We start from the raw sequence: 41,594 nt of genomic DNA, 5'->3' as shown, positions 1-41,594 counted from the left end.
GGCTATAAAAATACCTATATGGAAGAAATCGCTGATGTTTGTGAAATTACAAAGCCTTTAATAACCTATTATTTTAAAACAAAATCCAATTTAGCACGCCAGGTCACCGATAAATATTTAGCAGACCATAAAAACAACATTGCCCTTAAACTTTATACAGAATACTTCAAAGGTGGAAAGACCGATCTGCAGGTAAGTACTGCCGTTGAAATTCGACTGTACGATACACTGCATTTGTGTGATCCAAATGTGCTGCGTTTTATGAAAGAACATGCAAATGAAAATTATGAAGACGCCTTTCCTAAGGACAGCGTCCGGCTTTACACGATTCACGATCGACGTTACCATCTGGACATTGATCGGGCTGCTGATGAGATTTCCATGATCGCAAGATCTGCCATGTCTTCCTCTTTATCTGTCAAACTGGCCTACGCGAGCGGTGAATTCAACTGTACCTTAGAAGAATGTCTTGATTATTTGACACGCGTTCATTTTGTACTCATGCATATTGATAAAAAAAGAATTGATGAAATCGTTGCCGAAAGCAAGCATGTTTTACAACAGGTTAATTTTGAAATCAAGCCGTATTTTCAAGTCGTGTAACTTAGTTTTTATTATCATTAAACCTCACAAGCCCCTGCATCATAAGTCGAATGCAGGGGCTTGTGGGGTTTAATGTGTTTTAGTTTTGTTATACTCTCACCACCATTTTCTTGCGTTCCGATAAAAACTGGGTTATCTCACTTTCTTTTGTTTTCAATCTCATTTTAACATGATAACGGGATTATTTCTTGTATGATATAACACTACGTTTTTTTCATAAAAAACATCGTTTGTTCATATTTTCATCACTTAACCATGTTAAATTAGTACTCATGAACAGGTCATGACATTAAGATTTTTGTAGTTTCAATGCTGAACCGATTCGGAACAATGCTGATTTGAGAATAACAGCTTTCTGAAAAAACATGTTTGGCGATCTGTTACGGCATATTAATGGAGACGGATTCTGAATAATAAAAGAAAGAGAGAAAACAAATTACAATGAAAAGATTAAAAATTTTTATACCATTTTTGATAATCATAATGGTACTGGTTAGCGGATGCAGTTCGACTGCCACAAATTCAACGGCAAGCTCCACCGCTAAAACGGTGACAGAAACGGCTGCGGGTTTAACAGCCGTTGTTTCATCCACTTCTACCATTGCTGTCGATCCTGAATTCACAGACCGCGATTTGGAAACAACCTATGACGACAGCACCGCTGTTCATGTGACACTGGATGGCAGTAATATCCAGGTTTCAGGTGATGGAGCCACTGCCAGCAACGGCGTGCTGACAATCACCAAGGAAGGTACTTATGTTGTCACCGGGAATCTGACGGATGGGCAGATCGTGGTAGCTGCGGCAGATACAGATAAGATCCAGATCGTCCTAAACGGTGCAACCATCAATTGTGCTGACAATGCCCCCATCTATATTAAAAGCGCCAATAAAGTGTTTATTACCCTCAATCAGAATACGGTCAATAGCCTGACTGACAGTTCTGCCTATGTTCAGACCGATGAAAACACTGTGGATGGCGTGATCTTCAGCAAAGCTGATTTGACCATCAATGGAGCTGGCACTTTAAATATTACAACAAATTTTAATCATGGGATTGTATCCAAGGATGACTTGATTATTACCGGCGGAACGTTTAATATCACTTCGGCAGACAATGCGCTGAGTGGCAAAAATTCAGTAAAAATCAAAGACGGTGTTGTAAATATCACTTCATCAAATGGTAAAGGCATCACTTCAAAGAATGCGGATGATACCACCAAAGGATATGTATATATCTGCGGCGGTACCATTACGATAAAAAACAGCACCGAAGGTATTGAAGGTACCGCCATTATTATAGAAGGCGGCACCATTGATCTTGTATCCCAGGATGACGGTTTCAATTCAGCCAGTGCGAGCGCAGCGGAAACGGATACCGGCGCAAAAGGCGGCGGTGCGGCAATGGAAAATGATGCAAACTGCTATCTCTCCATCGCCGGCGGGACAATTAAAGTCAATGCCACTGGTGACGGACTTGACAGCAACGGCTCTCTTTATGTCACAGGCGGAACAATTTTTGTCAGTGGACCGACAAACGGTGGCAACGGTGCTCTCGATTATAACGGAACGGCTGAGATTTCCGGCGGAACGATTATTGTAGCCGGCAGTATCGGAATGGCTCAAGGCTTCTCGGATACTTCTACTCAATGCTCATTGCTTTACAACCTCACCACAGCCTGTGCAGCGGGAACCGAAATTAAACTGACCGATGCGAGCGGTAATACCATCGCTTCCTTTACGCCTGATAAAACATATCAGTCTGTGGTAATCAGTACGCCAGACCTTGCTCAGGGATCAACCTATACCCTGACCTGCGGTAGCCAAACCGTTGATATCCCGCTAACCGCTGTGGTAACCAGCAACGGACAGACTGGAATGGGTGGACCGGGTCAGGGTGGCACCCAAGGTGGTAAACAAGACGGCGGTGCGAGACCGCAACCGCAAACAACGCAACCACAGTCAACAAGTGTATAAAGAAAGATCGAAAATCTTCAGCTCACTATGAAAGTTCTATCAGAAATTGGGTAAAACAATAAAAGAAAACTCAATAGTTAAGGAGATCCTAAAATGAAAACCAATCAATTTAATGACTATGGTTCCGAATCTGAACTGAAACAATCCAGAATGATTAACGATATTGCAGCGGCCATTGCCGCTGGCACGATGTTGATCGACGTGAGGATTGATCGTTCCCCCTTACACTATCATCCCTTTTTAAGCGAATTAAATCTTGATCAGGAATCTGATTCAACGGAAGCATTCATTTTTGACAAAGCCATCCTAGCCTATACCAAGCGCGGTACTCTTGGCATGTCAACGGGAGACTTTTTGGAAAATGCATTAAACGGCAATGTTAAACAATTAAAAAAAAACATCGATAGATACGCGGTGGCTCTGAAATACGATGAGAACAATGTTCTGACCGGGTTTAAAATTAAACTGGCCGATCTTTCTTTTCTTAACATTATGAAAATTCTATAATGTATTTAAATTTAGTTGTTATTAGTGAAATCTCATTATTAGTTTTATAAATCGACAATTTTATGTTAGTATAAAATTCTAATAAATGTTTAAAGCTATTCTATGACTACTTATTTTGACATCAACTCCATTTAGAGCATAGGATCCACATCATTTATAAATATTTGAATTGGAGTTTATGTAAAAATGAATCAAAACACAAAAGTGAACATTCTATCTTTTATGACCGTCTTTCTTTGGGCTTCAGCTTTTCCTCTTACTAAGGTGGCTTTGAGCTACTATACGCCAAACGCGCTGGGCTTCATTCGCTGTGCCATCGCCAGTATATTTCTGATCGTCATCGGCAAGTCAAACCACATCCGACTTCCAGAAAAGAAGGACATTCCCTGGTTTTTCCTGTCCGGCGGTCTGGGTTTTACCTTCTATATGATTACCTTTAACATCGGCATTCAGACACTGACTTCGGCAACCTCAAGCATTATTATTGCCACAACTCCCATTATGACGGCAGTGATCGCCTCCTTTTTCTTTAAAGAAAGAATCAATACGCTTGGCTGGTTTGCCATTCTGACGGCTTTTGTCGGTGTTCTAATTCTGCTTCTGTGGGAGGGCGTGTTCTCTGTCAATATCGGTCTGATTTGGACCCTCGGCGCTGCCACTGTTTTCTGCGGTTATAATTTTTTAAACCGAAAGCTTTCAGCCATGGCTTATTCGGCTTTGGAAATCGTCACCTACAGCATGTGCAGCGGAGCGATCCTGCTGTCAGTTTTCGCACCACAGGGGATTTCCCAGATCATCACGGCTGAACCCAACTACATTCTGCTGGTCATCTATCTCGGCATGATGCCCAGCGCAATGGCCTACTTTTTCTGGGGAAAAGCACTGTCCCTGGCGAAAAAAACAACCGATGTAACCAATTTTCTGTTTGTTTCACCATTGCTGTCAACGATTTTGGGCTTTATTCTATTGCAAGAGGTACCAAATATGGGCACTTTTATTGGCGGAGCCATTATTATTTTCAGCCTCATTCTGTTTAATCTAAAAGGAAAATAAAAAAAGCTGAGGTCATCTCAGCTTTTTTCAATTATTAAATTTACATGATATTCTGCTTTCACGAGCTATCCGTTCGCCTAGTTTTCCCATTCCTGATCATCACCCAGTTTAAGTTCCCGTTGTTTCCACAACATATAGAGTTTCGTTTTGGCTACAACGCTCTTCCAGTCTGTATAATAGGCCACATGGTATAGAAAAAAGCTCAGTATAATCGCACAGAACACATCAATCACGGAATGCTGTTTTATAAATAGCGTTGAGATGCAAATCAAAATCATCAGCGCTATTGTCCCATACCGAAACTTCAAATGAGACTTTAACTTTTGCGATTTCCATACGGCAAATGCAATCGAAAGTGAACTGGCTACGTGAATGGATGGACATACATTTGTGGATGTATCAAAGGAATACAGCCATCTTGTGATCTGGCACAACAGATTATTGCCTTCCACTTCTTCCCGGATATTGAGTCCATTTGGTATCAGCGCATAAGTGATCAGGCAAAATGTCATGCCGCCAAACATCATCAGACAAAGATTTAAAAAAGCCTCTTTGTCATAAATCATAAATCCGATTAATGAAATGGCCAGGCTAGGAAACCAGAGAAAATAAGGGATGACGAAATATTCACTGAATGGAATATAGTCATCCAGAAAAAAGTGAATTAAATGATAGGGTCGTTCAAAATGCTCCAGCATAAAAAAGGCAGCCAGGTAAAAAATAAAATAAGACAATAAATATGCATGTTGATTGGCTGAAAGCCATTTACTCAATTTTTTAATCATAAGTAACTCCAAATGTAACATTATGTATTTAATTATACCACTTTTTGTATTTTTGGTCATCTTTTCTTTCTTTAATTAACTGTTGCTGCCATGCTGAAGGGATCGAAATGATAGTTGATCAGCATTAAAAAGAATCTTGAAGGCGAAACTGATGTGAGGGATCAAACTCAATACTCCTCGGTTAATGGGCTTTCCTGTTTTTTAATCTGTTATCAGCTCTTGACCGCGGATTTTTCTGCTTGTACTCTTATTCGCTATGAATAATGATAAAACTAAAGCAAAAACGAGTACCCCAGTTTCTATTGCAAACACATGTTGAACCCCATAAACCAGACTCAACGACTGGTTTTCTGGAGCAGCCGGATTGCCTATCACTAATAACGACTTGTTTTGATAGGCAGTCATGATTGCAACAAATAAAGCTGTTCCGAATGCTCCTGCAATTTGCTGCAGCATATTCGTGATGGCCGTACCGTGAGGATAATATTTTGGAGCTAATTGATTCAGACTGTTTGTCTGTACCGGCGTATTGATCAGTCCAACCGCAACGAGAGACAAACAGTGCAAAGCAATATGGTTGGACCGATCGCCGGCGCACAAAACATGACGAGGTTGAAAATTCCCAGTGCTTTGCCGCGTTTCTCGATCGGATTGATAATGATCAGCGTATTGACGATGTTGGGGATTAAAACACCTGTTCCTACAGCCTGAATTAACCGGCCTGCCAGTAAAACTGTGAACGAAGTGGAAATGCCGCTTATCAGTGTTCCGATTAAAAATATGGCAACAGCGGCAATAAAGAGCTTTTTTGTTGAAAAGCTTTGAATAAGCAAAGCCGAAACCGGAATTGCAATTCCCATAACAAGCATATATCCAGTACTGAGCCATTGAACGACATTTGCAGATACCGCAAATTGAACCATAAGTTTGTTTAATGCCATATTTAATACCGTTTCATTCAGCATACAGCAGAATCCTGCCATAATCAAGGCAATCGTGATAGGGACAACATTATATTTTTTCTTTTGATCATTTAATTTTTCTGAACTTAATTCCATAATTTTTCCTCCGTATTCAGTAATAATTGTCATTGTTCTATATTAAAAACGAGTATGCGACTTCAAAATCCCCGGGAGATTTTGAGCATAGTTTGTTCTTACAAAATTAACCAGCATGATTTATCTGAGCGACTCTCCAACTCAAATTTTCTGTTCTTCAGCCGGTATATTTTCATCAATTTTATTTAGTATATCAATAAATAAATCCAATTGATCTTGTGAGATGCCTTTGATAATATTCTGGAACAAACTTTCAACAAATGGATAGACTTCTTCTTTCAGTTTTCTGCCTTCTGGCGTACCATAAATCAAATAAAAACGCCGATCTTCAGGACTTTTTTGGCGTATCGCCAACTCTTTTCTTTCAAGAATATCCAATATTCGAACGAGGGTCGCCTGATCTTTACTAACTTTTCTGGCTAGCTGCTTTTGATTGATCCCATCATTTTCTATTATTTGCAGCAATACTGACCATTGTTCCGTCGTGATATTATATTTTTTAAGATTTGCAGACAAATATCTCTGCATTTTTCTATTTACGTAATTTATAGACATACCGATCGATTTATCGAGAGATTGCATTTTTTATACCTCCAAATTTTATATGTTGTAGATATAATACGCAAGACATTAGTTTGTATACATATTATATTTATACATAATGTTATAATAGTTTTATCCAAATGTCAAATAAAAATAAAACTTGACTAATTTTAAAAAGCCACGGTATAATACTGAAATAACGAGTAGTTTTGATAACGTAAGTCCAGTTATCAGAGCTGCCCGTTTTTTTGTGTGCAATTCGTATTGGATTGTGCAAAATTAGAAGAAGTAAGTTTTTATGAAAAAAACGAAAACACCAGAAAAAATCAACACCACCGCCATTCTAGCGGTGGTGGTATTTAGTGCCTTCATTGCGCTCTTCAATGAGACCTCACTCATAATGATCATGCTCGTCTATATCGTAGTCTGCATCGGAGTTGGATGTACAATGACCGCTTCGCAACTGAAAGCACTAAACAATGCAGCATCCCAGGAAGTCGCAATTGCTACTGGATTCAGCTCAGCCACACTGGTTTTGGCCGTATTTGTTTTTGTTGCCTTCTGTCTGTCATTTGTTTTGAATTTCGACAAGCATAAAATTCCGTCAGCACTGGACATAAAAGCTGCAAAAGTTAACGAGAACAGGGTTTAACCGTAAAAAAAGTCCGCACAAAGGCGGACTTCAGACTGTCGATAAATCAGAACCGATTATTTTCTTCCATAAAGTTTGTTGTAGTATTCCAGCGAATAATGATACAGCTCATCCCGGGCGATGGCTTCTAGTTTCTGATCAAAGTTCTCAACCATGATCCAGCACATCACGCGTCCGTTTTCACCGAAATGATCGACAAACTGCCGCACTGCCTGACGGATTTGCTCTTCATTCCAGTCCGGAGCAATCGTCAACGGGAAGGTAAAAGTCATCTCTTTGCCATAGGTGGCGTGCAGATAATCGGGCTCGTTGATCAACAGCTGCGGTGTCCACATGTCGATTCCCATTTCCAGCATCATCGGAACGTATTGAATGTTCTTGCCGCAGGAATGCAGCTCAATGAACTTGCCCTGACTTTTTACATAATCCAGAAAGCGTTTGGTTGCCGGCATGATTTGCTTACGGAACATTTCATTGGAGAAGAAACCCGCTCTCTGGGTTCCCCAGTCATCATGATACAATACGCCGTCCACTCTGCCATAGTGCTCGAATACTTTTTGAGTTGATTCGATCTTGTAATCTGCCATTTTCTGGAAGAATTCCTCCAGCAGCTCCGGTTCTTCGTAGAATGCCATCAGACTTTCCTCAAAGGGAATCATTTCATGAAGACGTTCAAAGACGCCTTCCACACACTCATAAATATGGGGTCTGTCCGGGTCAAGCATCTTCTGAATCTTCTGGCCATCGGTCTTGAAATCAACCAGCGATAGATCCGGCCATTCCAGTTCCTCTTTCCAGTTGGCAAAATCAGAAATTGTCCGAGTTTCTGGTTTTGTAATCATGCCACCTGCCGATTCCACCATCATCCAATAAACGCCCCACCAGTCATAACCATCCACTTCCGGCACGGGATGTTCTTCCATGGCATCCGGCCAGACGATATTGGATTCGTAAAAATATGCCGGCATCCAGTAGGGCTGCTCTCCTTTGGCGCACCGAGTATAATTGTCTTTGACACTGATTGGTCTCTCCTCAATTGGGTCTTTCGGCCGTTGAAAAATCCATGGAAAACTCCCTGGTGCCTGCCATTCCTTTGAATAATCCCGATTTGCTGCCACTTCCATAAACTTGCCCATAAAAATCCCCCTGCGCTTCATTTGAATTTATAAAGTAAATAAGTTAACCTCTTTTACTTTATATTGTATGGCGCTTTTTTAGCTGCGTTTAACTGTATATTATAAGATTTTTACGATTACGTCTATTTCCTTTTTTTATCTAATTGTTAACCAAATGGTCAATAATTGAAGAAATGCACAAGACTGTGTTATACTTGTATGATACTTTCAGATTAGCTTGTAGGGGGATACGATGAATATTTTACAGATGCAGCAGTTCCAGACCATTGCCAGACACGAAAGCATCGCTAAAGCAGCCGATGAGCTTTTTGTCACCTCTTCGGCATTGAGTAAAACACTGAAGAATATCGAAAATGAATACAATTGTACTTTTTTTGATCGTGTCGGCCGAAAGATCTGTCTCAATCAAAATGGAACCGTGCTGCTTGAATACATCGACACTATTTTAAATAATTATGACAACATGAATCTTTATTTCAGCACTAACCATAATATGCCCCACTCCTCCATCATTCTGTGCGACCTCGGTGAAAATATTCTGGACACATCAATCAGCACCTTTCTGCGGAAATATCCTTATCTCCGGGTAAAAAAAGAAACCGTGTCTTTTCAAAAATCTATCGAAATGCTGCTGAACAAAGAGGCGGATATTATCTTTACCGATCATTTGAGCCTCAATCAATGCCAAGAGGAACTGACACTTCAGAATATAGAACGCACCTTTTTGTTTAAAAACAAACTCTTTATCGCGGTTCCGCCCGACTCCAAATTTGCCGCACTGAAAGAAATCAACTTGAATCAGCTGGAAAATGAAGAATTCGTCGATATCAAGGGTGAACTGGATAACGTCATCAAAACGGTGCCTTTTATCGACTATCTGTGTGAGGCCGAAAATGTCAAACTGAATTTTGCCTATCATTATGATTTAGACTACGCCTATAAAAATTTATTTTTTACGCCCCATTTGTACTTATCCGATTCGCTGCATATCAGTTATTATACGGATTCCAGAAAATATAAAAAATACATAAAAATCGCCAATCCATCCGCCTATCAGGACATTTACATCTGTTATCACCCCGAAGATCCCAATGTATCAATTTTCGCAGACATTCTGAAAAAAACTTTTATGGATATTTTTAAATCATAGCTTGATTCAAATCGACAGCCATTCTGAAAGTGCTGCCTGAAAATTTTGAAAGAGCGTTGTGTCAGGAACCAGCCTGGCTTTTTCGCTTTTTTAGTTGTCTTTCACCCGGTCCACGTTTTTGACTTTCAGCTGATTTCCAGTATTTTGTAAGACAGATGCAAATACAGCATCTGGTCGCTATCCTCATAATCAATCCCCGTCAGTTCTTTGAGCCGTTTCAGTCGGTAAACCATGGTGGCCTGATGGATAAACAGCTGTTTGGCGGTTTGCGCGGCATTCATTTTGTTATCCAGATAGGTCTTTAACGTTTCGTAATAATCACTCTTCTTGACTTTGTCATAATTCTGCAGCGTGATCAGTTCCGGCGCACACAATAATTCTGCCGGCATTTCGTGGGATGCTTCCCGAAGCAGATACGCAAACGCATAATCAGAAAACCAGTGGCACCAGATGGTTTCATTTTTTTGCATACCATAGTTCAGCGCAATTTCAGCCTGATGGCAGTAACAGGAAAGCTGTGTCAGATCAGCACAGAGATTACTGATACCGAATCGAAAATTACAATCCCTAATGAAAAGGATGAATTTAGCAAGGAATTCTTTCGCTGCCGGATAAATACTCTCACGGATAATCAATACCAAATGATCATTTTTTTCGATTGCATAGACACCCGGAAATTTCTGTGTAATATAGCGGCAATAGTAGATAGAACTTTTTATTTGAACATTGGATGGATAAAGCAGCAGATAGCCGATGTAGCAGCCTTCGTTTTTTTGCCAGCCATTTCGAATCAAAACACTGTTCAACTGGCTTTTATCGATTCTCTGATCGAGTAGAATCTGGTTAATCAGCGAAATCAGGTTGCTGTTATCCGATTTTTCTTTATCTTTGCAAAGCGCCGGATAGTTTTGATTGATCAGTAGTTGCATAGCATTGCTGAAAATATTCATCAGCTTGAATTCACCTGGTGTAAAAGCAGTATGACTGAGTTCATCGATGATAATAATTCTGCCGAAATAGTCACTGTTCAAAAAAACATCCTGGCAGAGTGCATCAGCATTGAGAATGCCTTCCGGATAGATAAACGGTTCCTGATCAGACAGTGGCTGATTATTGTTCACATCGTTCTTCAAGTAGTTAAACACCTCCAGGGGAATCTGGGACCCGCTGCCGCCATAGTCCAGACAGGGGCCGGAAGCAGCCAGATATTCCGGTTGATCATCGGCCAGATAGATGGATCTGCGAAAGATCGGCAATGAAGCATCCAGCATTTCCTGAAGATCTGCATTTTCAATTGCCTGGTAAAGATTTTCCTGCCAGCTTTCATACTTCTGGAAAATATCATAGATGATGTGAAAGATATGATGGTATAAATGATGCACTGAAGAATTTTTTTCATCATTCATCTTGTTGTTTTTTATCATACAGATGTAAGAAACACCGCAGTCTATGATCTCTTCTTGCATCTTGCCCAGACAACAAATCACTGCATCCGTTTTTTTTAAACTTTGAATAATCTTTGCATTCTTCAATACATCACAGCCCGGATCGATCAGATAAAGGGTGCCGTTTCTAATTTTTGTTTCCTCATCGATCGAACAGATGCCGGATAGTTTCATCGTTGAAAAATCGGCTCCTTCTGAAAAAGTTACCGAAAAATCCTGTATCTCCTCTTTTAATTCGCGAATGATCAATTCTTGTGAAATCTTCATGAATCATTGCCTCCTGTCAGTTTGCATTACCTTATAAACATTATATAAGGTGTCCTTGTTATTTTCAATGATATGTGCTAATTTACACAAAATACATCAGGCATTATACTGAATTTATCCTGACTTTTATCGTTTACATAGAATTATGTAAATACTCTAGGCAACGAAAGGAAACTACCATGAAATTAAAGTATGAACATGTTTTTGAACCGATCCGGATTAGAGGGGTGAAATTCAAAAACCGTCTCGAAGTCGCTCCGATGTCACCCAACCTCGTAAATCAGGACGGTACCATATCGCCTGATTTTGTAAATTTCTGCCGCCCCTTTGCGCGGGGAGGTGCCGGCATCATTACCGTTGGTAATGCCGTCATTGACCCGGAATCCCGGGATGAACCGCGCCAGCCTGATCTTTCGACGGATGAATGCATCCTCCCTCTTACCCGACTGGTTGAAATGGCCCAGGGATTTGGCGTACAACTCTCGTTGGAAGTCAACCACAGTGGGGTCAGTGTTCCCTATGAAGCAGGGAAAAAGATCTACGGTCCTTCCGCTATGATTACCTCCGGCGAAAAAATGGCAGCCGCCATGCAGGGCCGAGAACCGGCGATCACCATCGAAATGGATCATGCAAAAATCAATGATACAGTGGAAAAATACGCTGCCGCCGCATTCCGGACAAAAAGAGCTGGCTGTAAAATGTGCATGCTCCATGGCGCTCACGGGAATCTGCTTGGTCAGTTTGCCAGCCCCTTCTATAACAAACGAACCGACGAATATGGCGGCTCCATCGCAAACCGGGCGCGTTTTGCCATTGAAGTGCTGGATGCCGTCCGCGCACGCTGTGGTGAAAATTTCGTGATTGAATACCGGATTTCTGCTGATGAGATTCTTCCAGAAGGCATGCATTTTGAAGAAACACTTCAGTTTATCGCGTTGATCCAGGACAAGGTCGATATTCTCCATGTTTCCGCCGGTCTCCACAGTGATTTTGAGTATTTCAGAAACTGGTGGCAGAACTATCTGATGGACAGAAAATTCAACGTCCATTACGCCGCAAAAATCAAAAAAGCATTTCCGGATCTTCTGGTATGTACAGTCGGCTCCATTATGAATGTAAAAAATGCTGAAGAAATCATCGCCACCGGTCAAGCTGATTTTGTCGCAATGGGCCGCCCGTACCTGGCCGATCCCGAGATGCCCCGCAAGTATGCATTGGGGAAAGAAGACGATCACCGTCCCTGTATCCGCTGTCAGCACTGCTGTGCCCGTCTGATCAATCCGGCAGTCCTGACCTGTGCCGTTAATCCGCTCGTTGGTAACGAAACCGAATTTCCTGACGGTAAGGTAAAGCCGGCGAAAGTAAAGAAAAAAGTTGCTGTCATCGGCGGCGGCCCAGCCGGCATCCAAGCTCTGCTGACCCTTTGCGAACGTGGGCATGCTGTCACCCTTTATGAAAAGAGCGACCATCTCGGAGGTGTAATTGACTATGCTGCCGCCCCTTCATTTAAACAGGATCTGAAAGATTATCTTGACTACATGGTTATTCAGGCAGGCAAAGCGCCGGCACGGATACTTCTGAACACCGAAGCGACAAAAGAATTGCTTGATGCAAAAAGTTATGATGCCATCATCATCGCTGTTGGCGCAAACCCAATTGTTCCCACGCTTCCCGGTGTCAACAAATCGCATGTTCACTGGGCTCCTGAAGCTGACAGCGGCAAGGTGCAAGTCGGCAATAAGACCGTAATCGTCGGTGCCGGTGCCGTCGGAATTGAGTGCGCAATTGAACTCAAACGTGAAGGCAATGATGTTGCGATTATTGAAATGGCGTCGGATCTGTCTTCATTTATGAGAGCTAACCTTGCGGTTTTCGGAGATATCATGATGGAACTTAAAAAGCTGAATATCCCCATCCATTTCAATTGCCGGCTTGATGAAATAAAAGACGCTACCGTTATCTGCACCGATATCGAAAAATCGGCAAAAGTCGAATTTTCGGCCGATACCGTCCTGCTGGCTCTTGGCGTATCACCCAATCATGCGGTGGCTGATTCTTTGCGCAAATGTGCTCCCAATACGGAAGTCTTTATCGTTGGCGATGCGTATGAAGTTACCACCAATCTGGCTTCTGCCGTTCTATCCGCTTTCAAAGCGGCCGCCTATGTTTAAAAAATAATGAAAAGAGGTATTTATTATGGCTATTGAACGCACACCGAAACAGAATTTTCTGGATATGGCAAAAGGCATTCCTTCCGACTACCTGCTGCAATTCGCCTACGGACCAAATCCGTATTCCAAACGCCCGCTGATGAACATGTTCTGCGGACCGGGATTCTTAAATCAGCACCGCAGTCCCGAGGGTGGCAAAGATATCTGGGGCGTTAATTACGTCACCACCAGAGACACCGGTTATTCCGGTATGCCGGAGCCAAACAATTTTATCCTGAAAGATATTACGAAGTGGCGTGATGTGATCAAAGCACCGGATATTTCCGGCTTCGACTGGGAAAAAATGGCCAAAGACGATCTGGCTATGCTGGCCAAAATGGGAATTGATCCGTCGCAGACTGCGATGATGTACAGCATGCACTTTGGTTATTTTCAGCTGCTGATGTCCTTTATGGGATTCACTGAAGGGCTGTGTGCGATTGCCGAGGAACCGGAAGAAGTGAAAGCTCTGATGGAATACCTCTGCGATTTCTACACTGAAATCGAGGCAAAATCGTTTGATTTATATAAACCGGATCTGATTGAAATCATCGATGATACCGCCGCCTGGGGTGCTCCGTTTATCTCCAATGAACAGTATCGGGAGCTTTTCAATCCTTGTCATGCCAGAGAAGCTCAGTTTGCTGTGGACAGGGGACTTCCGGTTGCGATGCATGACTGCGGAAAATGTGAACCTTTCATTGACGACTGGATCGATTTTGGCGTAAAATACTGGGAACCTGCTCAAACCTGCAATGATTTGCTTGGTATCAAAGAAAAATATGGCAGTGATATGATCGTAATCGGCGGATTCGATGCCAACGGCGAGCTGATTCTGCCGGAATGTCCAGAAGAAACCTTTAAAGCGGCAGTCGTCGATGTGATCGATACCCTGGCTGTTGGCGGCAATTATATTTTTGACGGCTGGCTTTTCGGTGATCCTGATGATGAATCCGTCAACAATAAAAACCGCTGGCTGACTGAAGCTACCGAAGATTACAGTGTTGAACGATTCCGAAGCAAACTATGATTCATTAAGCTGATTGTTTCCTGCATTTTTTTCTAAATCAGATAACATGCGCGCGAAAAGAACTCCGATTCCTGAGGAATCGGAGTTCTTTTTATTGAGATTCACCCGGCAGGTGATTGGAGGTCAAACCTGCCCGACAAAAAACATATCAGATTTCGAACAAATAATCGGCACTAAGCCTGATTTTCCCGTTTACTCATTACAACTGCTGTTCCCATGAGAGCTGCAAGTGCCAAAACAGCCACGATCGCATCGGTTGCGGTTGTTGCTACACCTGTTTTGGGATTGGCCGAATAAGCCTGATGATGATGTTTAAAGTGTTTACTGCAAAGCGGTTCGAGAAACAGACAGGAAGCTGAAGTATCGACCGTTCCATAACATGGGTTAATATAGATTCCCTCATAACCGGAAAGTGCCCGAGGATTGGCTCCGCCTGTTGCACACAGGTCAAGAATGCCATTGTTGATCACTAACCAGCTGGCTGCAAATAAACAGGTGGATACGCCTGCATCAGTTGCTGAATTAGAACGTACAGTCGTGTATCCGCCGTTGAAAACTAAATCATCCGCAGCCCCGATCCCCATACTCTGACCTTCAAAAGCATCGGTGTAAACATCAAGCGTTCCGGCATTGACAATAACATCGCCATAGGAGAAAATTCCTCTGGCCCCGGCGTCTCCGGTGTTGATGGCTGTAATATCAATATTTCCGCCGTTGATCAGGACATCACTGTTTGTCGTGGCACTGTCGGCAAAAATACCATAAGCACCTTGTGTGCCAGCACCGCCGATTGCAGTGATATCATAGGTTCCACTGTCGATGGTCAGATCATCAGTGACATGAATGCCACCGCCTCTGGTGGCGGCTGTTGCCTGTCCCTGAGCGACCAGCGTACCGGTTCCGCTCATATTCAAGTCGCCGGTAACATCAACGGCAAAACCGTTGTTGGTTGTCAATGTGTTGTTGCCCAGCAGGACGAGCTTGAAAAGATCGGCTGCTGATACCACATTCAGTTCTTGTCCCGTGAAATTGTCAAGCGTCAGCGTGTTAGCAGCTGCATCGAAAGAAAATCCAGCACCTGCGGCGGTAGCAAGAAGATTGACAACCGTTCCGCCAGAAAGCGTCAGGTCAGCAACCGTTGCGGTCATCGCATCGATGGTTTCTTCTTCAACAGCAACGGTTTCATCCGTTGTGACTGCCGGTTGTGCTGGGGCGGCGGCTGTTCCAACTGTTTTATCCGGTGCCGGCGTGACGGTTGCGTCTTTCGGTGTGGTTGTTACCCCAGTTGCCGGAGTCGTTGCAGCAGCTGCCGGAGCCGCTGGGTTCACCGTTGGATCGGTTGTCTCTGCTGGCACAACGGTTACGCCATCTTCTGCCGTCAGAACAATGATGACGCTTCCATCTTCATCGGCCGTACCTACATCTTCTTTATCTGCAGCCAGGGCCGAAACCGGAACGAGCATAAATATCATGGACAGAACCAGGAACAAGGACATCAATTTGGACAGTTTTCTCACTTTACTATTCCTCCTTCTGATTTGATGTGTTTTCGTCGTGCCAATCAAATCTGTGTTTGACAGCAAACAGCACTGGAAAACACTCTAAAAATTTTTTACCCTTATCGATTATGTATAATCATTAAAAAGAAATTTTTTTTTAATATTCTTTTAAGATTTGAACTGATTATCAGGTCACAAATTGAGCTTCAGTCCGCAAGATAGATTCCAAAATATTTCCATAATGCTAAACTGAGTTCCATATCATTAACGAGTATCTTGACCGTTTCCTGATCACCCGCAACAATTTTCAAACGATTTTCCAGAAGGGTGACGCGCCCGGTCGCTGTCGGTTTTGTGAAAATCCGTTCTTTTATAAAACGGGAAGACGGGTGTGTGGAAATATAATAATTGGCAATTTCGAAGTCTTTGGGAAAGCACGCTTCCGGGCTGAAAGCATAGAGCGGCTGAAACGCACCTTTTATGCGGTACTCAAGCACATAGCCATAAGCCGGGTTCATTACAATTCGATAACTGCGACCGTACTGTTCCTGTTCGACTCCGGCCTCAAGAAGAAGTGGCGCCACCAGACCGTTGCTGCCAAAACCGACGTCGCAAAGCCACTGCTGATTGCCAATTGCAACGATAAGAACCTGATGCGTTTTACCCCCATATTCGCTGTTATTAACCCATACTCTGGCTAAAAGATTTTTAACCGAAAACCCCAGGCTGGTCAGAACAAAGGAAAACAGTCCGTTCATCTCGAAACAATAGCCACCGCGTCTGTCGATAACGATTTTTTTAAATAAATCGTCGATTTTCAGTGAAATCGGCTTTTTTTCAAAAACGTCCAGATTTTCAAAAGGAACGTTCATCGTATGGGCGGTATGGAGATTTCTCAATGTTTCAACGGAAACCGCCGTCCCGCCATCGTACTTAATCCTTTTTAAATATGCCGTCATGTCAAATACCTGATGCATGTTCGCTTTCTCCTATCACAAATATAATTTCATTTTCAATCATATTATCATATTTGCCGCGATTAATAAATTCGAATTCGTTTTTTAACTCCGAAACAGCAATAAATATTACAATAAAACCGCCCACAATTTGAACAAATCTTGTCTGGAATGATTGAAGCATATTCATATATATGGTAAAATAATTAAAACATGCAGTTATTTTCATGAAATTGCATAAATTGAATTGAACAGTATTGCATGCAAAATTCAAGGTCAAAACAAAACTTAATAAGAGGAGCAAAAAAATGGACAATGTGGGTTTCTTTCAAAAACTGCGGTACAAATTTGACAATCTGATGTCAAAAGGCACAGGTATTTTATTGCTGTCACTGGCGATCGCGACAGCCGGCATGATCGCTCTTATTTCACTCATCGTCTGGTTTACCCAATCCGGTCCGACATCGAGTTTTCCCGAATTGTTATGGATGGGGCTGATGCGGGCCATCGATTCCGGCACCGTCAGCGGCGATACGGGCAGCGTCTTCTATGTTTTCCTGATGTTTGTGACAACACTTGGCGGCATCTTTATCCTAAGTATTCTCATCGGTATTTTAACAACCGGTATCGAAGCCAAACTGGATTCACTCCGTAAAGGCCGATCCCGCGTCATTGAAAAAGATCAGACGATTATCCTCGGCTGGTCAGAACAGATTTTTACAATCATTGAAGAGCTGATCGAGGCCAACAGTAACCGAAAACATGCCTGCATCGTCATTATGGGAAATCAGGACAAATCGGAGATGGATGACGAAATCAGAGAACGCATCACCGATACCAAAACAACCCGGATTGTAACCCGCCAGGGTAATCCCATTGACATTGATGATCTTGAGATTGTCAGTCTCAATACATCCCGATCCATCATCATCATTCCTGAGGACGACACCAAAGTCATCAAAACCATTCTGGCCATCACCAACAATCCTAAAAGACGCAGCGAGCCTTATAATATCGTCACCGTTTTGAGAGACCCCCAGAATATCCAGATCGCTCAAATCGCCGGCAGCAACCAGGCCGAAATCATCCTCAGCGATATGCTGATATCACGAATCATCGCGCAGACATGCCGTCAACCCGGACTTTCAACCGTCTACACTGAACTGCTGGATTTCGACGGCGATGAAATTTACTTCAGCGATTGCCCTGAAGCAATTGGAAAAACATTTTCTGAAGCGCTGTTTCTTTTCGAAAAATCGACCGTCATCGGGATCCAGTCACAGGGTAAAACTTACCTCAATCCGCCGATGAAGACGGTTCTTCAGGATGGTGATCAGATCATCGCCATCTCGGAAGATGATGACACCATTGTCATCCGACCAGATCGCACCGTAACTTTTGACGCTGGCGCAATTGTTCAATCCGTTTCAGCCGAACCGGATCGCCCGGAAAAAACCCTGATTTTGGGATGGAATGAAAACGCCCCTTTGATCATCCATGAAATTGATAACTATGTTCCCGGAGATTCCCTGCTCACGGTTGTCTCGGATTGCATCGGGAAAGAAGCGTTTGAAGCCACGATTGGTCTTCTTAAAAACCAGAAAACTGAAATGCTTCAGGGGGACCCCAAAGATCGGTCCATTTTAGACGAGCTTATGGTGAGAAATTACGATCACGTTATTTTACTGTGCAACACCTGCGACGATTCATCACCGCAGGATGTTCAGGAATCCGACGCCAACACCCTGGTTGTCCTGCTTCAGTTGCGGGATATTTCCGAAAAGCTTGGAACCCGGTTCTCTGTTGTCAGTGAAATGATGGATTTCAGAAATAAAAAACTGGCTGAAGTCACCAAGGTTAACGATTTTATTGTCAGCGAAAAACTGGTCAGTTTGATGCTGACTCAGATTTCCGAGAACAAGATGCTCAGCACCGTATTCGACGATTTGTTTGATGCCGATGGATCTGAGCTCTATATCAAAAATGCCACAAAATACGTCGTTGCAAATAAACCAGTTAACTTTTACACCCTGGTGGAAGCGGCCAGAAGGAAAAATGAAGTGGTGATTGGCTATATCATTGCCGCCGAACAACTGGACGCCCAGAAAAACTACGGTATTTATATCAACCCTGAAAAATCCTTATCCGTCACTCTGACGGATCAAGATGGCCTCATCGTCATTGCTGAAGATTGACAGCCAGATCCTTTATCATCAAAAAAGCTTCTTCGTTTTTGCGAAGAAGCTTTTTTATTTGCATCAAGTTCAGACACCTTCGTTGTCAAAATCAGGAATAAAGCTTTCTGCAGCCGTGTCCCCATCCTGAATGAAAGCATTTTCAACACCGAGAGCGATGGCGTAATCGACCAGCTGATCGTATTCTTGCTCAGATATCCGGCGGTCCAATTCCGGGAATCGCTTCACCTGAGGCAGCGGTGTATACTGGTTCATGATGCTGATAAAGATATCATCACCGTATGTTTCATACAGATATTTGATGACCGCTTTCGAATCCTTTAAACAGCCCGGCAGCATCAGATGGCGAACGATCATCCCTTTCTCCATCCGGCCGTTGCTGTCAAACACCGGTTTTCCCACCTGACGAAACATTTCCTGCAGCGCCGCTTTGGCAATCCCGGGATAGTCCGCGGCGTTTGAGTACTTGCGGCTGATGTCAGCATCCAGATACTTGAAATCCGGCAGAAAAACAGACACGTAACCCTCCAGGCGTTTCAGAGTCGCCACTTTTTCATAAGCACTGGTGTTGTAAACGACCGGAATTTCCAGGCCCCTGGCTGTGGAAATTTTCAGTGCTTCAATAATCGGCAGGACGAAATGGGTCGGCGTCACCAGATTGATGTTGAGCGCATGCTTCTCCTGCAGCTCCAGAAAAATATCCGCCAGCCGTTCAGCTGAAATCGTCTTTCCTGTCTCCGCCCTTGCAATTGAGGCATTCTGACAGAAGACACACTGCAGATTACAGCCGGCAAAAAAGACCGCGCCGGAGCCGGCTTCTCCGGAAATGCAGGGTTCTTCCCAAAAATGGAGCGCCGCTCTGGCGGCGACAATCTCATTCGTCTCCCGGCAGAACCCCAGCTCGCCATGATCGCGGTCAACACCGCAGTTTCTCGGGCACAAATAACATTTCATGCCAGGTATCAGGCCCAGTTGCCGTTTCTGAAAATGCAGATTTCTGTACCGTCTGCTCTGATTCCGGTAATTTCCAGATCCTTGGTGCCAATCATAAAATCGACATGGGTCATGGACTGGTTGGCCCCCGCTGCCTTCAGTTCTTCCTTGCTCATGCTGCCGCCGTTTCTGATGGTCGTCGGATAGCATTCGCCGAAGGCCAGATGACAGGCGGCGTTTTCATCAAACAACGTATCATAGAAAAGGATTCCCATATTCGAAATCGGCGAATCATACGGCACCAGGGCCACCTCGCCCAGCCGGCCGGAACCCTCATCCATCTCGATGATCATCTTGAGAATGTCATATCCTTTTTCGGCTTTAAAATCCGTCACCTTTCCATCATGGAAAGTCACGCTGAAATTTTCAATCAGGTTACCCTGATGGCAAAGCGGCATCGATGCCGCCACGGTTCCTTGTGCATAATTGCAGTCCGGCGCGGTGTAGATTTCTTCAGTTGGCATGTTCGCAAAAAAAGGAGTCCGATCCGGAGTAAATTCGCTGCCGCCTTCCCAGATATGATCTTGCTGCAGACCGATGACAAAATCCGTACCGATGCTGTTTCTGTAACGCAGTTTTTTAAAATGGTAATCATTGAGCATTTTGCATTTTTCGGTCAGCAGGGCATTATGTTTTTCCCATGCTTTGACCGCATCTTCCCGTCCGATTCTGACCGACTCAAAGATGGCTTGCCAGAGTTTTTCCATAGCCGCGTCGCGGTCCAAATCCGGAAACACCTTCTGCGCCCATTTTTCCTCCGGTACGGCCGCAACGCACCACTGCATTTCGCTGGCCATCATCATCTTATAGTAGGTTTTAAAGGCCGTATCCGCCGCTCTGGAACTGGTTTTCAGTTTTTCGCTGTCAACTCCGAGAAAGGCTTCCGGATCACTGCCGGTCACCGCGATAAATGCGGCTTTCTCCCGGGCATAATAATTACGCGACTCGGCCCGCCATTCGGGGATATTTTCCAGCTCAGCCATGGCTGCATAATCAAAACGGATTCGGCTTGTCCTGACATCGTTCCAGAAAACAATCACGTCTCTGGCTCCGGCCTTGTAGGCTTCTTCCACGACCATTCTCCCAAAGCTGACATTCTCAATGCCGCAGTTTAAAACCACATACTGGTCCTTTTGAACATTGGCCCCGGTTTTTACAATCAATCTTGCATATTCCTGCAACTTCTCATTATGATTCATTTCTATTCCTTTTCTAAATTATTATATTCAAGCGCCGCTAAAACAGACGAAATAAAACACACCCCAGTTGTCATATTCAAATGGGGTGTTTGGTATATTTTACTTTATTATATAATGCTTGGATTTGCGACCATGCCTGGATTTTGAGCATTCTGGGTCTTGGTATTCTGCATCTGAGGCTGCTTGACGTTATTGTCTTGCTCCTGAGTGCCGCCCGTCTGGTTGTCTTCCTCGCGGCTTTCTATTTCAGTATTGTACTCGGCAACGGTTATCTTCCCCTCTTGCAGCATTCCTTTCAGCTCGGAATTTGTAAAAGATGACAACGTCTCGTCGTTTGAAACACTTTCCGATTCACCATCATATGAAGCCAAATTCAGTAAAGTCCTCACTTCATTTTCAAGTGCCAAGGCTTCATCATCGGCTGGCTGCGGAGGCACTGCTGACGGTTTTTCCTGCGCGGGCAGGGCGTTCAATTGATTTGTATCGCTTTGCACGGCGCTGTTTTCACTTTTGGTCTTGTATTCCAGATAATTCTGACTGAGTTCCATTGTATCGTATCGATAATAACTGTTTACCTCTCGCGCAGAACTTTGACCTCCATTGCCCTCTGTGTCCGCTTTTATTGCCGTGTTTTCGACCTGTTTCGTGACGGTTGCTGTATTTCCCTGAAGTTTTGCAACATCTAAACTGATTACTTCCATGTCTGATCTCCCTTCTGAAAATTTTCGATAAAACAGAGGCTTTCAAAAATTTACATCGATCGATAGATGTCACCACCCATCTGAATGATTCATTTTTTTATTACCCCAAAAATCCGCATGTGTTTTATGCATAGTATATCACATTTTTACAATTATTTCCAAAACTATTCAATGATTTTCAGAATCGTGCTGTTCCGTTCGATTCAATTTGTACTCCTTCAGTCTTTTCAGCGCTTCATTATAGTATGTCGAGCTGATATTGGGAAAGGCACTCAGCAGTCGCTTCATTCCAAATGGACTTGTTTCCAGGATTTCTTTACTTGCCTGTTTCAGATCGCGGAGCGTCTGTTCATAGCGTTCCAGCATTTCTCTTTTGGCCTCTAGCTGAGCGGCTGCTTCTTCTCCGTAAAGCTTCTTCTTCTGTTCCATTTTGACTTCGATCTCTTCTTTCATATTGACTAACTCAAGGGTTTTGGTCGCAAGATTTTCACCAATTTCGTTTGATGTCTTTTTAATCATCGCCGACAATTCGTCAATCCGCGCCAGTTTTTTATTAAATTTGAGGATCGTTTTAACCGTTTCAATCATATCAACCATAAACAAAACGACAAATACTGCCAGAATGATCATGGCTATCAAGCTCGGCACAAAATCGATTACCCCGATTACAAAAGGGTGAATGCGATCGACCACCACCATGCAGGCAATCCCCCACATCAATGAAAACAGGGGGCAGATATAGCCGCCAATATTAAACGGTTTGTCCGAATAGTCCCACCATTTCTGATGAAACATCTTCTCAAGAACGAATCCAGCTGTGAGCTCAATCAGACTGGTGATCAGCACCGATCCCAAAAACAACACAACAAAATTCTCTTTGAAAGGATTCAACAGAAACACGACGGCAATCACGCCGAAGCCGTAAATCGGGCACAATGGTCCGTTCAGGAAACCCCGGTTGACAAACTTTCCATGAATCAATGCTGCATAGCATACCTCACAGCACCAGCCCAGAAAGCCATAGATAAAAAAGCACATTAAAACCATCATCATTATTTTCTCTCTCCATTACTTAAGTCTAGAGGCCTGAATCAGCCTCTTTTTTTACAGACAAAAACGCTTTTCTGTGATCATTAATGATGGCAGAAAAACGTTTTTCTTGTCTCCCAAAAGCTAGTTGCTGATATAAGGCGTATCGGTTGAACCGGGTGCGGCACTTCCAGCCGGTACTATTTTAATTCTGATGCCCTCCAGTCGATAGGACAAACCGGATGTTCCGACACTGGCACCGTTTTTTGCCCATCCCATCCAGCCCACGTTCTGGGCATGAACCTGATAATAGACATCAAACAAATCCGCATCTTCACCGGTCAGTTCGATTTGAATGGCCTCCAGACGAAGGGATCTTGCCGTGGTTCCGCTCAGTGTTCCATCCGCAACATAGTCCTGCCAGCCGATATTCTCAACATGAGTTTTATATTTCACCCCGAGATCATAGCCCTGGGTATTCGTTTTTATTTCAATCCCTTCCAGCCGGAGCGACCGGTTTGTCGTTCCGCTGAGGGCACCATCCGTCACATAATTCTGCCAGCCGTCACTCTGAACATGCGTCCGGTAGCTGATTGAAGTCGTCTTGACTGCCACTTCCCTGACCACAAAATTAATAATGGCTTTTTTTATCAGTGTGCCGCTTCCATCCTTGACTTCCACATTAAGCGTATAAATTCCCGGGATAGTCGGTGTAAAGGTAGCGGTGCTGGCCGTACTGTAATCCTGAATGGTTGTCGTTTCACCATTGAACTCATAATAAAACCCATAAGTGTAAGAACCGGCACCGCCGCTGGCTGATGCGGTTAATGTGACCGGTGTGCCCACCGATTGACCGGGTGTTTTATCCGCCGTAAAACTGTCAATCGTTAACGGTACATTGGGTGTTACTGAAGCCAGAGCGTTATCCAGCTGGATCATCCCGTAACCATAGTAGTCATCTTTTCCGGCCGCTCCGAAATCCAGCGCGGTATCTTTGAGAATTTTCTCAACCTTGGCGTTTGTCAGTGTCGAATCCGCAGCCATCAGCACGGCGCAAGCGGCTGCCGTGATCGGGCTGGCAAAGGATGTGCCGGAAACCGCTTGGTATCCACCATCATGATTGGTCGTATAAATCTGTTTGCCCGGAGCGCATAGATCAACCTGACTGTTGTGCTGGGAAAAAGAAGCGATGGCATTGGTATTGTCTGTTGCACCAACTGAAATGACATTGTTGTATGAAGCGGGATTTGAAAACTCGCCACTGTATTCGGCATTTTCGCCTTCATTGCCAGCCGCTGCAACCAACACCTTGCCGGCGGCATAGGCATTTTCCACCGCTGTTCTGAGCGCTGAAGAGGCAAAATACCCGCCAAAGCTCATGTTAATTACTTTTACCTCGGGACGGGATGCCGCATCATACAGGGCAGCACAGACATAACCCACATCCAGATTGGTATCCCCATCAGATACGCCGCCGACACGGTAAGGCGCAACTTTGATGTTGGCATTTCCGGCTATTCCGGCAATGCCGATGCTGTTATTGGCAACCGCAGAAATACAGCCACAGACCATGGTTCCATGACCGGACTTGTCGATCGCTGTGACGCTCCCATCCACGTAGTCATAGCCGTACACAAAATTACCTTTAATATCCGGATGGTCGGTATTGAGACCGGTATCGATAACCGCCACCACAACAGGTGCAGAATTATTTACCTTATTCCAGGTATGATCCGCACCGATTCGCTCGAACTGCCATTCCTGAGACAGTTCTGCATCGTTGGGAAGCGCCGACACCTGGATATAGCTGTTTTTTTCCGCAATCAGTACATTCGGATTTTCCGATAACTGATTGACCATGGCGTCCACATTCGCCGCGTCTTTGACTTCGATGATGTCCACCCGATCCGATACGGTTTCGCCGCCGGTGATTTCCTGAGTTGTCAGGCCAAGGCTGCTGATCTTGCAGCTGTTATTCTGATAAATAACGATGATCTGCTGATTGATATTCGAATTCTCATCAATATCCGCCACTTCATCAAGACTCTGTACCACCATGGTATCTTTGCTGGACGTTTGCTGCACATTGGATGCCAATACTCCCACTGGACAGGATGCAGCAATTAAAGCGATCATTAATAAGAATGCTATTCCCTTTTTAAGTTTCATGAGCCATACCTCTTTCCGGTTAATTCTTAGCTTCAATCATAACGTATTTGGAATTTAAAAGCAATCAATATGATACTGCATCCACATTTTGAAAGAGGTTTGAAAGATCCGGCCTTTATTCAAAAGCCTGCTTGTTTCGTGACATGTCGCTCGCCCATTTGCCCAGCTGCATTAAAATCGGCCCCAGATCATCCACTGCGGCCGTCGTTGAATATTCCACCCGCACTGGCATCACATTGTATTGTTTGCGTCTGACGAGCCCATCGGCTTCCAGCTTTTTCAAAGAGCTGGAAAGCATGGTATTAGTGATACCATTTATTTTCTGTTTCAGATCGTTATAACGAATCGGTCCATCGATTTGAAGGGCACACAGTATCTGAAGCTTCCACTTGCCTCCAATGATTTCCATTGCCGTTGATAGCGGACATTTCTCCCCGCATGGACAGATACTGTTTTTATTGTTGCACTCAGCAGCCGACCTTTTCAAATCATTATCTTCTATAATCATTTTTTCTTACCTACCCATTTATTTTTGCGTTATTGACATCAAGCGCCTATAATCATAAAATTATACCATGTAGTAAATACATAGTAAATATACATTATATTCTAAGGAGGATTTTTTTATTATGGAAGAAGTATTGAGTTTTTTACAGGAAAACAGCCCATTTTACCTGGCCAGTGTGGATGGTACCACCCCAAAGGTTCGCCCACTGGGATTCTGTATGGGGGTTGATGGAAAAATCTATTTCGGAATTGGAACATTCAAGCCAAGCTATGCCCAACTGACCGCAAACGCCGCAGTTGAAATCTCGACCACAAGCAAAACAATGGAATGGATTCGTCTGCGCGGCACTGCCGTTTTTGATGAAAGCGCTGCGGTTACTGCAAAGGCCTTTGAAGTGATGCCCAATCTGAAAGCGATGTATAATGAAGAAACCGGCCGTACCCTTGGCCTTTTTTATCTGAAAGACGCGGTTGCGGAAATCGCCGATATGAAGGGCGGTTTCAAAGAAATCAAATTCTAAGCAATCCGAAATCTTTTAAAAAGCTGTCACCGAAGTGACAGCTTTTTGGGTCTATAACGTAATGAGCGTATGCATCATATCCGGAACCTGATCCCATGGCACTGTAAAACCGGCTCCGTGCGAACAGAAAACGGAATGCGTTGGATTGTCAACATCGGTAACCGGATCATAACCTGCCGCGGCTATGACCTCTTCCGGATTATGACAATGATCATAACCGTCAAAGATAAAGGAGACTGATCCATTTCCTTTTGTATAGGATAATAACTCCTGCTGATATTCTCCAAAGGTCTGAACTGGACCGCGCCCGCTGACGTGAGCCAATGCGCCGGTATCACTGGCAAGTGAAAATTCACCAGCATTCATCTGGATATCTGAGAACAGCCGCCCCAGGAATTCCGTCGGGATGAAAAAATCAAAATGATAATAGGGCTCAAGCAAAATGCTTTCCGCCCGCATCAGTCCCTGACGAATGGCGCGACAGGTTGATTCCCGGAAGTCTCCGCCTTCCGTGTGCTTGGTATGGGAACGGCCATTAACCAGTACCATTTTCACATCGGTTAACGGACCGCCGGTCAATACTCCTTTATGCTCTTTTTCAAAGACACTTCGATGAACTGCATTCTGATAATTCGGATCCAGGATGTCCACAGAGCATTCGCTGCAAAATACGATACCGCTCCCCCGGGGTAACGGCTCCAGACGAAGATTCACTTCCGAATAGTGGCGCAACGGTTCAAAATGGCCATACCCCATCACCGGATGAGCGATCGTTTCCTTATACAGTATTTTCGGGCTCGTTAACTGCACCTTTAACCCATAGCGGTTTTCCACCAGTTGTGACAGCACTTCCAGCTGAATCTTCCCCAGCACATTCACAAAGATCAGATCCCTGGCGTGATCATATTCAACGGCGTAGCCTGGTTCTTCCTCTTCCAATATCCTTAATATTCGCAGAATGGTGTTCTTGTCGGTTCCAACCGGAAAGTGGATCTCGGCCTGAAAGGCCGGTTTGAAATGCATCATCAGCCGGGCATCTTCATCGCCGAAAGTCGTTCCGTATTCCGGATATTTCAGTCCGGTGATGCCAAAGACATCGCCAGCCTGCACTTCTTCCGCCTGAGTATAGGCATTGCCGTTATAGAAACGAAGCTCATTCACCTTTTCCGGATGGATCTCGCCATTCTTTTTGGTGACCAGTTCATCTCTGGGCCGCAGTTTTCCGCTTATTGCTTTCACATAGGTTATCCGGGTCTGTTTATCGTCATATCGAATTTTATAGACGCATCCGGTAAAGGGTTCGTCGGCCTGATCAGCATAATCTGTCTGTACCAGCCAGTCAAAAAACCTCCAGAATTCTTCGATGCCTTCGCCCTTCAAAGCTGATCCAGCCATAACTGGAATTAGTTTTTGCTTTCTGATCAGCGTTCTGAACCCTGCTGTTTTTTCCTGCCGCGTCGCGTTTTCCTCCAGATACTTGAGCATGAAATCATCATCCCGATCCGCTAAAAACAGTAAAGCTTCCTCATTCATCAGCCATTCTTCGCTGGATACTTTGGTGTCAATGGGCAGTATATCATGACTGAGCTTATCAGACAGTTCAAAATACAGGTTATCAAGCGACAAAACCATATCACACTTGTTGATAAACAAAAACAATGGAATGCCGGCCTTCTGAATCAAGTGAAAAAGCGTCAGGGTATGAGCCTGAACCCCGTCTGTCGCTGAAATTACCAGAATCGCGGCATCCAGAACAGTCAGCATGCGTTCGGCTTCGGCCGAAAAATCAAGATGCCCCGGCGTGTCGATCAATGTATAGTGAGACGCTTCATAAGTAAAGGTCGCCTGATTGGCAAACACGGTGATCCCCCGTTTGCGCTCAATTTCATCGGCATCCAGCAGCGTATCCCCATGATCCACCCGTCCTTTGCGTCTAATGGCTCCCACGTGGTACAACAACTCTTCGGAAAAAGTTGTTTTTCCTGCGTCGACATGGGCAAATACTCCAAATGTCACTCGTTTCATTTTAACTCCTTTTTAACAGAAATCGGATATTTTTGATAATAATAACTAATGTCCATCACCTTACAATAAAAATAATCGATCGCTCTGCACCAATACAAAAATAAAAGACAAGTGAAAAATTTCACTTGTCATCTTGTACTACTTTCTTGTTACAATTACGAATTTTTAAGAATTATACTTGAAATGATATCTGCTGCATCCTCAAAGGAATCGCAGCTTTTCTCGAAATAATCATAGATTCTTGTCAGCGCAACCGTTTCAAGGGGATCTTTTCTCTCAATGAAGAGTTTTTTGATCGATTTCACGTACAAATCATCCCCTTCATTTTCGTAGCGATTAATCGCTATAATTGCTTCATTAAGGACTTTCGGTTTTTTGAAATTCTTCAAATCCTTGATTGCTTCCTGTATTTTCTCAGAAGATTTAGCAATTATCTTCATGAATTCCAGCATTTCAGGCGTTATCTTCGGAACCTGATACATGTCGATGTATTTCAAAATGTCTTCCATCAGATCAATGATCGTATCCAGCGCGCATGCCAAATCGATAATGTCTGCCCGCTCGATTGGTGGCAGGAAATCGCTATACATATAGCTCATCATCTCATACTTCTGTTCGTCTGCGTTACGCTCGATCTCATGCAGTTTTACTAGCCTTTTTTCTAAATCTTTAACATTGAAATCCTGCAATGTTTCATTGAGCAGTTCTGATGCTTTCAGTATCAAATTGGCAACGACCGTAAATTCTTTGTAATAATTATAACCCTTTGTTTTGCTTTTTTTTGACATTTTGACTCCTTCTTTAGAATATCTTCATAAAAATCCAGGCCATTAAAAAACCGACTAATCCGCATCCCGGAAAGGTTAATACCCAAGCTAAAACCATCTCTTTCACCGTTGACCAGTTAACAGAGGAAAATCGTTTTGCAGCCCCCACACCCATGATGGCAGTTGTCTTTGTATGGGTTGTGCTTACTGGCAACCCCCAGACAGATGATAGCAATAAACAACTTGCTGCCGCAAGATCCGCACTGAAGCCTTGATAAGACTCCAATTTTACCATTTCCATGCCAACTGTTTTAATGATTTTCATACCACCCATTGATGTACCCAGAGCCATTACCAGTGAACACAAAACCATCAGCCAAATCGGAATGACAAAATTCGATGCATCCGCACTTCCTTCTGCCAAAAAAATACCGAGCATGAATATCCCCATGAATTTCTGTCCATCCTGAGCACCGTGCATGAAAGCCATAGCTGCGCCAGCACCAACTTGTCCTTTTTGGAAAAATACTGACGTTTTTTGTCGCGACATGTTTTTGCAGATTGCCATCACAACTTTTGACACCAGGAAACCGAAGCCAAAACCCAAGAGGGTAGACGTGACCAGACCATAGAGAACCTTAATCCATTCGGCGCCGTTAATTCCACCAATACCACCCTGCAGTGCAATCGCGGCTCCAGATATCCCGGCGATCAGCGCATGACTCTCGCTCGTGGGAATTCCAAAAAACCACGCGGCTGTAGCCCATATCACGATGGCAAATAAAGCTGCGCACAAAGCGATAATAGCATCACCGGAATTGCCGCTGAAATCAACCATATTCGCAATTGTTTGGGCAACCGTCGCATTGACTGTGGTCATTACAAAAACACCCAGGAAATTAAAGATCGCCGCCATCAAAATTGCTTTTCTAGGCGCCATTGATCTTGTGGATACACAGGTGGCTATGGCATTCGGCGCATCGGTCCAGCCGTTTACCAGAATAACCCCGAGAGTCAAGACTACAATAATCAACAGTGCCGGGTCACTAATAATACTGTTGATAAAATCCAATAACGTTATTGTCATATTTTTTACATCTACCCCTTTTTGCATATTCAAAAATCAATTTATACTGTTTATTTTTATCAACCCAAATACCAATCGTCACTTAATTAGTTTCTAGACTTTTACAGTATTCAGATTGAGTTTTGTATAGCCACACTTTCAGTTTTTTTGCCGTTTCCATTTTACTACATAAACATAATTAATAGAACATTTTTTTTTATAAAACTCACTTTTTTTGTTTGCAAATGTACAGCTTTCTAATGAAACGCAACCCATTCTTTCGCCTCAGTCTGCTTTATTTCGCATCACAACGCAGTGTAAACGATTGTGCATTTTGACCTAACAAAGACCTCATTTCATCTTATTAATTTTAACTATGTTAACCAGCAAATAAATAATGGCAATGATTAATCCATTACTTCTAAATTATAATTTGATAGTTTGTCTTCTGAATGTTATTATTGTGTTTATTGTGTGAAAACAAAAAGTTCCCTGACCGAAAACAGTTTCATAGGTTAACTGTTTTCCGGAAAGGGAACCTGTTTTATTATAAATTCGATTAAAATAGTTCTTTGCTTAATTTGTCAATCTGTTTACTTACTTCATCATATACCCCGGGGAAATTACTCATCGGCAGTCCTGAAGTCAAACAGGGAATATAGAATTTTTTGCCATTGGTTTTACAGGCCTTTTCAACCTGTTCTGCGCAGATTTCCGGTGTCCATCCGGGAAAATCTATTTCTCCACTGTGAAGCCCGCCCATGAAAGTGATTTTATCGCCATACTGCTCGATCAGTTCAGGAATATTATTTGTTTTCATAACACCCTGCCAGATATCCATACCCATTTCGATCATATAAGGAACCAGCGTTGCTGCAAAAGAATCACTGTGATGAACAACAATTTCGACGCCGTTGGCTTTATAAAATCCGTATATTTTCTTGTAACCTGGAAGGAAGAATTCTTCAAACATTTTTGGTGCCAGGAAGGTCGAGATCTGGCTACCCCAGTCATCATGATGGAAAAGTGCATCCGGATGGACTTTGTCAATTACAATTTTTGCATATTCCAGCTCATAGTCAACGATGTAATCAATGAGTTCATGCATCGCTTCCGGTTCTTCATAGAAATTCATCAGAGCATCTTCCATGCCCATCAGATGGTGCGTCATTTCAAATAGACCTGGTGCAAAAAAGATAGCGGCAAATTTTTCTTTGCGATCAATTGCGTTGGCATGGGCAATAGCTGGAGCCCATACTTCATCTGCTGTTGGAATAACCGGTTTTTTGGCATATTTTTTCCACTCGGTAATGTCTTTCAGAACCTTATGTTCATCATCGTGCATTGGAAATCCACCGATCTGACCTTCCGGCCAGTTCCAGGTAACACCCCAGGCATCTTTTCCTGTATTTCCAGGAAACATGGGCATATTGCCAACCATTATTGTTGCTTCCATGATGATGTCTAAATATTCGTATTGATTGACAAAGCGATCTGGTTTACCGCCTTTAATCGTTTCCATTAAATTCTGTCTTGCAGTTAACATGTTGATTTCTCCTCTTTATTATCATGTTTGGTAATTGCAAAGCATCGCTGCTTCGCAATTACCAATTTGTCATATTTTTCGATTTGTTCTGAATAGGATTTAGTTGCTTTTATGAATATGTTAATGCTCTTATTAAGCGCCGATGATTTCTTTCGCTTTAACTGCCGAGCTGCCGGCATCCGGAGCGTATCCGTCAGCACCGATTTCATCGGCATATTCCTGCGTAACGGGTGCGCCACCAACGATGACTTTCATTTCTGGATAAGCGGCTTTGATGGTCTGGACGGCTTCTTTCAGGGCTGGCATGGTGGTGGTCAAAAGGCCAGAGCAAGCTACCAGAACAACATTGTTGTTTTCTTTAATAGCTTCGACAAATTTTGCTGCCGGTACGTCGACACCGAGGTCAACCATGTCAAATCCGGAGCTTTCCAGCATCATGATAACCAGGTTTTTACCGATATCATGAAGGTCCCCGGCAACGGTTCCCATGATACAGGTTCCCAAAGAGTTTGATGTGTCGCCTGCCATCACTGGTTTCAGTACTTCAACCCCTTTTGACATCGCTTTGGCGGCGATCAGCATTTCCGGTACGAAGATTTCGCCGGCTGAGAATTTATCGCCGACAACGCCCATTGAGGCAACCATGGCATCCAGGATGTCCTGTGCTTTATCGCCGGCATCCAGTGCTTCCTGTACTGCTGCGGCAACTTTTTTTGATTTTCCTGTTTCTACTAATACTTTTACATCTTCAATTTTTGACATTTTTGTTTTCTCCTATTTTCTCTTTAATTTATTATTTCTCAAACGATCGGTACAACGTTTGTTTTTTATATCACATCCTGGAGGGGCGGGTACTACCCGCCCGCAAACGTGAGTACTTAAAACAAACGGTGACGGGCGAATAATATTCGCCCCTACAGATCTCACAAAGTCTGATAAACCTCAAACGCTGTGTGACGTTTAAGCGGCGGTTATTTTTTCTGACCGAAGATTCCTTCGCGGTAGGCGCCGATATATTCCATGCAGTAATCATCTTCACCCAACAGGGCTTCGGTCGCGAACAGCATGCCCATCAGATCCTGATTCAGCGGATCCAGGATGAAGCTGTCCATGCCGGCGTTCATGGCCAGGACGGCAAAGGCCTGATTGACGATTTTTCGAGCCGGTAGGTTGAAGGAAATATTGCTGACCGCACCGGTGACATGGATCGTCGGATACTGTTTCTTGATTTCCGTGATAACTTCTGTGACCATGCTGATGCCTTCTTCCGAGGTACACAGCATTTCAATCAAGGGATCGATGTGCATCCGGGATGGATCAATCTTGTATTCTTTGCATTTTGCCATTAAATCGGCAAATACATCGAGACGGTCTTTGGCGGTTTTGGGAATTCCCTTGTCGCTGTTGAGCAGCGCCACGCATTCCCATTTGGTATCGGCAATGACTTTAAAGGCCGCATCAACCTTATCGCCTTCCAGCGATACGGAGTTGAACAGGCCCGGTTTGTTACAGTATTTCATCGATTCGATGCAGGTATAGACATTGGGGCTGTCCACTGCAATCGGCACATCGGTGGCGTCCTGGACGATGTCGATCAGCCATTTCATGGTTTCCAGCTCAATATCATCATCCACTGATGCACAGACATCGATATAATCGGCACCGGCTTCGGCCTGTTTGATGGCCAGATTTTTAATGAATTCGGCATCCTTGGCCGCAATCGCCTTCGCGGTGGAAGGAATGGCGCCGTTAATTTTTTCTCCAATAATAATCATTTCTTGCCTCCTTGGGTTTGCAACTATACGCGTATATTTAATATGCGTTCAGTATAGCATTATTGCAAAGGAACGTCAATACTTTTTTACACGCATTTAATATTTTGTTTGTTTATTACGAATCTAGTATGCTTATGCTGTAACTAATGCCTTAGTTTATCTATATTGAATACGTTTAATACATATTTTGATATTAAACGGCCTTTTTCTAATCATTGCAGCAGCTTATTTTATTTGCTTTCGCAACACAAAAAAGTGCCTGCGGATTTCATCAATCCCTGGCACTTTTTTGTTCATCTGCACGACAACTCTTTATTTTATTTGATTTTAATCAGAGTATAAAAGTCGCCACTGTAAAGCTGGCTGGTGTTGGATTTATCTATGTTCAGGTTTACCGCCACAAGCGAGATCTTGACTCTGTCATTTTCCTGAGTGACTGTCGCCTTTTCCGCCGATATGGCTTCTTTATTGATCTGGTAATTGCCACTGGCTGAGGTATCAAAATGATCGAAAACATCCTGCATATTAATGCTGATGAGTTCCTGTCCCTCTTTATCGGTCAACCGGAGCATCCCCGGTTCCGGCGTTGCGCTTTTTGACAGCGTATAGGTTTTTTCGGCTTTTTCAAAACTGCAGACTTCTGGCGCTGGATTATCTTCCTGGTAATAAAAGTTCACGACAACAAAGACATCATAATCCTCAACGTTGATCGGTGACTGCTGATCAAGAAACAGATAAACTGACGATTGCCCATACAGGCTTTCTTCATAACGGTAAAAACCGAAAGTATCATAGAAATCTTTATCGGGATCAAAACCTTCTCCCAGATATGCAATGTCTTTTGTATATTCCATCATGATGAGATAATTCATGGTACTGGAAATAACCTGTTTATCTTCTTCTGCGAGAGCAGCATTGGGTGTAATCTGATCGCCCTGAAGCATATTGTTTTGAGTCAATACATTTCTGAGTCTTTCCTCCTGATTGATCCGGCTTCCGGTGAAGGCATCCACCGGCGGAATGATGGAGATGACCGAAAAGCCAATCAGCAATGCTGCAATAATACCATTTTTTTGCACCGGCAAAAAGCTCATAAGAATCCCCGAAACGACTGCAAAGATACCAAATAGAATGACATAGTAACGTCCACAGGTCATTCCGGTATCCATGGCTCTCAGGACCGAAGACACAATTTGAAACAGCACAATGGGAACAAGTACCTTGGGGAAAATCTTCCTAAAAAACCCGGCAAATTTATTTTCCAGTCTGCTGGCAAGAATATAGACAAGGATGGTGGCAATGGCAAATCCGACAAGCATCGGTTCAAGTCGATTATCGGTCCAGAATTCTCCGGTGATGTTGGTAGCAATGTAAATCACAAGAATGACCGTGTAGATTGCCAGTAGCGGAATGATGATGTAAGAGATCAGAACCTCGACGAATTTCGGGCAGGCACACGCTCTTCTGATTTTTTCCTGTTGTCGCTCTATTTCCTCTGGCGCTCTGGTTTTATCAGACTCCCCCGGGTAAACCGGAATAAGCGATAAAAAATAGATTGGTGCGAAGAGAATCGAAATAGCACTTAAGGTGTGGATGTATGACTTTTCAGGAACCCTGAAAAGAAGCAGATCAATCGCTGTCAGAATCAGGATTATTCCCGCTACAAGCACACCGGAAAAAAGCAGCGAATTAAAGAATGCCTTAAATGCCGCCATGAAGCTTTCATTAAAACTCACGGTGCTTTTAATCACCGGTACCCAGATAAAAGCGATGGCAAGAGCAAAAATAGCCACCGATGTCCTGATTGCTGTTTCCCAGCCAGTGCTGGTGTAATGATTAACAATAAGGTAATAGCCAATCGTCAAAAGCAGACCAACACTCATCAAAATAATCCGATATGAGTTTTTTTCAAAGAATCGTTCCCAAACCGCCTGGCATGTAAATCCAAGACAGGCACCTACTGCAAAAGTCAGAAGAAACTTGTAATAGTCAACATTCTGATTAATCGCGACGGCATTAACAACCGCGGCTGCCACCAGAAAAAAAACAGTGGCCGGATAGCGGGATATGGCATTATAGAACCCGCTGAGTTTTTCCCGGAGCCTTTCTAAGAATTTCACAAAAAGCACTTCCTTTCCCATTATTCAGAGATTATATTTTCTTCATACCCCGATTTGAGAAAAGGCATCATTGCTGTGAGTTTGTTTTTGATGAATTTTCACTTCTTTTCATAAAAAAAAGACGCCCCTTATAAAGGGCGCCAATTAAATCAGGATCACGATTATTTTGCTTTATTGTTTTTAGAATAGAAACGTTGTTCATTATTTTTTCTTGTTTTATTCTTTGAAGAGCTGGTTGCCGTTCCTCTTCGGTGTCTTGATGAGTCTGTTTTTGGACCTGCTCCCCGACGCGACGGCACGACTTTTAATTCTGATGGCATTTCTATCAGAGGGAAAGGATGGCCTTCAACAGCAGGAATTGCTTTTGATATAAGTTTTTGTATATCTGCCAATAGCGGCTTTTCATCCTGATCGCAGAAAGAAATGGCCATTCCGCCAAGGCCGGCTCGTCCGGTCCGTCCGATTCGATGAACGTAAGTTTCCGGAACTTCGGGCAAATTGTAATTAAAGACATGTGATAATTCTTCAACGTCGATACCGCGGGCGGCAATATCTGTTGCCACCAGTATTCTGGTTTTTCCCTGTTTGAAGTTATTCAACGCCATCTGTCTGGCATTCTGGGATTTATCGCCATGAATCGCCTGAGCCTGAAATCCGGCTCTGACCAGCAGTTTCACAATTTTATCGGCACCATGTTTTGTTCTTGAAAACACCAGTGCCGAAGAAATGGATTTGTCTTTGAGCAGATGAATCAACAGATTGGTCTTATTGCTTTTATTCACAAAATAAACGGATTGTTCGATGACTTCAACTGCTGAAGACACCGGTGTGATGGCTATTCTTACCGGATTTTTTAAAATGTTGCCGGCTAATTTAGCGATTTCCGTCGGCATTGTCGCTGAAAAGAGCATATTTTGTCGCACCACCGGAACATACTTGAGGATTTTTTTCACATCCTGAAGCATTCCCATATCTAGCATCATATCTGCTTCGTCCAGTACAAAATACTTGATCTGATCCAGACGGATGTATTTTTGGTTAATCAGGTCAAGCAGTCGCCCCGGGGTAGCTACCAGAACATCAATTCCCTTACCCAGCGCATTGGTCTGGGGATGCTGGGATACGCCACCATAGATCGCCAGCGTTCTTAATCCCAGATGCTTTCCGTAGGCTTTAAAGCTGTCTGCGATTTGAATCGCAAGTTCTCTTGTCGGTGCAAGCACCAGTGCCTTGATGGGTCTGTTTCCTTTTAGATTTCTCTGTTCGTATGAAAGGCCTTGTAAAATGGGTATCGCAAAAGCAGCTGTCTTTCCCGTGCCTGTCTGAGCACAGCCCAACAAATCAGATCCCTCTAACAGTTGCGGAATAGCCTCTGTCTGGATTGGTGTTGCTTCCGTGTATCCTTCAGATTTTAAAGCCCTCTGAATTGGCTCAATAATATTTAAATTTTCAAATAACAATAATAATATCTCCTTTTGATTTTATGGTAGTAACTTATGCATGATAAACCCTTTGATGATATGCAATAATATATGCAATTAATAAATGCAATTGATAATCTCTACCGATGCCGGATTATTTATCAAAAAATCCGCCCCGTTTTGTCGACTTAATTGCCTTTCGATTGTTAATCTTTTTTTTATTTGGTTTCTCACCTTTTACGCCCTGTTGCGCACTTTGTTGCTTTTTCTCTGCAATTATCTTTTTCATTCCTTCAATATTGTTCATAAAATAAATTCTCCTCCTGGAAACAGAGAAAAACACAGACAAAGGGACATGTCGTTGTCTTCTTTGAAGAAAAGACAAACGAAAAACGTCCCCTTGTCTGCGTCAATCTGCACGTCCTTTTGTCTGCACCTTAGAATTCTGATGCATAACTTCTCTGTATAGTATAACTCATTAAACGCAATTTAGCCAGAAAACAATATAATTTAAGAATTAACCCAACCCTTGAACTGAAGTATCGGCTCAAAACCAATTCATTCATTGATTTTTCCCAATTCAATTAACTTAATTTCATTTCTAAGCGCTTCCTTAAAAACATTGACAAAATTCTTTTGCCCGGAATACAGGCAGGTATCGTCGTCACTTCCGGAGAATTCACCTGTTAAAACGTAGGTTGAATCCACAATCAGCCGTATTTGTTTATCTCTTTTTTCTGCCAGATAAACTTCCGCACCCGGCAAATAAAAACCTTCGTTTGTTATCACAACGACCTTGATCCTGTTTTTAATCAGTTTTTCTAATTTATCTCTGATTTCTTCCAAATATTGAAACGGTAAAGAAATGTATATCCTTTTTTCTGCCTGATCAAGCATATTGAACATCTTATCTTTTATGTGCACACAGCCGTCAATCGTAATATAACCATCTGTTGCATCTTCAGCCGCAATTAAGTTTTTTTGCAAAAATTCTTTTGCCTCTGACATTGCCCGCAGTTTATTATGATAAAATTCTTCAATCGGCACGGCGATATATTTGCTGGAAGCCCCTTCCATCAAGTAGGCTGCCCCCTTTTCTACCAGGCCGGCAAGCGCATTGTATACATTTGATCGTGAAATACCAGTCGCCTTGGCCACTTCATATCCATTGGACGCTCCATTTTGAAAAAGATTGATGTAAATGGTCGCTTCCTGCCTGGTTAAACCAAACAAAGTCAATTTTTCAATCATCTGCACTCCCCTTTCTGTTTGTCATCATTTAGTAGTATTTATCAGAAATACTTTATCCATTTTAAAGGATCTTGTCAAATAGAATTCTTAAGAACCTTTCATTGATCAACCAGTCATTGATTGTGCCGGCGAATTTTATTTAAATTATTTCTCAAATTCTAACTTTCTTTACTCCAATGCACCCTTGAATGTGATATAATTTTTTTATTAATTATGGTTGGAAAGGAATGATCTAATGAAAAAAACTTTAGCCCTGATTATCGCCTTATGCTTGCTGTCAACAACGCTTTCAGGCTGTACCGAGAAACCTGCTTCTAAGACAGCGGAAACCGATATATGGCAGACGGTATCGGATGCTTACGTTTACTGTCTGCCCCTTGTTCTGGTGAATGCAACGATGGAAGCGATGACAAATACCGTCGCGCCCAGTAATACCAGGGCTCCCATCAATCAGCTGATTCACGCCAAAGGCCTTGCGACAGCTGCATCAAAAGATATCGTGACCCCCAATGTCGACACCATCTATTCCCAGGCTTTTCTGGATCTTTCTGAAACGGCCATGGTCTACGTCAAACCCCAAACAGACCGCTTCTGTTCGGTTGAAGTCATGGATGCATACACCAACGCGGTATCCATTCTCGGCTCTGGTGGCGATACTCAGGAGCAACAGACCTATCTGATTACCGGCCCCAATTACAAAGGTACCGTCCCTGACAATATGAAACAGGTTTCCCTGCCCACCAATCTTAGCTGGGTTCTGATCCGTGTTGTTTGCAACGGCGACGCTGATCTGGACAATGTCTATGCTATCCAGAATCAGATGCAGCTGCTTCCGCTGGATGCCTACCTCTCCGGCGCGCCCTATACCCCGCCAACCGGCATCGATGATCCGGAAAACGATTTTGTCCCGATCACTTATGTCAATGCGATGACGCCGCAAGAATTCTTTGACACAGCCAACCAGCTGATGGTCGATAATCCTCCGACGGCTGCGGATGCGCCTTTAATGAAAGCTTTAAACAGCATCAATGTCGGTCCGGGATGCACTTTTGATTCCGCTGTGCTCGGGGACAATGCTTCTGAGAAATGGAAAACCATGGTGACCAATCTCACCGGCGTTTTAGCATCGGACTGTGCTGAGTTTTCTGTAGCTCTTGGCAGCTGGAGTTATTTCGGCGAACCAATTGCCCAATTCGGGACGGAATACGAATTCCGGGCCTTGATTGCCATCAATGGCATTGCCGTAAATCCCGCCTCTGTTGCCGTTTACCCGAAAGCTTATCAAGACAGCAATGGTGAAACGCTAAATGGCAGCAACGCCTACACCATTCACTTTGATAAAGACGCCCTGCCACCCACCCAGGAAAATGGCTTCTGGTCCATCACTGCCTATAATAGCGATAATTTTCTCATCAATAATGAATTGAACCGTTATTGCATCAACGACCGGAGCGGATTCACCTTGAATGAAGACGGATCACTGGATATTTTTGTTCAGTCCACTGCCCCTGATGCATCAAAGCTGAGTAACTGGCTTCCGGTTTCAAATGATGATTTTCATCTCTTTCTGCGGATCTATCTGCCGCAAAATTCAGTTCTCAACAACCAGTGGTCTGCCCCTGTCATTAAAAAAGTGGTCTGATTAAAAAATGCAGTGCCGCAATCCAGCTCTTTGCTGTTTTGCGGCACTGTTTTTTACCATTTTGTGGACATACTGAAATCAGACTTGATCCATTCCCAGAAATTCTTTCCATTGGGGCAAATCCCGCTTGCCCTGGGCGTATCCCAGCCGATAACTTCTTGACAACTTATCAAAATTGATCTCCCGATTGGATACCGGCATGGTTTCCGGGTAAACAAGGAAGGCTTTTCCTTCCCGTTCCAGCGCTTCAAGTTCATCCAGCGTCTGATTGTAGATGATATGACGGTTCAGCATCGCTTTTGCCACTTTGGGATGTCTGCGGTAATAGGTTTTTATCGTTCTTTTCAATTTCATCGGACTTTTTCGGTAGCCTTTTTCACGGGTGAGCACAACAAAGAATTTCTCAAATCCATCCTTTTTGGCAATGTCCAGGGCAATCCCTCCGCCCAGGCCGCCATCAACATAATAATGCTCCTTATAATAAGTTGGCGGCATGAAAATCGGCATGGAAGATGACGAACGAACAATTTTCACCAAATCCTCCAATGACTGGATATCGTCCTTGGTATAATAAACCACTTCGCCCCTGTCCCGCTCAAAAACACCGATGCGTAGCTGGGCCGGATTAGCCATGAATTTATCAAAATTAAAAGGCAGCGAAGCGCCTGGTTCGGATGTCTTTTCATAAATATAATCAGATTTAAAAAAGCCTTCCCCTTTGAAAAAGGATTTCCAGCCACCAAATTCGGGATCTAAAACCAGATCCACAAAAGAGCGTTTGGCACGACTTCTGTCCCGGGATAAATAATTGATGCTGTGGCTGGAGCCTGCGGATATCCCGGCAACATAATCAAAATAAATTTCATTCTCCAGCAGGTTATTCAAAAAACCGGCACTGTAACTGGCCCGCATTCCGCCGCCTTCAAAAATCAGTGCAGTATCTTTGATATTATTCGTTAATTTCATGAGTTCTGCCTCTCTGTATTTCCATCCGATCTTCCTCTTCCAACGCCAGTTTAAAGTCTTTATAGCGTTTTCTCGCTTTGGTTTGTTTTTTTATCCGGGTTCTGGTCACTTCCTGATAGTGGGTGATCAGCGTTTCCACTATTTCTTTATCGATCTTATTGTCATCAGCCATATTTCTGAGAATTTCGATTACTGCATCCTTCTGCATTCCCTTGCGATAGGGTCTGTTTTCCGTTAAGGCTGTAAAAACATCGGCTACTGCCATAATTCGCGACCCCAGTGACAACTCTTCACCCTTTAATTTAAAGGGATACCCTGTTCCATCCAACCGTTCATGATGCATGGAAGCATAGGCATTGATTTCTTCCAGCCCCTTTACCTGATCCAGCAAAACATAGGTATAGTAGGTATGCCCCTTGATAACGGCAAACTCCTCTTCCGACAATTTACCCGGTTTTTCGAGAATTTCCGCTGGCACCATCAATTTCCCGATATCATGGACATAACCGGCTGCCAGAATTTTTTTGCAGGTCATTTCATCGCATTTCGAAAGCTGCGCCAGCCGCCTGGCCACAGCCGCCACACCTTCGCTGTGGACCGCTGTAAAATTGCTTCTGAAATCAATCACGCGGGCAAATAGCTTTGCCAATCAATTCATCGATATCAATCCACTTGTCATCGAAATCCAGTTTTTTATAATAATTGGTTAGAGTGTCAAAAACACCCATTTTAAATAGCCAGACTCAAATTATTTCCACCCCAGTGATGATTCGGAAGAAAATAATGTAATGTTTGACTGAAGTTTGATTTTTGCAGCAAAGCAGCGGCTC

At 43.4% G+C, this 41,594-nt stretch carries 37 protein-coding genes; 11 read left to right on the top strand and 26 right to left on the bottom strand.

From position 1 onward, the window contains the following. The 4 genes from GH808_RS12985 to GH808_RS12970 all read left to right on the top strand — a co-directional run. Nucleotides 1–603: TetR/AcrR family transcriptional regulator (locus tag GH808_RS12985; RefSeq protein WP_186843218.1), on the top strand; the 603-nt coding region annotated here is incomplete at its 5' end. Between the two features lie 441 nt (nucleotides 604–1,044). Further along, the gene (locus GH808_RS12980) at nucleotides 1,045–2,580 is read left to right on the top strand and encodes a carbohydrate-binding domain-containing protein (protein WP_186843217.1); all 1,536 of its coding nucleotides are present in this window, start codon (nucleotides 1,045–1,047) and stop codon (nucleotides 2,578–2,580) included. Nucleotides 2,581–2,673: 93 nt separating this feature from the next. Beyond that, complete coding sequence (locus GH808_RS12975; protein ID WP_186843216.1) at nucleotides 2,674–3,087, top strand: hypothetical protein; 414 nt, start codon at nucleotides 2,674–2,676, stop codon at nucleotides 3,085–3,087. Nucleotides 3,088–3,273: 186 nt separating this feature from the next. After that, entirely contained in the window at nucleotides 3,274–4,140 is an 867-nt protein-coding gene (locus tag GH808_RS12970) for a DMT family transporter (RefSeq protein ID WP_186843215.1), read from the top strand. A 77-nt stretch (nucleotides 4,141–4,217) separates the two neighbouring features. On the opposite strand, the gene GH808_RS12965 is transcribed toward GH808_RS12970, so the two are convergent. The 4 genes from GH808_RS12965 to GH808_RS12955 form a co-directional block, all read right to left on the bottom strand. After that, nucleotides 4,218–4,925, bottom strand: a complete 708-nt coding sequence (locus GH808_RS12965) for a phosphatase PAP2 family protein (protein ID WP_186843214.1) — start codon at nucleotides 4,923–4,925, stop codon at nucleotides 4,218–4,220. A gap of 201 nt (nucleotides 4,926–5,126) precedes the next feature. After that, nucleotides 5,127–5,381, bottom strand: a complete 255-nt coding sequence (locus GH808_RS15450) for a hypothetical protein (RefSeq protein ID WP_243166217.1) — start codon at nucleotides 5,379–5,381, stop codon at nucleotides 5,127–5,129. A 77-nt stretch (nucleotides 5,382–5,458) separates the two neighbouring features. Further along, nucleotides 5,459–5,983 carry an MFS transporter gene (locus GH808_RS15445; protein WP_243166216.1) on the bottom strand — a complete coding sequence of 175 codons (525 nt, stop codon included), beginning with the start codon at nucleotides 5,981–5,983 and terminating at the stop codon, nucleotides 5,459–5,461. 141 nt (nucleotides 5,984–6,124) lie between these two features. Further along, complete coding sequence (locus tag GH808_RS12955) at nucleotides 6,125–6,565, bottom strand: MarR family winged helix-turn-helix transcriptional regulator (protein ID WP_186843213.1); 441 nt, start codon at nucleotides 6,563–6,565, stop codon at nucleotides 6,125–6,127. A gap of 259 nt (nucleotides 6,566–6,824) precedes the next feature. Here GH808_RS12955 and GH808_RS12950 point away from each other — a divergent pair, with 259 nt between their 5' ends. Beyond that, a complete protein-coding gene (locus GH808_RS12950) occupies nucleotides 6,825–7,178 on the top strand; it encodes a hypothetical protein (protein WP_186843212.1) in 354 nt (117 codons plus the stop codon). 56 nt (nucleotides 7,179–7,234) lie between these two features. On the opposite strand, the gene GH808_RS12945 is transcribed toward GH808_RS12950, so the two are convergent. After that, a complete protein-coding gene (locus GH808_RS12945) occupies nucleotides 7,235–8,314 on the bottom strand; it encodes a uroporphyrinogen decarboxylase family protein (RefSeq protein ID WP_186843211.1) in 1,080 nt (359 codons plus the stop codon). 232 nt (nucleotides 8,315–8,546) lie between these two features. Between GH808_RS12945 and GH808_RS12940 the strand changes: the two genes are divergently transcribed. Next, entirely contained in the window at nucleotides 8,547–9,464 is a 918-nt protein-coding gene (locus GH808_RS12940) for a LysR family transcriptional regulator (RefSeq protein ID WP_186843210.1), read from the top strand. A 125-nt stretch (nucleotides 9,465–9,589) separates the two neighbouring features. Here the strand turns inward: GH808_RS12940 and GH808_RS12935 are convergent, their stop codons facing one another. Next, entirely contained in the window at nucleotides 9,590–11,176 is a 1,587-nt protein-coding gene (locus GH808_RS12935; protein WP_186843209.1) for a PucR family transcriptional regulator, read from the bottom strand. Between the two features lie 179 nt (nucleotides 11,177–11,355). Here GH808_RS12935 and GH808_RS12930 point away from each other — a divergent pair, with 179 nt between their 5' ends. Next, nucleotides 11,356–13,347, top strand: a complete 1,992-nt coding sequence (locus GH808_RS12930) for an NAD(P)/FAD-dependent oxidoreductase (RefSeq protein WP_186843208.1) — start codon at nucleotides 11,356–11,358, stop codon at nucleotides 13,345–13,347. Nucleotides 13,348–13,372: 25 nt separating this feature from the next. Then, on the top strand, nucleotides 13,373–14,416 hold the full coding sequence (locus tag GH808_RS12925) for a uroporphyrinogen decarboxylase family protein (RefSeq protein WP_186843207.1): 1,044 nt from the start codon (nucleotides 13,373–13,375) through the stop codon (nucleotides 14,414–14,416). A 173-nt stretch (nucleotides 14,417–14,589) separates the two neighbouring features. On the opposite strand, the gene GH808_RS12920 is transcribed toward GH808_RS12925, so the two are convergent. Continuing rightward, nucleotides 14,590–15,933: a hypothetical protein gene (locus GH808_RS12920; RefSeq protein WP_186843206.1), complete on the bottom strand. Its 1,344-nt coding sequence runs from the start codon at nucleotides 15,931–15,933 to the stop codon at nucleotides 14,590–14,592. A gap of 188 nt (nucleotides 15,934–16,121) precedes the next feature. Beyond that, complete coding sequence (locus GH808_RS12915) at nucleotides 16,122–16,892, bottom strand: arylamine N-acetyltransferase family protein (protein WP_186843205.1); 771 nt, start codon at nucleotides 16,890–16,892, stop codon at nucleotides 16,122–16,124. 287 nt (nucleotides 16,893–17,179) lie between these two features. On the opposite strand from GH808_RS12915, the gene GH808_RS12910 reads away from it, so the two are divergent. After that, a complete protein-coding gene (locus GH808_RS12910; protein ID WP_186843204.1) occupies nucleotides 17,180–19,066 on the top strand; it encodes a CASTOR/POLLUX-related putative ion channel in 1,887 nt (628 codons plus the stop codon). Nucleotides 19,067–19,135: 69 nt separating this feature from the next. Here GH808_RS12910 and GH808_RS12905 read toward each other — a convergent pair whose 3' ends face one another. The 6 genes from GH808_RS12905 to GH808_RS12880 all read right to left on the bottom strand — a co-directional run bounded on the left by GH808_RS12905 (nucleotide 19,136) and on the right by GH808_RS12880 (nucleotide 25,665). Further along, a complete protein-coding gene (locus tag GH808_RS12905) occupies nucleotides 19,136–20,020 on the bottom strand; it encodes a radical SAM protein (RefSeq protein ID WP_186843203.1) in 885 nt (294 codons plus the stop codon). An 8-nt stretch (nucleotides 20,021–20,028) separates the two neighbouring features. Then, nucleotides 20,029–21,258 carry an aminopeptidase gene (locus GH808_RS12900; RefSeq protein ID WP_186843202.1) on the bottom strand — a complete coding sequence of 410 codons (1,230 nt, stop codon included), beginning with the start codon at nucleotides 21,256–21,258 and terminating at the stop codon, nucleotides 20,029–20,031. A 107-nt stretch (nucleotides 21,259–21,365) separates the two neighbouring features. Next, complete coding sequence (locus tag GH808_RS12895) at nucleotides 21,366–21,959, bottom strand: hypothetical protein (protein ID WP_186843201.1); 594 nt, start codon at nucleotides 21,957–21,959, stop codon at nucleotides 21,366–21,368. Between the two features lie 168 nt (nucleotides 21,960–22,127). Beyond that, on the bottom strand, nucleotides 22,128–23,012 hold the full coding sequence (locus GH808_RS12890; RefSeq protein ID WP_186843200.1) for a putative ABC transporter permease: 885 nt from the start codon (nucleotides 23,010–23,012) through the stop codon (nucleotides 22,128–22,130). A gap of 120 nt (nucleotides 23,013–23,132) precedes the next feature. Further along, nucleotides 23,133–25,157: a S8 family serine peptidase gene (locus tag GH808_RS12885; RefSeq protein WP_186843199.1), complete on the bottom strand. Its 2,025-nt coding sequence runs from the start codon at nucleotides 25,155–25,157 to the stop codon at nucleotides 23,133–23,135. A gap of 115 nt (nucleotides 25,158–25,272) precedes the next feature. Next, entirely contained in the window at nucleotides 25,273–25,665 is a 393-nt protein-coding gene (locus tag GH808_RS12880) for a winged helix-turn-helix transcriptional regulator (protein WP_186843198.1), read from the bottom strand. 121 nt (nucleotides 25,666–25,786) lie between these two features. On the opposite strand from GH808_RS12880, the gene GH808_RS12875 reads away from it, so the two are divergent. Beyond that, nucleotides 25,787–26,185 (top strand): pyridoxamine 5'-phosphate oxidase family protein, encoded by a 399-nt coding sequence (locus GH808_RS12875; RefSeq protein ID WP_186843197.1) that lies wholly within the window; start codon nucleotides 25,787–25,789, stop codon nucleotides 26,183–26,185. Between the two features lie 51 nt (nucleotides 26,186–26,236). Here the strand turns inward: GH808_RS12875 and GH808_RS12870 are convergent, their stop codons facing one another. The 10 genes from GH808_RS12870 to GH808_RS12825 form a co-directional block, all read right to left on the bottom strand. Then, nucleotides 26,237–28,210 (bottom strand): elongation factor G, encoded by a 1,974-nt coding sequence (locus GH808_RS12870; protein WP_186843196.1) that lies wholly within the window; start codon nucleotides 28,208–28,210, stop codon nucleotides 26,237–26,239. Nucleotides 28,211–28,365: 155 nt separating this feature from the next. Next, a complete protein-coding gene (locus GH808_RS12865) occupies nucleotides 28,366–28,998 on the bottom strand; it encodes a DUF47 domain-containing protein (RefSeq protein WP_186843195.1) in 633 nt (210 codons plus the stop codon). A 13-nt stretch (nucleotides 28,999–29,011) separates the two neighbouring features. After that, nucleotides 29,012–30,064, bottom strand: a complete 1,053-nt coding sequence (locus GH808_RS12860) for an inorganic phosphate transporter (RefSeq protein ID WP_186843219.1) — start codon at nucleotides 30,062–30,064, stop codon at nucleotides 29,012–29,014. 538 nt (nucleotides 30,065–30,602) lie between these two features. After that, nucleotides 30,603–31,589 carry a uroporphyrinogen decarboxylase family protein gene (locus GH808_RS12855; RefSeq protein WP_186843194.1) on the bottom strand — a complete coding sequence of 329 codons (987 nt, stop codon included), beginning with the start codon at nucleotides 31,587–31,589 and terminating at the stop codon, nucleotides 30,603–30,605. A 132-nt stretch (nucleotides 31,590–31,721) separates the two neighbouring features. After that, the gene (locus GH808_RS12850) at nucleotides 31,722–32,351 is read right to left on the bottom strand and encodes a corrinoid protein (protein WP_186843193.1); all 630 of its coding nucleotides are present in this window, start codon (nucleotides 32,349–32,351) and stop codon (nucleotides 31,722–31,724) included. A 209-nt stretch (nucleotides 32,352–32,560) separates the two neighbouring features. Then, nucleotides 32,561–33,364: a methyltetrahydrofolate cobalamin methyltransferase gene (locus tag GH808_RS12845; protein ID WP_186843192.1), complete on the bottom strand. Its 804-nt coding sequence runs from the start codon at nucleotides 33,362–33,364 to the stop codon at nucleotides 32,561–32,563. A 317-nt stretch (nucleotides 33,365–33,681) separates the two neighbouring features. Beyond that, complete coding sequence (locus GH808_RS12840) at nucleotides 33,682–35,484, bottom strand: DUF4153 domain-containing protein (protein WP_186843191.1); 1,803 nt, start codon at nucleotides 35,482–35,484, stop codon at nucleotides 33,682–33,684. A gap of 161 nt (nucleotides 35,485–35,645) precedes the next feature. Beyond that, complete coding sequence (locus GH808_RS12835; protein WP_186843190.1) at nucleotides 35,646–36,944, bottom strand: DEAD/DEAH box helicase; 1,299 nt, start codon at nucleotides 36,942–36,944, stop codon at nucleotides 35,646–35,648. Nucleotides 36,945–37,059: 115 nt separating this feature from the next. Further along, the gene (locus tag GH808_RS12830) at nucleotides 37,060–37,212 is read right to left on the bottom strand and encodes a hypothetical protein (RefSeq protein WP_186843189.1); all 153 of its coding nucleotides are present in this window, start codon (nucleotides 37,210–37,212) and stop codon (nucleotides 37,060–37,062) included. A gap of 251 nt (nucleotides 37,213–37,463) precedes the next feature. Further along, nucleotides 37,464–38,156, bottom strand: a complete 693-nt coding sequence (locus tag GH808_RS12825; RefSeq protein WP_186843188.1) for a TrmB family transcriptional regulator — start codon at nucleotides 38,154–38,156, stop codon at nucleotides 37,464–37,466. A 235-nt stretch (nucleotides 38,157–38,391) separates the two neighbouring features. Here GH808_RS12825 and GH808_RS12820 point away from each other — a divergent pair, with 235 nt between their 5' ends. Then, the gene (locus tag GH808_RS12820) at nucleotides 38,392–39,798 is read left to right on the top strand and encodes a DUF1254 domain-containing protein (RefSeq protein ID WP_186843187.1); all 1,407 of its coding nucleotides are present in this window, start codon (nucleotides 38,392–38,394) and stop codon (nucleotides 39,796–39,798) included. Nucleotides 39,799–39,876: 78 nt separating this feature from the next. Here the strand turns inward: GH808_RS12820 and GH808_RS12815 are convergent, their stop codons facing one another. Continuing rightward, a complete protein-coding gene (locus tag GH808_RS12815; protein WP_186843186.1) occupies nucleotides 39,877–40,764 on the bottom strand; it encodes a patatin-like phospholipase family protein in 888 nt (295 codons plus the stop codon). Beyond that, a complete protein-coding gene (locus GH808_RS12810; protein ID WP_207722332.1) occupies nucleotides 40,748–41,413 on the bottom strand; it encodes an HD-GYP domain-containing protein in 666 nt (221 codons plus the stop codon). Before GH808_RS12810 ends, GH808_RS12815 begins: the two co-directional genes overlap by 17 nt. Nucleotides 41,414–41,594: the final 181 nt, after the last annotated feature.

Origin of the sequence: Acetobacterium fimetarium, from assembly GCF_014284475.1 — a bacterium.
Lineage (GTDB): Bacteria > Bacillota > Clostridia > Eubacteriales > Eubacteriaceae > Acetobacterium > Acetobacterium fimetarium.
The sequence above is the reverse complement of the archived record's forward strand: the minus strand, read 5'-3'. Positions and strand labels throughout refer to the sequence as shown.

Coding starts and splice junctions, on each gene's coding strand:
- GH808_RS15450 (WP_243166217.1), bottom strand. CDS start 5,381: ATGCTGCAGCAAATTGCAGGAGCATTCGGAACAGCTTTATTTGTTGCA.
- GH808_RS12885 (WP_186843199.1), bottom strand. CDS start 25,157: ATGAAACTTAAAAAGGGAATAGCATTCTTATTAATGATCGCTTTAATT.
- GH808_RS12880 (WP_186843198.1), bottom strand. CDS start 25,665: ATGATTATAGAAGATAATGATTTGAAAAGGTCGGCTGCTGAGTGCAAC.
- GH808_RS12825 (WP_186843188.1), bottom strand. CDS start 38,156: ATGATTGAAAAATTGACTTTGTTTGGTTTAACCAGGCAGGAAGCGACC.
- GH808_RS12890 (WP_186843200.1), bottom strand. CDS start 23,012: ATGATGATGGTTTTAATGTGCTTTTTTATCTATGGCTTTCTGGGCTGG.
- GH808_RS12870 (WP_186843196.1), bottom strand. CDS start 28,210: ATGAAACGAGTGACATTTGGAGTATTTGCCCATGTCGACGCAGGAAAA.
- GH808_RS12820 (WP_186843187.1), top strand. CDS start 38,392: ATGAAAAAAACTTTAGCCCTGATTATCGCCTTATGCTTGCTGTCAACA.
- GH808_RS12955 (WP_186843213.1), bottom strand. CDS start 6,565: ATGCAATCTCTCGATAAATCGATCGGTATGTCTATAAATTACGTAAAT.
- GH808_RS12970 (WP_186843215.1), top strand. CDS start 3,274: ATGAATCAAAACACAAAAGTGAACATTCTATCTTTTATGACCGTCTTT.
- GH808_RS12850 (WP_186843193.1), bottom strand. CDS start 32,351: ATGTCAAAAATTGAAGATGTAAAAGTATTAGTAGAAACAGGAAAATCA.
- GH808_RS12980 (WP_186843217.1), top strand. CDS start 1,045: ATGAAAAGATTAAAAATTTTTATACCATTTTTGATAATCATAATGGTA.
- GH808_RS12930 (WP_186843208.1), top strand. CDS start 11,356: ATGAAATTAAAGTATGAACATGTTTTTGAACCGATCCGGATTAGAGGG.
- GH808_RS12905 (WP_186843203.1), bottom strand. CDS start 20,020: ATGAAATGTTATTTGTGCCCGAGAAACTGCGGTGTTGACCGCGATCAT.
- GH808_RS12965 (WP_186843214.1), bottom strand. CDS start 4,925: ATGATTAAAAAATTGAGTAAATGGCTTTCAGCCAATCAACATGCATAT.
- GH808_RS12935 (WP_186843209.1), bottom strand. CDS start 11,176: ATGAAGATTTCACAAGAATTGATCATTCGCGAATTAAAAGAGGAGATA.
- GH808_RS12975 (WP_186843216.1), top strand. CDS start 2,674: ATGAAAACCAATCAATTTAATGACTATGGTTCCGAATCTGAACTGAAA.
- GH808_RS12875 (WP_186843197.1), top strand. CDS start 25,787: ATGGAAGAAGTATTGAGTTTTTTACAGGAAAACAGCCCATTTTACCTG.
- GH808_RS12815 (WP_186843186.1), bottom strand. CDS start 40,764: ATGAAATTAACGAATAATATCAAAGATACTGCACTGATTTTTGAAGGC.
- GH808_RS15445 (WP_243166216.1), bottom strand. CDS start 5,983: ATGGAATTAAGTTCAGAAAAATTAAATGATCAAAAGAAAAAATATAAT.
- GH808_RS12925 (WP_186843207.1), top strand. CDS start 13,373: ATGGCTATTGAACGCACACCGAAACAGAATTTTCTGGATATGGCAAAA.
- GH808_RS12845 (WP_186843192.1), bottom strand. CDS start 33,364: ATGATTATTATTGGAGAAAAAATTAACGGCGCCATTCCTTCCACCGCG.
- GH808_RS12910 (WP_186843204.1), top strand. CDS start 17,180: ATGGACAATGTGGGTTTCTTTCAAAAACTGCGGTACAAATTTGACAAT.
- GH808_RS12855 (WP_186843194.1), bottom strand. CDS start 31,589: ATGTTAACTGCAAGACAGAATTTAATGGAAACGATTAAAGGCGGTAAA.
- GH808_RS12900 (WP_186843202.1), bottom strand. CDS start 21,258: ATGAATCATAATGAGAAGTTGCAGGAATATGCAAGATTGATTGTAAAA.
- GH808_RS12915 (WP_186843205.1), bottom strand. CDS start 16,892: ATGCATCAGGTATTTGACATGACGGCATATTTAAAAAGGATTAAGTAC.
- GH808_RS12950 (WP_186843212.1), top strand. CDS start 6,825: ATGAAAAAAACGAAAACACCAGAAAAAATCAACACCACCGCCATTCTA.
- GH808_RS12830 (WP_186843189.1), bottom strand. CDS start 37,212: ATGAACAATATTGAAGGAATGAAAAAGATAATTGCAGAGAAAAAGCAA.
- GH808_RS12860 (WP_186843219.1), bottom strand. CDS start 30,064: ATGACAATAACGTTATTGGATTTTATCAACAGTATTATTAGTGACCCG.
- GH808_RS12865 (WP_186843195.1), bottom strand. CDS start 28,998: ATGTCAAAAAAAAGCAAAACAAAGGGTTATAATTATTACAAAGAATTT.
- GH808_RS12945 (WP_186843211.1), bottom strand. CDS start 8,314: ATGGGCAAGTTTATGGAAGTGGCAGCAAATCGGGATTATTCAAAGGAA.
- GH808_RS12895 (WP_186843201.1), bottom strand. CDS start 21,959: ATGGAAGTAATCAGTTTAGATGTTGCAAAACTTCAGGGAAATACAGCA.
- GH808_RS12940 (WP_186843210.1), top strand. CDS start 8,547: ATGAATATTTTACAGATGCAGCAGTTCCAGACCATTGCCAGACACGAA.